The following is a 44,786-nucleotide window of genomic DNA, read 5'->3' as shown; positions in this document are numbered from 1 at the left end:
AGCGCGGGCGCGGGTCGCGCCGCGGGCGCCGAAGGACAGCGCTCGGGCTCGGGCGGTGGCGGTCGCCGCCGCTCCGGCCAGGGCAACGGCGGCCAGGGCGCCTCCGGCACCGGCAACAACCGCCGCGGCCGCGGCCCCCGCCAGGCAGCCTGACCCAAGCCGGTCAAGCCCCGCCGGCGATTGAGGCGCGGGGTCCGGGGCAGAGCCCCGTGGCCTCCGCCCCGCAGCGGCGCAACAAGGCGGCGGGGCGGACCCCACCGGCTCACTCCACCAGACGCGCCCGCAACACCTTCACCACCCGCCGGTCCACCCCGAGGCCCTCGGCCACATACCGGTCCAGACTGCCGAAGGCACTCCGCACCTGCTCACGCGCCGCGTCCAGATACTCCATGCGGACCTCCTGGACAGGAATCAGCAGCTCCGGATTCCGCATCAGACCCGCCTGGCGCAGCCCCTCACGCACCTGCGCGTCATGAGCGGCGCGGAACGTGTTCGACGCCAAGTAGTCGCCCACCGCGTCCCGTTCGGACACCCCGAGCAGGCTCAGCAGGACGTACGTCATCCAGCCCGTGCGGTCCTTGCCCGACGTGCAGTGGTAGAGCAGCGCGCCGCGCCCGCCGTACGCCGCGTCCCGGAGCGTCGCCGCGAATTGGGCCCGGTTGGCCGCGTCGGTCACGAACATCCGGTACGTGGTGCGCATCGCGGCGGCCGCCTTGCCGTTCCCGAGCGCCTCCTGCTGCACCGCCGGGTCCTTCGAGCCGATCGCGGCCATCATCTGCTCGTACTGGCCGCCGTCGGAGACGGACCGCGAGGTCACCGCGAGACCCGCGGGCAGCCGGTCGGCGCCGTCGGTCTTCACCTCGAACGGCACCCGGAAGTCGACCACTTCGCCGAGGCGCAGACCGGCGACGCGCGCGACGTCCGCGTCGGTGAGTTCGCTCAGCGCGTCGGCCCGGTAGACGAGGCCGTACCGGACCCGGCCGTGGCCCCGGGCGCGGTAGCCGCCGATGTCCCGGACGTTCACCGCCCCCTTGAGGGGGATCTGCCGGATGCCACCGGTGGCCGGCCTTGCCGGTGCTTCTCCCGGTGCTCCCGGTACCGCCGCGGCGACGGGAGCCGCGGTGAGCGCTGCGGCCGTTCCGAGCGCGGCGGCGAGCGCTCGGCGCCGCGAGAGCGCCGCCGTGTACGCGTTGTCTGTTCTGTCAGCGTGCCCTGTTCTGTACGTGTGCGGCATACATGAACTCCCTTGAGGAGGCGGGCGGTTCTCGTGCCCGGTCAGGGTGGGGTGGGGAAGGACTCCAGCGTTTTACGGGCCTCGGTCATCACGCGGTCGACAAGCTCCGCGCAGCTGGGCAGGTCCTCTATCAGGCCCGCCACCTGGCCGGAGGCCATGACGCCGAGGTTGGTGCGGCCCTCGACCATGGAGGCCTTCAGGAGCATCGGGGTGTTCGCGGCCAGCAGCACCTGGCTCCAGGTGAGGTCCTTGCCGTGCTTCATGGCGAGCCCGTCGCGCACCATCTGCGGCCAGCTCAGGCCCGAGAGCTTCTTGAAGCCCGTGGCGCGCCGCACGGCGTGCAGCAACGCGCGCGTACGCCCGGCGCTCTCCAGGGAGTCGACCAGTTCCGAGCGCAGCATGCGGTGCGGAAGACCGTCCACCGCCGTCGTCACCGTGACGTCCTTGACGCTCGCCGCCAGGTACTTGGCCTTCACCGCGTCCGGCACCGTCGAGTCCGACGTCAGCAGGAAACGCGTGCCCATGGCGACGCCCGCCGCCCCGTAGGCGAGCGCCGCGACCAGGCCCCGGCCGTCGCGGAAACCGCCCGCCCCGATCACCGGGATGTCGACGGCGTCCACCACCTGCGGCAGCAGCACCGACGTCGCCACCTCGCCGGTGTGCCCGCCGCCCTCGCCGCCCTGCACGATCACCGCGTCCGCGCCCCACGCCGCGACCTTCTCGGCGTGCCGGCGCGCCCCGATCGACGGGATCACGACGGTGCCCGCGTCCTTCAGCTCGGCGATCAGCTCGCGTGAGGGGGCCAGTGCGAACGAGGCGACCTTCACGCCCTCCTCGACGATCACCTTGACCCGCTCGCGCGCGTCCCCCGCGTCGGCCCGCAGGTTCACCCCGAAGGGCTGGTCCGTGCGCGACTTCACCTCGCGTACGGCGGAGCGCAGCTGGTCGAGCGTCATGGTGGCGGACGCGAGGATGCCGAGCGCCCCCGCGTTCGCCGCGGCCGACACCAGGCGAGGCCCCGCGACCCACCCCATACCGGTCTGCACGATGGGGTGGCGCACACCGGTGAGCCGGGTCAGGGGCGTCGGAATCGTGAACGCGGCGGAGCCCGGGTCCGGTTCGGAAGGCGGTGTCATACCGGCTTGACCTCCCGGTCCCGCGTCGCCTTCGGGTCGATGACCTCCCGGATGAGCCGCAGCTCCTCGGCCGTGGGCTCCCGGGTGGGCGCCACCTCGCCGCTCTCCGGGAGCACCAGCGCGAACCCCGTCGCCTCCTGGACCTCCTCCACCGTGACGCCCGGATGCACGGACACCAGCCGCATCGCGTGGTCGTCGGTGTCGAAGTCCAGGACGGCCAGGTTCGTCACCACGCGCGGGATGCGATGGAACCGCGTCGCCGACGGGCCCGCCGCGGCGGCGCTGTCGTAGCCCACCCCGCTGATCATGTCGACCTTCTCGACGAAGACCCGGCGGCTGTGCTTGGGGACCCAGTAACTCACCGGATTGTTCAGCGTGTTGACCGGGGCGCCGCGCACCCCGAGCAGCTGCCGGTCGGGCCGCTCCCAGTCGCCGATGCACGAGATGTTCTGGTTGCCGAACCGGTCGATCTGGCTGGCCCCCATCATCACGTGCCGCTTCCCGCCGGTGACCATCGTCAGATGCTGCCGGTACGGGAGCCAGCCCTCCGGTGCGCCGTCGAGCCCGACCACCATCGCCTCGCCGTCGGTCAGCAGCAGGCCGGGGGAGAAGGCGCGCTTGGCCAGGCGCGCGCCGACGGACGGGATCAGGCCCATCGGGCTCGCCAGCACCTCCCCGTTGTCCCGCCAGGCCTCGGCGCACGCGATCACGCAGTACTCGGCGCGGGACACTTCGGTCGTGGTGACGCTGGTGGTGACGCTCACTTCTGCTCCTCGTGCCAGGCCTGGACGGCGGACTGGTACTGCTTCTCGTCACCGCCGGGCGGCAGGAACCGCTCGGCGAACTCGGGCCAGGGCGTGCTCGCGTACAGCTTCTGGAACGCCTCGTCGCGGCCGTATTCGGGCACGCAGGACGTGAAGTGCGCCCCGTGCGGCGTCTCCACGACGCCCGTCACGGAATGCCGCTTGACCAGCAGCGTCTGCGGCACCGTGGTCGTCCCGAAGTCGTCCACCAACTGCTCGCACGACACGTAGGCGCTGTCCGCCGCCTCGCAGAAGAGGTCGTCGAAGTACGGGTCGGGGCCCAGGTACTGGCCGTTGCCCGCGCGGTCCGCCCGGTTCACGTGCACCAGGGCCGCGTCCAGGCGCAGCGCCGGCATCGCCACGAACGTCTCCCCGTCCTCGTACGGCGAAGTCACCGTCCGCAGGCCCGGGTTGACCCGCATGACGTCCGAGCCGATCCCGGCCCGCACGGGCAGGAACGGCAGCCGGTTCGCCGCCGCGTGCAGCCCCCACATGAACATCGCCTCGTCGACCTCCATCAGCTCGAACGCGCCCTGCTGGCGCGCCGCCCTGAAGTTCGGTTCGAGCGGGATGGAGTCGAGCGTCACGAACGCCGCGACCAGCTTGCGGATCTTCCCGGCCGCCGCGAGCAGCCCGACATCCGGGCCCCCGTACGAGACGACGGTCAGGTCCGTGACGTCGCTGCGCAGCAGTGCCCGCACCAGCGCCATGGGCTTGCGGCGCGAGCCCCAGCCGCCGATGCCGATCGTCATGCCGCTGCGCAGCCGCCCGACCACGTCATCGGGCGTCATGGTCTTGTCCCCAGTGGTCATCACTCGGTCTCCTGTCCGAAGGTGTCGCGGACCCGGTCGGCGACCCCGCTCAGATTCGCCTCGAAGGTGAAGCCCTGCTCGAAGCGGTAGCTGTGGTGCACGTCGACGGGGTCGATCCCGTTGAGCGCGGACTTGGCGAGGCGGATCAGGTAGCCGTCCTTACGGGCGATGTCGCGGGCCAGCTCCAGGGCGGCCTCGCGCAGTTGCCCCCTCGGCACGACCTGCCACACCGAGCCGTGCGCCTGCAGTTCGGCAGCCGTCGCCGTGCGGGACGTGTAGAACAGCGCGCGCATCAGGTGCTGCGGGACGAGGCGGGCCAGGTGCGTGGCCGCGCCGAGCGCGCCCCGGTCCAGCTCGGGCAGGCCGAACGTCGCGTCGTCGCTCGCCACGATCGCGTCCGCGTTCCCCACGAGTCCGATGCCGCCGCCCAGGCAGAACCCGGCGACCGCCGCGATCACCGGGACCTCGCACTGGTACACCGCCGAAAACGCTTCGTAACAGCCCCGGTTGGCGCCGATCAGGGCGCTGTGGCCGCCACCGGCCGCGGCCGTCTCGCGCTGCATCTCCTTGATGTCCACCCCCGCGTTGAACCCGCGGGAGGTCTCGGCGGCGGTCAGCACGACGCAGCGCACATCGGGATCGCGGCCCGCGGCGCGCACGGCGTCCGCCAGGTCGTACCAGCCCCGCACCGGCAGTGCGTTGACGGGTGGGAAGTCGACCGTGACGACGGCGATGCCCTTTTCGGGTGAGGAGGTGGAGACACCCATGGCGTTCAGCTACCTTTCCACCTAACGTTTGTTTGGTACGTCGATGACGGTAGCAGGCGGCGAGGGGGAGCGGAATGGGTCGGGCAGCGGTCGGCGCAAGTGGACCCGAAAGGGTCGGGAAGGGGTCCGGAATGGATCTGAGCGGTCGGGTGGCCGTCGTCACGGGCGGGACGAGAGGAGTGGGAGCGGGGATCGCGGGCGCCTTCGCGCGAGCCGGGGCGCGGGTGATCACCTGCGCCCGCAGACCACCCGAAGTCCCCATGGAGGGCTGTGAGTTCATACAGGTGGACCTGCGGGATGCGGCAGCCGTCGAGGCGTTGTTCGCGGGCCTCGACCGGGTGGACGTACTGGTGAACAACGCGGGGGGCACGCCGTACCGGCCGCTCGCGGAGGCGGACGCGATCCGGCACGCGCGCGTGCTCGAACTGAACCTGACGGCGGCGCTGACCGCGTCCCTGGCCGCCCGCGAGAAGCTCGCCGCCGCGCGCGGTTCGATCGTCATGATCGGCAGCGTCAGCGGCAGCCGCCCCTCGCCGGGCAGCGCCGTGTACGGGGCGGCGAAGGCAGGCCTGGAGCACCTCGCGCGGTCCATGGCCGTGGAGTGGGCGCCTCACATACGGGTGAACACGCTGGTGCTCGGCATGGTCCGCACCGAACTGAGCGAACTGCACTACGGGGACGAGGACGGCATCGCCGCGGTGGGCGCGACCGTGCCCATGGGGCGCCTGGCCGAGCCGCGCGAGGTCGGCGACGCCGCGGTGTTCCTGGCGTCGGACGCCGCCTCGTACATCACCGGGGCGAGCCTGCTGATGCACGGCGGCGGCGAGCTCCCCGCGTTCCTGGACGCGGCAACTGTCAACAAGGAGGCGTGAGATGACGGATGCGAAGCCGGTCGGCGAAGACGATGGAGCCGGCGACAGTGGAGGCCTGTGCGCGGGGCGGGTGGTCGCCGTCACGGGAGCGGGACGCGGACTCGGGCGCGCCCACGCCCTCGCGTACGCGGCCGAGGGCGCGAAGGTCGTCGTGAACGATCTGGGGGTGGGCCTGGACGGCGCCCCCGCCCCGGACAGCCCGGCGGCCCAAGTGGTCCAGGAAATACGGGCGGCGGGCGGTGAGGCGGTGGCGCACGGCGGCGACATAGCGAGCTCCGAAGGCGCCGCCTCGCTCGTCGCGGCGGCCGTCGACACCTTCGGGCGCCTCGACACACTGGTGAACAACGCCGGGTTCCTGCGCGACCGGATGCTGGTCAACCTCGACGAGGACGACTGGGACGCCGTGATGCGGGTCCACCTCAAGGGACACTTCCTGCCGCTCAAGCACGCCGCCGCGTACTGGCGGGCGGAGTCGAAGGCGGGCCGCACCCCGGCGGCCCGCGTCGTCAACACGTCCTCCGGAGCGGGCCTGTTGGGCTCCGTCGGGCAGGGCAACTACAGCGCGGCGAAGGCCGGAATCCTCGGCCTGACCCTGGTCGCGGCCGCCGAGATGGGGCGCTACGGCGTGCAGGTCAACGCGATAGCGCCGGCCGCCCGCACCCGGATGACCGAGGCGACGTTCGCCGAGACCATGGCGGCGCCCGGCGCCGACGCCTTCGACGCGATGGCCCCGGAGAACGTGTCACCGCTGGTCGTATGGCTCGGCTCGGGGGCAGCCGCGGACGGGGTGACCGGGCGGGTCTTCGAGGTGGAGGCGGGCCGGATCACCGTGATGGAGGGCTGGCGGCCGGGCCCGACCGTCGACAAGGAGGAGCGGTGGACCCCGGCGGGCGCGGGGGACACGGCCCGTGAACTGCTGGCGCGCGCGGCCGTTCCGGGGGGTGTGTACGGGGCATCGTGACACCGGGGCGCGGGGGTCCGGGGCAGAGCCCCGCGGCCTCCGCCCCGCCGCGGCCTCCCGCCCAAGGGGCTACGTGTCGCACTCCCACACCGTCCGGCACAGCGCGCACCGCGCCCGCACCCGGCCCCGCACCGGCACCCGGATCCGCTGATGACACGTCGGGCACGCGAACGCCACCCGCAGCCCACCACCCCGCCCCGACGCCCCGTCCACCGCCGCCGAGAACGCGTAGGGGCTCGCCGGGTCGAGCCCGCGCGGCCCGTGGTCCTGCGCATACCGGCGGTCCTTTGCATAGCGCCGCCGCCCCGCCCAGCCCGCCGCGGTCAGCGGAGGCTGCTGCTCGTCACGGCGCGCCTGCGCCAGCCCCTTCGCGTACGCCGAGTACGCCTGCGGACTCGTGAACCACGTCTCCGGTCCCTCGCCGAAGACGAGGGACCGCTTCGCGAGCACGTACCCGAACTCCTCCGGCGTCAGATAGCCCAGCTTCTGCGACGACGCCGCATCCTCCCGATAGGCGTCCAGCAACAGCCAGCCCGCACCCAGATACGTAGCCGCGGTATCGGTCAGGATCTCGTTGTCCCGCGTCCCCGGCAGCGACAGATCAAGACGGTGCAGATACACATGCATGACCTCGTGCGCGAGCGCCGCACCGATGTCCCGGCGATGCGTACGGAACCGGTCGTTCAACTCGATGAAGTACTCGGGGCCCGCCGCCAGTTCGACGCTCGCCGCATGCCGCATCTCGCGGAAGCTCACGATCATCCGCGCGTCGGGGAGCCGATAGTGCCGCACCAGCTCACGCGCCACCCGCTGCACACCCAGATACAGATCGTCGCCGTCACTGAACGCCACGTCGACCGGGGCGACGCTCGACGAGAACGTCTGCACCGTGTCGTAGGAGAGCCGCTTGTAGAGCGCGGTGATCGCCGACCGCACCGTCTCCAGATGCGGATAGCCGTGCACCACCGGTCCGCCGTCCGCCACGCGCGCACCCCCTGGGTCCGCCGGGCCGGTACCCGGCGCCTCCAGAGTACGGCCATTAATCCAAGACCTGCCGCCCCTTTGTCCATGGGCTCCCCCGCCCCGCCCGGCGCATCGTGATCGGCACGCCAAGACGCCGTGAGAAGGAGTGCGCCGTGCCCGAGCAGCCCCAAGGCCAGCCGTCGGAGAACTCGGAGAACTCGGAGGGCGGGAAGGTGGATCCGGGCAGGCCCGGCGGCGACCCACGGGACCCGACCCCAGGCCCCAGCCGCAGAACCCTCGTCGTCGCCGGAGCGGTCGGCGGGGCCGGCGCCGCGCTCGGCCTCGCCCTGCCCGGCACGGCCCGCGCCGCGACCGCCACGGACACCGCGACCGCCGCCGCAGGCGTCGCCGTCATCCGCTCACGGGACCTCGACGTCCGCGTCGGGACCGCGTTCCCTCTGATCGTCTCCTACACCGACCGCGCCACCGGTGCCGTCCTGCACGCCCAGCCCGACCCGGTCACGACACTCCTGATCGACGGCGCCGAGCACACCCCCAAGGTGACGTGCACGCCCGCCGCCGACCACGCCGACTACCGCCTCGCCTTCACCGGCGGCACCACCATCGACATCCGGATCGCCGTCGAGGGGCACCAGGTCGACTGGCGCGTCACGAAGATCAGCGACACGGCGAACCTGCGCGTCGGCACCCTCCAACTCCCCGGCCTCGCCCTGCTGTCCGTCCGCAGCGACCAGCCCGGCGCCGCCCTGCTGGCCGCCACCGTGCAGCTCGACAAGGCCAAGAGCGGCGACACCCTCGTCACCCCGACCACCGAAAGCCCCGCCCAGGCGCCCACCGGATGCGCCTACGCCGTCGTCGCCCACGACCGGCTCGGCGGCGCGATCGAGACCAACACCAGTTACGACAAGCCCGCCGGCACCGCCGGAACCACCTGGGAGAACGGCCGCCTGTGGCGCGAGACCGTGCGCCGCGAGGGACACACCGCCGCCCGCCTCGCCCCCGGCCAGTGGACCCACCGCGCCGCCACCGCCCCCGTCGACGCCACCGAACCGCTCCCGTACGCGACGGTCGTCGTCACCGGAGACCGCAACGGCGACGGCAAGGTCGACTGGCAGGACGCCGCCATCGCCTTCCGCGACATCGCCCACACCCCGCGCGGCGCCGACGAACAGCACCTGCGCGTCGTCCCGCACATCCCGTTCAACTTCGCCTCGCAGGCCACCAACCCGTTCCTCGCGACCCTCGACAACGTCAAACGGATCCACCTGGCCACCGACGGGCTGCGCCAGTACACCCTCCTCAAGGGCTACCAGTCCGAGGGCCACGACTCCGCGCACCCCGACTACGCCGGGAACTACAACACGCGCGCGGGCGGCCTCGACGACCTCAACACCCTGGTCCGCGAAGGCAAGAAGTGGAACAGCGACTTCGGCGTCCACGTGAACGCCACCGAGTCCTACCCCGTCGCGAACGCCTTCTCCGAGACACTCGTCGACAAGAGCAACGAACAGTGGGACTGGCTCGACCAGAGCTACCGCATCGACCAGCGCCGCGACCTCGTCTCCGGCGACATCGTCAAGCGCTTCGCCGACCTGCGCCGCGACACCGACGACGGCCTCAACACCCTCTACATCGACGTGTTCCGCGAGTCAGGCTGGACCTCCGACCGCCTCCAGCGCACCTTCCGCGACCAGGGCTGGAACGTCACCTCCGAGTGGGGCCACGGCTTCGAACGCTCGTCCCTGTGGTCGCACTGGGCCACCGAGACCGACTACGGCCCCGACACCTCGCGCGGCATCAACTCCCGCCTCATCCGCTTCATCCGCCACCACCAGAAGGACGTCTTCGCCGACAAGTGGCCCACCCTCCTCGGCGTCGCCCGCATGGGCAACTTCGAGGGCTGGGTCGGCAAGACCGACTGGACCGCCTTCTACCGCCTCATCTGGACGCACTCGCTCCCCGCCAAGTACCTCCAGGCGCAGCCCATCAGAACCTGGGACGAGCACGAGATCACGTTCTCCGGCGCCACCCGCACCAGCGTCACCGACGCCTCCGGCGCCCGCCGCATCACCACCGACGGCCGACTCGTCTACGACGCCGGCACCTACCTGCTGCCCTGGGAGCCCCGCAAGGCCACCGACCCGGCGAAGCTGTACCACTACAACCCGCAGGGCGGCAGCACCAGTTGGCGGCTCCCGCGCGCGTGGGAGAGCAGAAGCAGGGTGGCCCTGTACCGGCTCACCGACCAGGGCCGCGTCTTCGACTCGTACGTCACCGTGTCCGGCGGCAAGGTCACGCTGAAGGCCGACGCCGACCGGCCCTACGTCCTCTACCGGGACCGCGACGACCTCGACCGCGATCCCGCCTGGGGCCAGGGCACCCCGCTGCACGACCCCGGCTTCAACTCCGGCTCCCTGAAGGGCTGGACGGTCACAGGACCCGCCTCCGTCGAGCGCAGCGACCTCGGCGACCACGAACTCGTCATCGGCCCCGGCGCCGCCGCCACCGTCTCCCAGCGCCTGACCCGCCTCGCCCCCGGCAGCTACGCCGCGTCCGTGCAGGTCGAGGTCGGCGCCAAGGCAGGGGAGCGGCGCACGGCCACCCTGGAGATCCGCACGGCCGACGGAGTGACCGCCACGAACCGGACCGACAGCTCCACCGCGGGCAATTACGTCGCCGCGGACCGCAAGCACGGCACCCGGTTCCAGCGGATGACCACGTACTTCACCGTCCCCGAAGGCGGCGGCCCGGTCACGCTCGCCCTGCGCGCCGCCGCCGGTGCGGCCCGCGTCCGTTTCGACAACGTACGCATCGTGAAGTCGCCCGCACCGAACCGGCCCGCCGGAACCGTGGCCCACGAGGACTTCGAACATGTCCCCCAGGGCTGGGGCCCCTTCGTGAAGGGCGACGCGGGAGGCTCCACCGACCCGCGCACCCACATCGCCCAGCGCCACGCGCCGTACACCCAGCGCGGCTGGAACGGCAAGGCGATCGACGACGTCGTCGACGGCACCCAGTCCCTCAAGTCGCGCGGCGAGAACACCGGCCTCGTCCACCGCACCGTCCCGCACACGGCCCGCTTCGAGCCCGGCAAGCGGTACCGGGTCGCCTTCCGCTACGAGAACGAGAAGGTCGGCCAGTACGCCTGGATCACGGCGGTCGACGACCCGGAGGCCAAGGAACTGTCCCGCGAGGAGCTGCCGGTGGCCACCGAACCCTCCACGCTCACCTACGAGTTCACCGCACCGGAGACGGCGGAGGCCTGGGTCGGACTGCGCAAGACGGGCGAGGACGGCACCGCCGAGTTCACCCTGGACGCCTTTGAGGTCACCGAGATCGCCTGAGCCGCGACAGGCGGGCCCGGGAGCGTCTCCCGGGCCCACCCGCGTCAACGCAACACCACCTGCGGTTCACCGGCCCGGTCGAGCTCCAGGACCCACACCTCGTTCACGCCCTCGCGCAACACCGGACCCGGCACGTACAAGGCGTCCTGCGGACCCGCCGACCAGTAGCGGCCCAGACAGAACCCGTTCACCCACACGAAGCCCCGCCCCCAGCCCGGCAGTTCGAGTGCCGCGTCCCCGGCCCCCGACACCTCGAAGGACCCCCGGTACAGGCCCCGCCCCTCGCCCTCCGCCGGCGCGGACGGCAGAGCGGCCACCCCACCAGCCGTGAAGGCGTCCAGGCGCAGCCCCCGCGCCCGCACCCCGTGCAGGAACTGCCGCTCGTGCAGCAGCCCGCCCGTGACCCCCTTCGGCTCACCCGTGCGCGGCCCGTAGTTGACCCGCCCCAGGGACTCCACCCACAGCTCCACGCGCGCGTGCCCCGCCACCGGCTCGGCCAGGGCGGGCTCCTCCTCCGTGAGCACCCCGGCCCGCTCCCCGTCGACGTACACGACCGCCAGATCCCGCAGCCCGCGCGCCCGCAGCGGATACGGCTGCCGGGGCCCCGGCACCGTCACCGCGTACCGCACCAGGCCACGGTCCACGTCAAGGTCCTCGAACGACGGCGGCACCGCGTGCTCGGCCTCAGGGCCGCCCAGCGCCTCCAGCACCCCGTCCAGGCCCGTGAACGCCGTCAGGTGCGCCGTGACCGGACCCGGGAGGACCGCCGGCTGCCGCGGCACCTCGGGCAGCGGCCCTTCCGCGTACGCGGCGAGCACCTCCCGGAACAGCCAGAACTTCTCCGTGGGGCGGCCGAACTCGTCGATCGGGGCGTCGTAGTCGTACGACGTGACATCCGGTTCGAGCGGCCCTTCGTGCAGCGCGCCGCCACCCCGGTTCGCGCCCGCCCAGCCCCCGAAACTCGTCCCGCCGTGCGCCATGTACAGATTCACCGACGCCCCGCACTCCAGGATCTCCCGCAGCGCGTCCGCCGCCTCCCGCGGATCCCGCACGACATGCTTCGCACCCCAGTGGTCGAACCAGCCGCACCAGAACTCCATACACATCAAAGGCCCCCCGGCCCGGCGCCTACGCAGCGTCGCGAAGGCCTCACGCGCGCGGGAGCCGAAGTTCACCGTCGCGAGCACCCCCGGAACCGACCCCCCGCTCAGCATGTGGTCCTCGGGCCCGTCCGACGTGAACAGCGCCGCCGTCACCCCGAGCCTCACAAGAAGGTCGGCGAGAGCCCGCAGATAGCGCTGGTCCGAGCCGTAACTGCCGTACTCGTTCTCCACCTGCACCATCAGCACAGGACCGCCCCGGTCGACCTGCCGCTCCACAATCTGCGGCAACAACACCCCGAACCAGCGCTCCACCGCCGCCATGAACTCCGCATCCCTGGTACGCGCGCGTGCCCCAAGGTGTCCCGTCACCCAGTGCGGAAGCCCCCCGTTCTCCCACTCCGCGCAGATGTAAGGGCCCGGCCGCACGATCACCCACAGCCCCTCCCGCCGCGCCGCATCCAGGAAACGCCCCACCGCCGCCACATCGCGCACCTCACCGGGCCGCGGCTCGTGCAGATTCCACGGCACATACGTCTCCACGCAGTTCAGGCCCATCGCCCGCAACATCCGCAGCCGGTGCGCCCACTGCTCCTCGTGCACCCGGAAGTAGTGCAAGGCCCCCGACAACAGCCGCACCGGCCGCCCGTCCACCTCGAAGCCGTCCCCGCCCACCCGGAAATCCACCATCACGTGCTCCTCCGTGCCTGATGGGCGCGGCACCCACCGGCCGCCACCCTCACCTCTGGCGGCCGACGGGGTCCATGGACAAAGATCGGCCGGTGTTGGACGGGGACGCCCGCACGCACCACCACGGGAGGGGACAATTGCCCACGTACCACACCTGGATGCGGTACTTCACACCCAGCCCGGCCCACCACCGCCTCGGCCTCGTCTGCCTCGGCGTCGGACTCCAGCACGGGCCACTGCCCACCGTCGGACCCCGCACCCTCGACCACCACGTCGCCGTCGTCATCACCGAGGGCAGCGGCTGGTACCAGGACGCCGAAGGACCCCGCCGCCCCCTCACCGCCCCCGCCCTGATCTGGCTCACCCCCGGCCGCCCCCACCACTACGGCGCCGACCCCGAAACCGGCTGGGACGAGTGCTTCGTCGACTTCACCGGGCCCGCCACCACCACCTACACCGAACTCGGCTACATCGAACCCGACCGCCCCGTCGTCCCCCTCTCCGACACCACCCAGGCCCGCGCCGCCGTCGGCCGCATCGCCCGCGCCGCCCGCCGCGGCAATCCGCTGTTGGAGGTCGAGACCGGCGCCGCCGTCCACGAACTCCTCGTCGCCCTGCGCCGCGCCCGCGCCGACCTGGCCCCCGACGGCGACCCCGTCCTCCAGGCCCTCGCCCGGGACGCCTTCCAGCCCCTGTCCGTCGCCGCACACGCGGCCCGGCACGGCATGACCCCCGCCGAACTGCGCACCGCCGTCCGCCGCGGCGCCGGCTGCAGCCCCAAGGACTACCTCCTCGGCATCCGCCTCGGCCGCGCCAAGGAACTCCTCGCCGCCACCGAACTCCCCGTCGCCGCCGTCGCCCGCCGCGTCGGCTACGACGACCCCGCCTACTTCTCCCGCCTCTTCACCCGCCGCGTCGGCACCGCACCCGTCCGCTTCCGCGAACAACAGGGCCGCGCCGTACCCGGCGGCTGGTCCGACAAGATCCCCGACCCCGACGACCCACCCATGCTCCACGTAGGCTGATCCGTCATGACCACCAGCAAGCCGAACGACAAGCCGGCAGCCGACCCGGCCGTGCGCGCCGAGCTCGCCCGCCTGCGCGACAGCATCGACAACATCGACGCCGCCGTCGTCCACATGCTCGCCGAGCGCTTCAAATGCACCCAGCAGGTCGGCCACCTCAAGGCCCAGCACGAGCTGCCCCCGGCGGACCCGGCCCGCGAATCCCGCCAGATCGAGCGCCTGCGCCAACTCGCCGAAAACGCCAAACTCGACCCCGCCTTCGCCGAAAAATTCCTCAACTTCATCATCAGCGAAGTCATCCGCCACCACGAACAAATCGCAGCCCAGTCCAGCCCCGCCGGCGATTGAGGCGCGGGGTCCGGGGCAGCGCCCCGCGGCCGCAACCCCGGCGAACCGCCACATGATTCACCCTGTCCCGATGTCAGTGGCATGCGGCAGCATTACCGCATGCCCGTACTGACACGCAGCGAAGCGCAGACCCGAGCCCGGCTCATCGACGTCCAGCGGTACACCGTCGAACTCGACCTGACGACCGGCGCCGACACCTTCGACTCCCGCACCGTGATCCGGTTCACCGCGCGCACCGAAGGCGACACCTTCGTCGAGCTCAAGCCCGCCGAACTGCGCTCCGCCACCCTCGACGGGCAGCCCCTCGACCCCGCCTCCCTCACCGAGAACCGGCTCCCGCTCACCGGCCTCACCGAAGGCACCCACGAGCTGCGCTTCGACACCGCCATGCGGTACTCGCACACCGGCGAGGGCATGCACCGCTTCACCGACCCCACCGACGGTGAGACGTACACGTACACGCAGCTGTTCATGGAAGACGTGCAGCGCGTCTTCGCCGCCTTCGACCAGCCCGACCTCAAGGCGACCTTCGACCTCACCGTCACCGCGCCCGAAGCCTGGACGGTCCTCGCCAACGGCATCACCGAACACCTGGGGGAGGGCCGCTGGCAGGCCGCCACCACCCCACTGCTCCCCACCTACCTGGTCGCCGTCGCAGCGGGCCCCTGGCACTCCATCCGCACCGAACACCGCGGCCTCCCCTTCGGCCTGCACTGCCGCCGCTCCCTCGCGCCGTACCTCGACGCCGACGCCGACGAAATCCTCGACGCCACGCGCGCGTGCTTCGACCGCTACCACGAGAAGTTCGAGGAGCCCTACCCCTTCGACTCCTACGACCAGGCCTTCGTCCCCGAGTTCAACGCCGGCGCCATGGAGAACCCCGGACTCGTCACCTTCCGCGACGAGTTCGTGTACCGCTCCGCCGTCACCGACACCGAACGACAGACCCGCGCCATGGTCATCGCCCACGAGATGGCCCACATGTGGTTCGGCGACCTCGTCACCCTGCGCTGGTGGGACGACATCTGGCTGAACGAGTCGTTCGCCGAGTACATGGGCTACCAGACCCTCACCGAGGCCACCCGGTACACCGACACCTGGATCGACTTCGGTGTCGCCCGCAAAACCTGGGGATACGACGCCGACCAGCGGCCCTCCACCCACCCCGTCGCCCCCGAATCCGTCCCCGACACGGCCTCCGCACTCCTCAACTTCGACGGGATCTCCTACGCCAAGGGCGCCTCCGCGCTCCGGCAGCTGGTGACCTGGCTCGGCGAGAAGGACTTCCTCGCCGGCATCAACACCCACTTCAAGCGCCACAAGTTCGCCAACGCCACCCTCGCCGACTTCATCGAGTCCCTCGCCTCCGGCACCGAACGCGACGTGCACGCCTGGGCCGACACCTGGCTGCGCACCACCGGCGTCGACACCCTCACCACCTCGGTGACCGAGAGCGACGGCACCTGGAGCCTCGCCGTCGACCGACAGGGCAGCCGCCCCCACCGCATCGCCCTCGGCCTGTACGACCACGCCCCCGCCGACGCGCACGGATTCGTCCTGCGCGAACGCCTCGACGTCGAAGTACCCGGCGGCAGCGCCCCGTTGACGCTCCGCGGCCGACGCCCCGCCCTGATCGTCCCCAACGACCAGGACCTCACGTACGCCAAGATCCGCCTCGACACCGCATCCGAGGAAGCCGCCCTGCGCGGCCTGTCCGGCATCCCCGACGCCCTCACCCGCACCGTCGTGTGGAACACCCTGCGCGACATGGTCCGCGACGGCGCACTGGCACCCGACGCCTACCTGGAGACCGTCGCCGCCCACCTCCCCCAGGAGAGCGACCTCGCCCTCGTCCAGGGCGTCCTCGCCTTCGCCCACACCCAGGTCGCCGACCGGTACACCGACCCCACCGAACGACCCGAAGCCCTCGACCTCATCACCGCCCTCTGCGAGGACCTCGTCCGCCGCACCGAGGACGGCAGTCACCCCGGACTCCGCCTCACCGCCGTACGCCACCTCATCGACGCCGCACGGCACGCCGACGTCATCCGCGACTGGTACGACTCCGGGGCCGTCCCCGGCGGGCCCGAACTCGACCCCGAACTGCGCTGGCGCATCCTCGGCCGGCTCAGCGTCCTCGGCGCCGTCGACGAAGCCGTCATCGACGCCGAACTCGCCCACGACCCCAGTGCCACCGGACAAGAAGGCGCCGCCCGCTGCCGCGCCGCGCTGCCCGACCCACACACCAAGGCGGAGGCCTGGGCCGCGATGTTCACGACGAACCCCGCCGACGACCTGTCCAACTACCTCTTCACCGCCACCGCACAGGGCTTCTGGCAACCCGAACAGGCCGACCTGCTGCGCGGCTACGTACCCCGCTACTTCACCGACGCCACCGCGCTCGCCGCGCGCCGCGGACCCGCGATCGCCGAGGCGGCGGGCCGCCACGCGTTCCCCGTCTACGCCATCGACGCGGACACGATCCGCGTGGGCGACCAGCACGTGGCAGACGCCACCCCCGCCCTGCGCCGCAAACTCGCCGACCAACTGGACGACCTGCGCCGAGCGTTGCGGGTACGCCAATCAAGCCCGTCCGGCGATTGAGGACGAGCCCGAAGGGCGATGGGGTCCGGGGGCGCAGCCCCCAGACCCCAACCCCGGCACAAACAGCAGGAACACCCCACCCGGGCCCCGGAGGGGCTTAGGCCCTGTCGTCAAACTCCCGTCTGCGCCGCGACGCCTGGCACGCACGCTCGCGGCGTTGCCGAAAAGTCCGAGTAGCTCCTCCCCCAAGCTCTTAAGGAGCAGGGGGGACCCCCTTCTAGGACCTTCCGGCGCCTTGCGATCGCACGCCCCAGACGCCGCGGCGCCGCCCTTCGGGCGACGACGGGAGTTTGACGACAGGCCCTAGCACACCCACCCCCAGCCCCACGCCCACCCATACCACTTTCGGGTCAGCTTCATCGGTACGGCGGACGCATCAGCACGCAAAAGGCAAGCTGATGCATCACGTACGCCAACCACACAAAGGACCCGTATGCGCAGCACGCCGCCCCTCGCCGGAGGTACCCAAGGCCCCGACGCTCTGCGGCCGTTGCTCGCCACCGTCCTCGACGCCCTGCACAAGGGCGCCGCCCACCGAGGCGGCCCACTCCCGGCAGGCGGACCCGAAGCCGTCACGGCGCAACTCCACCACACCGTAGGAGAGTTGCTGCCCACCCACGGCACGGGCCCCGAGGAAGCGCTGCGCACCCTCGTCACCGCCCTCACCGAAGGCGCCGCCGACCCCGCCGACCCCCTCTGCGCCGCCCACCTGCACTGCCCGCCACTCGCCGTCGCCACCGCCGCCGACCTCGCCGCGAGCGCACTCAACCCCTCCATGGACTCCTGGGACCAGGCCCCCGCCGCCTCCGCCCTCGAAACCCTCGTCACCACCCTCCTCGCCCACGAGGTCTACGGCCCGGGCTCCCGCCCCCCGGCCGCGGACGTCTCAGGCTCCCGGCCCGCGGCCGCGGACGTCTCAGGCCTCCGGGCTACGGACGCGGACGTTTCAGGCCCCCGGCCCACGGCCGCCGACGCCTCCCGCTCCCGACCCGCGGCTGCCGAAGCCTCACGCTCTCGGCCCACGGCCGCAGACGTCTCAGGCCCTCGGCTCACGCACGCCGACGCCTCACGCTCCCGACCCACGCACGCCGACGCTTCAGGCTCCCGGCCCCCGGCCGCCGATGCTTCAGGCCCCCGCCCCACGGCCGCCGACGCCCCACGCCCCCGGCCCACAGCCCCCCACGCCCCAACCACCCCCACCCCCGACGCCCTCGTCACCACCGGTGGCACCGAAGCCAACCAACTCGCCGTCCTCCTCGCCCGGGAAACCGCAGAGGCCACCGCCCCCGGCGAACCGGTCCACCTCCTCGTCGGGGCCAACGCCCACCACAGCCTCGCCCGCGCCGCCTGGCTCCTCGGGCTGCCCGAACCGGTCACCGTGCCCGCCCCCGCCGGCACCCTCGACCCGGCTGCCCTCGACGAAGCGCTCACCGCGCTCCCGGGGCCCAAACTCGTCGCCGCCACCGCCGGCACCACCGACGCCGGACTCATCGACCCGCTCCCAGAAATCGCCGACATCTGCGAGCGGCACGGCGCCCGCCTCCACATCGACGCCGCCTACGGCGCAGGCGCCCTCTTCAGCCCCCGCGAAGCCCCCAAGCTCCACGGCCTCGCCCGCGCCCACACCGTCGCCCTCGACCTGCACAAACTCGGCTGGCAACCCGTCGCCGCCGGCATCCTCGCCGTCCGCGACACCGCCGAAACCAGGGCCCTCGGCCACCAGGCCGACTACCTCAACGCCGACGACGACACCGAAGCCGGACTCCCCGACCTCCTCGGCCGCTCCCTGCGCACCACCCGCCGCCCCGACATCCTCAAAACGGCCGTCACCTTCAAAGCCCTCGGCCGCACCGGACTCGCCGCCCTCGTCGACGACGTCACCGCGCTCGCCCACCACCTGGCGCAACTCATCGACGCACACCCGCACTTCGAGCTCTACGACACCCCCACCCTCACCACCGTCCTCTTCCGGCCCACCGGCGCCACCGACGAGACCATCGCCACCATCCGCCGCACCCTGCTCACCGAAGGCCGCGCCGTCCTCGGCCGCGCCCGCATGGACGGAAAGCTCCACCTCAAAGCCACCCTGCTCAACCCGCACGCCACCCCCGAAGACCTCACCGCCCTCCTGGAACTGGTGGAAGGACACACCCCCCGATGACAGCCGAGTCAGCCGCGCCCACCCCCCACCCCGCGACACCACCCACCGAAGCACCCCGCGACCTCGTCGGCATCGGCATCGGCCCCTTCAACCTCTCTCTCGCCGCACTCGCCCACCCCCTCACCGAACTCGACACCGCCTTCTACGAACAGCGCCCCGCCTTCCACTGGCACCCCGGCCTGCTCATCGAAGGCGCCACCCTCCAAGTCCCGTTCCTCGCCGACCTGGTGACCCTCGCCGACCCCACCAGCCACTGGAGCTTCCTCAACTACCTCAAAACCCGCGAGCGCCTCTTCCCCTTCTACTTCGCCGAACGCTTCCACATCCAGCGCGCCGAATACGACGCCTACTGCCGCTGGGTCAGCGAAAGCCTCCCCGGACTCCACTTCTCCCACCAGGTCGACGCCGTCCGCTGGAACCCCGAACGCGCCCTCTTCGAAGTCGACTTCACCCAACTCGATGCAGAAGGCGAAGCCGAAGCCCTCGGCCGCACCTACACCAAGAACGTCGCCATCGGCGTCGGCACCGCCCCCTACGTACCCGAACCCCTCAAGCCGCTCGCCGAAGCCCCCACCGTCCCCGTCGTGCACTCAGCCGACTACCTCACCCACCGCGAACGCCTGCTCGCCGCCGAACACATCACCGTCATCGGCAGCGGCCAGTCCGGCGCCGAAATCTTCCTCGACCTGCTCCGCGCCCGCCCCGCAGGCCGCGAAAAGATCACCTGGCTCGCCCGCAGCGAAGCGTTCGCACCCATGGAGTACAGCAAACTCGGCCTCGAACACTTCACCCCCGACTACAGCCACTACTTCCACCACCTGCCCGAAGCCGAGCGCGACCGCCTCGTACCCGCCCAATGGCAGCTCCACAAAGGCATCGACGCCGACACCATCGCCGCCATCCACGAAGAGCTCTACCAGCGCACCCTGAACGGCGGCTGGCCCGACGCCACCCTCACCCCCGGCGTCAGCATCCGCACCGCAGGACGCGTCGCCACCACCAAGGTCGAACTCCACCTCGAACACCGCCAGCAGGGCACCCGCTCCCGCCTCACCACCGACGCCGTCGTCCTCGCCACCGGCTACAAGGAACGCCCCCTCAGCGGCATGCTCACCGGACTCGACCCCTACCTGCGCCGCGACCACTCCGAACGCCCCCGCATCGACGACCGGTTCCGCCTCGTCCTCGACGACCGCGTCCAAGGCTCCGTCTACGTCCAGAACGCCGAACGCCACACCCACGGCGTCGGCGCCCCCGACCTCGGACTCGCCGCCTGGCGCAGCGCCACCATCCTCAACACCCTCACCGGCAAAGACCCCTACCCGCAGCCCCGGCGCACCGCCTTCACCACCTTCGGCCTCACCGGACACGAGCACCGCGCCCCCCTGCCCGGCCAACAGACAAGAGAGCGCGGCACCATGGTCAAACTCCAGGACTAGCGGCCCGCGCGACTCACGACGTGAACAGACTCACGAGGTGAACACCGGCGTCCCGTCCCGCGTCAACTTCCAGTCCACCGACGCGAAATCGGCCGGATCGAGGACGCCCTTCGCCGTCACCCACTCCGCGATCCGCGTCCGGATCTCCGTCGACTCCGACCACAGCTCCTTCGCCGACGCCACATGCGGGAACGCGCCACCACCGTTCGCCCGATAGTTGTTCACCGCGAACACGAACTGCGCCGCGTCATCCAGGGCCTTGCCGTCGAACTTCACGTTCTTGACCCGCGAACCCGCCGCCTGCGCGATATCGATGTCGTACGTCAGCCCCGACACATAGTCGTAGTTGTAGTCCGGCCGATTGTCCGCGTTCGTCAGCTTGTCCACATCGACATCCGCGCCCGCCGCCGTCCGCACGAAGTACTCCGCCGAGTACTCCAGATACGCCCGCATCTGCGCACCCGTCATCGCCTTCGCCACCAACGTGTTGTCGTACACGTACAAGCTCGACAGATCCCGGATCGTCACGTCACCGGCCGGGATCTCCGACGTACGCGAGAACGGCGACGCCTGCGAAAGCACCGGCAGCGACGCGTACTCCGTCGACGCCAACGCCTTCGTCACCACATCCGCCTGCACCTTGTTGATCAAATCGATGATCGGCGCGTCCTTGTAGCGGGCCTCCACCGTCGTCAGCGCCTGCTTCGCCGTCCCCACGACCTGATTGACGTACTCCACCACCGTCTCGTGCTGCTCCCGCAGCAGCTTCGAGATCTCCGGATCGTCCGCCACCGCATTCGTGTTCCGCAGCGACGCCTTCACCGACTCGACAGTCCAACGACCCTTCTCCCAGACCAGATCGAAGTCGAACAACGCCAACCGCTCGGCGAAACACAGCGGTTCGGACAGCACGACCGTCTTCCCCGTCTTCTCGTTCGTCACCAACTGCTGCTCGATCTCGACGTGCGCGTGCCCCACCAGAATCGCGTCGACCCCCGGCACCTGCTTCGCGACATTCGCCGCCGCGTTCTCCACGTACGGCACCTGATCCCCGTACGACGACTGCCCCGACGCCCCCGAATGCGCCGACACGATCACCACATCCGCGCCCATCGACCGCAGCTTCGGCACCCACTTCGCCGCCTGCTCCTCCAGCCCAGGGAACTTCAACACACCCTGCACGTACGCCTTGTCCCAGATCGCGATCCCCGGATTGGTCAGACCCAGGACCGCCACCTTCACGTCCTTGCCGTGCGGGGTACGCAGCCGCTTCATGAAGTACGGCGGGAACGCCGGCAGCTCCGTCTTCGCGTCCACCGCATTCGCGCCCAGCAGCGGAAACTCGCACTGCGATTCGAACTTCCGGAGCGTCTCGATGCCGTAGTTGAACTCGTGATTGCCGAGCGCCACCGCGTCGTACCCGATCGCGTTCATCGCCCGCGCCATCGGATGCACCGGACCACCGTCCGCGGTGATCGGGTCCACCTTCGCGTAGTAGTACGTCAGCGGAGTGCCCTGGATCGTGTCCCCGGCGTCCACGAGCAGGGTGTTCCCCCGACCCTTCTCCTCCCGCACCTGATCCACCAGCGTCGAGATACGGGCCAGCCCCTGCGCATTGCCCGCCGCGTCCGAGTAGTCGGCGTTCTTGAAGTAGTCCCAGTTGAAGACGTGACCGTGCAGATCCGTCGTCCCCATCACGGTGAACGCGTACCGCTTCCCCGGCTTCTTCCGCTCCGCCGCGGACGCGGACGGCGCGGCCACGGCACCGGCCAGGGTCACCCCGGCACCCGTGGCAGCCGAACTGGCGAGAAAGGATCTACGGTCCAACGACATCGAGGTCTCCTCGTCTACGAGTACGCCAAAGCGACGCGCGTAGATTCTTGCTCACCAACCCCAACTCGCAACAGCCTCACGAGGTTTCGTTTCGATGATGACAAGGTGGGCGCATGGCCAACGACCACCACACCGCCACCCCCGAAGCCCCGCGGATCGCGGTCCGCGGAGAAGCCCACATCGAAGCCGAACCCGAACTCGCCCGCATCGGCATCACCGTCGCCGCCCGCGGCACCGACCGCCGCACCGCCCTCGAAGACCTCACCCGCCGCAACACCCACGTACTCGACCTCATCAAGGGCTACGGGGACGCCATCGACAAAACCGCCACCGGCGCCCTCTCCATCACCCCCGACCTCACCAAACGAGGGCGCGGCGAACGCATCCGCACCTACCACGGACGCGTCCACATCACCGCCGACCTCACCGACTTCACCGCACTCGGCGAACTCACCACCCGCCTCGCCGACCTCGACCTCACCAGCGTCGAAGGCCCCTGGTGGTCCCTGCGCCCCACCTCACCCGTACACGCCCAAGCCAGGCAACAGGCCGTCCGTGAAGCCGTCCAACGCGCCCGCGAATACGCCGAAGCCCTCGGCACCACCCTCGCCGCACTCATCGAGATCGCCGACATCGGCGCCGACGAGATGACCATGGCGGAGCACGCCATGCCCCGCGGCATGATGCGCACGGCCGCCTACGCCGGCGCCGACCCCGAACCCGCCCCCGCACTCGACCTCGAACCCCAACGTCAGCGCGTACGGGCCCAGGTCAACGCGCGCTTTACGATGCACCCGCCGACCCTCTGACCGCTCATCAGAGCGCAGTGTCGCCCAAATTCAAGCCTTGTCAATAGCCCTTCACGTAAAGGTTGTTGAGTAGTCATGACCGACCAATTCTCTACCCGTCGGTAAGGTTTAGGGTCGAAAACATGCGCCGAGCAAAGATTGTCTGCACCCTGGGCCCCGCCACCGACTCGTACGAGCAGATCAAGGCACTCGTCGAGGCCGGAATGGACGTAGCCCGCTTCAACCTCAGTCACGGCACCTACGCCGAGCACGAGGAGCGCTACCAGCACGTGCGAAAGGCCTCCGACGAGACCGGCCGCAGCGTCGGAATCCTCGCCGACCTTCAAGGCCCGAAGATCCGACTCGGCCGATTCAGCGAAGGACCCGTACTACTCGAACGCGGCGACGAGTTCACCATCACCGTCGAAAGCGGCATCCAGGGCGACCGCCAAACCTGCGGCACCACCTACGACGGCCTCGCCGAAGACGTCACCACCGGCGAACGCATCCTCGTCGACGACGGCAAAGTCACCCTCGAAGTCACCGGCGTCGACGGACCCCGCGTCCGCACCCGCGTCATCGAAGGCGGCATGGTCTCCGACCACAAGGGCCTCAACCTCCCCGGCGTCGCCGTCTCCGTCCCCGCCCTCTCCGACAAGGACGAAGCCGACCTCCGCTGGGCCCTGCGCACCGGCGCCGACGTCATCGCGCTCTCCTTCGTCCGCAGCGGCCGCGACATCGAGGACGTCCACCGCATCATGCGGGAAGAGGGCCGCCACCTCCCCGTCATCGCCAAGGTGGAAAAGCCCCAAGCCGTCGACAACATCGACGACATCGTCGCCGCATTCGACGGCATCATGGTCGCCCGCGGCGACCTCGGCGTCGAAATGCCCCTCGAACAAGTCCCGATCGTCCAAAAGCGCGCCATCAAACTCGCCAAGCGCAACGCCAAGCCCGTCATCGTCGCGACCCAAATGCTCGACTCGATGATCGAGAACTCCCGGCCTACGCGCGCCGAAGCGAGCGACGTCGCCAACGCCGTCATCGACGGCACCGACGCCGTCATGCTTTCCGGTGAAACCAGCGTCGGGAAATACGCCATCGAAACGGTCAAGGTCATGGGCCGCATCGTCGAAGCGGCAGAGGAAGACATCCTCGGCAAGGGCCTCCCGCCGCTCACCGAACGCAACAAGCCCCGCACCCAGGGCGGAGCGGTCGCCCGCGCGGCAGCCGAAATGGGCGACTTCCTCGGCGCCAAATTCCTGGTGGCCTTCACCCAGTCCGGCGACACCGTCCGCCGCCTCTCCCGCTACCGCTCCCCGATCCCGCTGCTCGCCTTCACCCCGGAGGCGGCGACGCGCTCGCAGCTCAACCTCACGTGGGGCGTGGAGACGTTCCTGGGCCCGCACGTCGACTCCACCGACGCGATGGTCGCCCAGGTCGACGAACAACTCCTGAAGATCGGCCGCTGCAAGAAGGGCGACGTCGTGGTCATCACGGCGGGTTCCCCTCCGGGGGTGGCGGGCTCCACGAACCTGGTCCGCATCCACCACATCGGCGAGGACGACAGCCCCAAGTAGGGGTGGGCGGTCAGTACTTGGGGCCGATGTGGACGTCCAGCAGGGCGACGTCCTGTTTGCGGGCGACCGAGATGTTGTACGGGTTTCCGTGACGGGTGCAGTGCGTCCACGTGACGCCGAGCTTGTCGAGGGTGTCGGTGTAGAGCTCCCGGATGCAGTCGGATTTGTTGGTGAAGAAGTACCGCGGGTACTCGTAGCGCTTGCGCTCACCGGCGACGACCCGGGTCGTCCAGTTCGTGATCCGACACCCGTCGGAGTGGATGAGACCTCGGATGAACTCCCACGGGTGGGCATCGACGATCTCCTGCTGCCAGTGGGCGAGGGCGATCTTGCGGGTGTGCTTCATGCCGGGGCCGTGCTGGGGGAAGAGGCAGTACAGGTGTTTCGAGACGACCTTGAGGTCGTGGCAGCCGGCCTTTCGGACTCGGCCGATCTGGTTGTGCGGGAAGACCCTGAGCAGGACTGCTGCGGTTTCGCGCGAAACGCCGGGCCATGAGTCGGCACAGGTGATCCGGAGAGTGGGGACGCGGTGGCCTGAGTAGTGGCTGATGCTCCCGTCCCCCAGGTACTGCCCCAGCAGATATGCGTACGCGGCCGAGTCCATGGGCTGGCCGTCGCAGCGCGGGCAGGTCGAATGATGCGCTCCGGGGCATTCGCCCCGCGTGGCGCGGTCCTTGTGTTTCCAGGCGCCGATCGTGCCGACTGGGACTTTCAAAGCTCGCGCCACGTCTGCGTTTGTGGCGCCGTCTCGCAGGAGCGTGATGGCGCGCTGACGCGTTTCCAGCGGATGCATGTCCATGCGGCGAGAGTGCATGAACATGCATCGCCGAGGATACGAAAAGGCGGATGTTCACGAGAACGTGAACATCCGCTTAAGGGGAGTGCCCGGTGTGGGATTCGAACCCACATGTTCTTTCGAACAGATGTGTTTGAGACATCAGCGTATGCCATTCCGCCAACCGGGCAAGGTTGGGTGAGCTGCGAGAGAGCATACCGGGTCTCCGCGTGGCGTCGCAGCTAGGTAGGCTCTTGTGAGCAGCACCCCCCGCCCTGCCTTACCAAGGAGCGCCCCCGTGACCGCCCCCGAGACGCCCGAGCCCGTAGACGCAGTCGACGACGACAAGTCGCACGTCCCGCCGCTGACGACCCGCGTGGTCATCGCCGAGGACGAGGCCCTCATCCGCCTCGACCTCAAAGAGATGCTCGAGGAAGAGGGCTACTCCGTCGTGGGCGAGGCCGGCGACGGCGAGCAGGCCGTCGAGCTGGCCCGTGAGCACAAGCCCGACCTGGTGATCCTCGATGTGAAGATGCCGAAGATGGACGGCATCAGCGCGGCGGAGAAGATCGCCGGCGAGTCGATCGCCCCCGTTCTGATGCTGACCGCGTTCTCGCAGCGCGACCTCGTGGAGCGTGCGCGCGACGCCGGTGCGATGGCGTACCTCGTGAAGCCGTTCAGCAAGAGTGATGTCGTCCCGGCGATCGAGATGGCCGTGTCCCGGTTCACTGAGCTGAAGACGCTGGAGAACGAGGTCGCGGACCTTACGCAGCGGCTTGAGACGCGGAAGCTGGTGGACCGGGCGAAGTCGATTCTGCAGACGGAGTACGGGCTGACCGAGCCCGCCGCGTTCCGTTGGATTCAGAAGACGTCGATGGATCGTCGGCTGTCGATGCAGCAGGTTGCCGAGGCGGTCATCGAGGACGCCGAGGAGAAGAAGGCGTCGAAGGGCTGACGTCGCCTGTCTCGTGTGTGAGGCCCGCATCCCGGTTCAGGGGTGCGGGCCTCAGCCACATCTACGTACGGTCCGAGCCTCAGTCCTCGCCGAGGTACGCCTTCCGTACGGATTCGTCGTGCATCAGGTCTTCGCCGGTGCCGGAGAGGACGATGGAGCCGACTTCCATGACGTGGCCCTGGTCGGCGAGCGAGAGCGCGGCCTGTGCGTTCTGTTCGACGAGCAGGATGGTCGTGCCTTGGGCCTTGAGTTCGTTGATGGTCGACATGATCTTCTGCATCATGATCGGGGAGAGGCCCATCGAGGGTTCGTCGAGCATCAGCAGTTTGGGCTGGGACATCAACGCCCGTCCCATGGCCAGCATTTGCTGTTCGCCGCCCGAGAGTGTTCCCGCTGCCTGCTTCCTGCGCTCGCCCAGGATGGGGAACAGTTCGTAGGCGCGCTGCATGTCCTTGTCGACTGCTGCCTGGTCGCGGCGGAGGAACGCGCCGAGTTGGAGGTTCTCCATGATCGTCAGGCGCGGGAAGATGCGGCGGCCTTCGGGGGAGTGGGCCAGTCCCATCGCGACGATCTTGTGGGCGGGGACGGTGGCCAGCGGCTGCCCGGCGAAGCTGATCTTGCCGCTCGAAGGTTTCAGCAGTCCGGAAAGGGTGCGCAGCGTGGTCGTCTTGCCGGCGCCGTTGGTGCCGATGAGGGTGACGACCTGGCCTTCTTCGACGCTGAAGGAGATGCCTTTGACGGCTTCGATCTTGCCGTAGGCGACCTTGAGGTCCTCGACCTCGAGCAGTGCGGTCACTGGTCGTTTCCTTCCCCGCCGGCCTGGGCTTCCGCGGCCTGGACTTCTTCGATCGCGGTGTCTTCGGGGGCGCCTTCGAAGGGGGTGCCGAGGTAGGCGGCGATGACGCGTTCGTCTCCCTGGACCACTTCGCTGGTGCCTTCGACGAGTTTTTCGCCTTGGACGAGGACGGCGACGCGGTCGCAGAGGTTGAAGATGAAGCGCATGTCGTGCTCGATGACGAGGACGGCGATGCCCTTGTCGCGGATGGCGACGACCAACTCTTCGGTGGCGCGGGTTTCTTGGGGGTTCATGCCCGCTGTCGGCTCGTCGAGCAGGAGCAGTCCTGGTTCGCTGGCCAGTGCGCGCGCGATTTCCAGCTTGCGTTGTTCTCCGTAGGGGAGGTTGCGCGCGAGGTGGTCGCGTTTGTGGGAGAGGCCGATGAAGTCGAGGAGTTCCATGGCGCGTTCCTCGGATCCGCGCTCGGCCTTCTTGAAGCCGGGCCCGCGCAGGAGGGCTGACCACAGCCCTTCCTTTGTCCTCGTGTGGCGGCCGACGAGGACGTTCTCCAGGACGGTCATGTTGGCGAACAGGCGGATGTTCTGGAAGGTGCGGGCGACGCCTGCCTGGGTGACGAGGTGGGATTGGGCGGGGAGGACTTTGCCCTGGTAGGAGACCTGGCCTTCGGTGGGGGTGTAGAGGCCGGTGAGGCAGTTGAAGAAGGTGGTTTTTCCGGCGCCGTTGGGGCCGATGAGGCCGACGATCTCGCCTTGGTCGACGTGGAGGTCGACGTCTCGTACTGCGGTGAGGCCGCCGAAGCGCATGGTGACGCCGCTTGCCTGGAGCACTGTGGCCGTGTTGGTCATCGTGATTACGCTCCTGCCTTGGTGGGTGCCGTGGTGGCGGTGCCGGGCAGGCTCGTTTGTTCGGGGATGTCGAGTTGGCCGGTGTCGTGGAATTCGAGTTTCTTGCGGCGGTCGGCGATGAGGCCTTCGGGGCGGAAGCGCATGAGGAGGACGAGCGCGACGCCGAAGAGGAGGAGTTGGTAGTCGCCGATGAATTGGAGTTTCGCCGGGATGAGGTAGAGCAGTGCCGCGCCGATGAGGGGGCCGCTGACGGTGCCCATGCCGCCGAGGATGACGGCGGCGAGGAGGAACGCGGAGTTTGGTGGTGCGTTCTCGACGAAGACGTACTGGTCGGGGGTGACGGAGTACTGGATGTGGCCTTGGACGGCGCCGGCCATGCCGGCGAGGGAGGCGCCGAGGGCGAAGGCGAGGAGTTTGAGGCGGAAGGCGTTGATGCCCATGGCGCGTGCGGCGGTTTCGTCTTCGCGGATGGCGACCCAGGCGCGGCCGATGCGGCTGGCGCCGGCGCGGCGGAAGACGGTCACGACGATGATCGTGAAGAAGAGCATCAACAGGTAGTAGTTGGCGAATCGGCCGAGGTCGACGCCGAGGACGGTGTGGGTTTCGCCGAAGTCGAATCCGAAGATGACGAGGTCGGGGATGTTGGCGATGCCGTTGGGTCCGTTGGTGACGTCGGGGCCGGATTGGCCGTCGAGGTTGTTCATGGTGATGCGGAAGATCTCGCCGAAGCCGAGGGTGACGATGGCGAGGTAGTCGCCGCGCAGTCGCAGGGTGGGGGCGCCGATGAGGACGCCGAAGAGGAGGGATGCGCCTGCGCCGGTGAGGACGGCTGCCCAGAAGGGGAAGTGGACGCCGATGGTGGAGTCGGCGGAGCCGGAGACGAGGGCGGCCGCGTAGGCGCCGACGCCGAGGAAGGCTACGTAGCCGAGGTCGAGGAGTCCTGCGAGGCCGACGACGACGTTGAGGCCGAGGGCGACGGTGGCGAAGACGAGGATGTTGGCGGCGACGTTGGTGTAGGTGTCGTTGGTCTGGGTGAAGGGGAAGGCCGCTGCGGCGACGAAGGCTGCGGTGAGGGCGATGGTGCGGTGTTTGTTGGTGAGGGTGGTGATACGGGTGATGAGGCCGCTCTTGGTGAGGGCGGTGCCGCCGAAGAGGACGAGGATGAGGTAGCCGACGAAGAGTTCGCCGTATTCGGTGTCGATGCCGTACGTGAAGACGTAGAGGGCGATGCCGAAGGTGACGGCGATGATGAGGATTTCGACCCAGGCGGGGAGGGTGGTGGCGCTGGGGCGTGCGGGGGGTGCTTTGAGGGTGTTGCGGAAGCGGGCCCAGGGGCGGGTGGCTTCGTCGTCCTTGACGTCGGCGGGGATGCCGAGGGCGAGGAGGGTGGTGGCGAGGGCGGTGATGCCGGCGATCCAGGCGCCTGGTTCGAGGTTGGCGGTGCCGCCGAGGCTCGCGGAGATGGCGCCCATGGTGTAGCCGGTGGTGCCGAGGGTGCCGAGGGCGAAGAGCAGGGTGGGGGCGGTGGATCCGCCGGGGGTGAGCCAGCGCAGGCCGCGGGTGCCGAGTCCGGAGAGGACGAGCAGCAGGGTGAGCAGTGCGCCGATGAGGGTGAGGACTTGGAGTCCGCCGGGGTAGCCGGTGACGGTGAGGTCGCCGGGGAACTCGTCGGTCCAGGTCCAGGCGAGGAAGGTGCTGGCGGCGGTGGCGAGGGCGGCTGCGGCGGTGCCGTAGCGGGCGGCCTTGGCGGGCAGCGGGATGAGTGCCTGGGGCGTCTTGGTGGTGGTGTCTGTCATGGTGATCACGCCCTGTCCGCGACGCGTTCTCCGAGCAGGCCCTGGGGGCGCAGCAGGAGGACGAGGATGAGGAGGACGAAGGCCCAGACGTCCTTCCAGGCTCCGCCGCCGAGGAGTTCCATGCCGGGGATGTCCTGGATGTAGGCGGTGGCGAGGGCTTCGGCGAGGCCGAGGGCGAGGCCGCCGATCATGGCGCCGTAGATGTTGCCGATGCCGCCGAGTACGGCGGCGGTGAAGGCTTTGAGGCCCGCGATGAAGCCCATTTTGAAGCCGACTTGGCCGTATTTGAGGCCGTAGGCCATGGCGGCGACCGCTGCGAAGGCGCCGCCGATGGCGAAGGCGGTGACGACGATGCGGTCGGTGTTGATCCCCATGAGCTTGGCGGTGTCGGGGTCTTGGGAGGTGGCTTGCATGGCGCGGCCGGTGCGGGTCTTGGCGACGAAGAAGGCGAGGGCGGCCATGCAGATGGGGGCGGCGATGATGAGGAAGATGTCGCCGCGTTGGAGGTTGAAGGCGCCGAGGTCGAAGGGACCGCCCTTGAACTGGGGGAAGGTGCGGTCGGACTTGGCGTTGGGGTAGAAGGCCCAGATCGCTTGCTGGAGGGCGATGGAGAGGCCGATGGCGGTGATGAGGGGTGCGAGGCGTGGGGCGTTTCTGAGGGGCCGGTAGGCGAAACGTTCCGCGCCGACGGCGATGAGGACGGAGCAGGTGATGCCCATCAGGAGCATGAGGGGCAGGGCGATGGCGAGGTTGGTGCCGGTGGGGAGCCAGAGCCACATGGTGAGGGCTCCGAAGCCGCCGATCATGTAGATCTCGCCGTGGGCGAAATTGATGAGCTGGATGATGCCGTAGACCATGGTGTAGCCGACGGCTATGAGGCCGTACAGGGCTCCGAGGATCAGGCCGTTGACCAGCTGCTGCGGCAGATCGTGCACCGCTGGGCCTCCGAGGTTGGGGTCAAGTGCGAGGGCGCGGGGGGCTGTTGGTGTGTGCCCCCCGCGTTGTGGCCGGGTGGGGAGCGGCCGGGATCTGGTCCGGCCGCTCCCCGGGGGGTGCTACTGCTCCAGCTCGCCGGTCTTGACGGGGACGATCTGGCCCTTCTTGACCTGGTAGACGGTGAGCGTCTTGTTGGTCGTGTCGCCGTACTTGTCGTAGGAGACCTGGCCGGTCACGCCGTTGAAGCTGACCTTCTGGGTGGCTTCGGTGATCTGCTTGCGGGCTTCCTTGAAGTCGCTGGGCAGCTTGCCGTCGTTCTTGGCGACGACGGACTTGACGGCCTGGATGAGGGACCAGGCGGCGTCGTAGGAGAGGCCGCCGTAGGTCTCGTAGGGCTCCTTGTAGCCGGCGGCCTTGTAGTCGGCGATGAACTTCTTGGCGGTGTCGAGCTTGGCGACGGGGGCGCCGACGGAGGTGGCGAAGTCGCCGTTGGCCGCGGAGCCGGCGAGCTTGACGTAGTCGGCGCTCTGCAGGGCGTCGCCGCCGATGACGGGGATCTTGGCGCCGGCGTCCTTGATCTGCTTGGAGAGCGGTGCGCCGTTGGGGTATTCGCCGCCGAAGTAGACGAAGTCCGCGCCGGAGTTCTTGACCTTGGTGGAGATGGCGCCGAAGTCGCGGTCGTCCTTGTTGATGTGGTCGCTGGCGACGACCTTTCCGCCGAGCTTCTTGAACTCGTCGCGGAAGGTCTGGGCGAGTCCCGCGCCGTAGGTGAGCTTGTTGTCGATGACGTACACCTTTTTCAGCTTGAGCTGGTTGTAGGCGTACTGGGCGGCGAAGGGGCCCTGGAGCGCGTCGGTGGTGGCGGTGCGGAAGTAGGTGTCGAAGGGACGCTGCTTGGACTTCAGGTAGTTGGTGCCCTGGGTCAGCGTCGGGTTGGTGTTCGCCGGTGAGATCTCGGCGAGGCCGGCGGCGTCGAAGGTCTTCTGCATCGACTGGGCGACGTTGGAGTTGAGGGGTCCTACGACGCCGAGGACGTCTTCCATGCCGACGAGCTTGGTGGCGTTCTGGCCGCCGGTGGACGCGTTGGCGACGTCGTCGAGCGGTTCGGTCTTGAAGGTGACGCCGGGGACTTCCTTGTTCTTGTTGGCGATCTTCGCGGCCAGGTGGACGGAGTTCTTGATGCCGAGTCCGATGGCCGAGAGGTCGCCGCTGAGGGGGGCGTCCACACCGATGACCACGGTGGTCTTGCCGCCGCCGCTGGACTTCTTGTCGTCGTCGCGCGATCCGCAAGCGCTGAGTGTGAGTGCTCCGGTCGTGAGCACGGCGGTGAGTATGAGCAAAGAACGGTGTCGCACGATCATTCCTCTCCCTGGCGCGGCCCCCTGGTCCAGGGGCCGTGTGTCTCGCCGGGCCGTACGGAGTGGTACAGGGGCCGTGCAAGTGAAGCGCCCGGCGGCGCGGTGACTGGCCGTGACTATAAGCGCAGGTGGCGGGGTGGAGCGTGGGTGCGGAAGAGGCTGTGACGTTCTTGTTATGCCGGGGTGCGCCGGTTGGGCGGGCCGACCAAGATCACCTCAAGTCCCGTAGTGGAACGGGGTGTTCTCAAGATCGACTCGGCCGCGGGCGCCCCGTGTGTGTCGACAGGGCTACGCGGTGCGACGTTCTCATTGCTTCGTTGCGGCAGAGGTAACCGAGTGTTACCGCTGTGTGAGTTCGGTGCGGGGTTGTGCGCAGCGGGCGCGCAGCAGGGTGAGCAGGTCGTGCGGGTAGCGGTCGACGAAGATGAAGCTGTGCAGTTCCCTGGCGCGCCGGTTGGTCAGTGCGAGGTCCAGGTAGGCCATGTCGAGGGCGCGGGGCAGGGCGGAGCAGTCGCGTACGGCGATCCGTACGGTGAGGGCGCGTGGGGTGTCCGGGGTGATGTCGAGGGGTGGTCCGGGTGTCGCGGTGACGGTCAATCGCGGGTCACCTGCCCGTATGTGACCGATCGTCACGGTGGTGCCGTGGTCGACGCGCACGCTGAACCGGAAGGTCTCCCCGCGTGCCCCTTCGTACGTCAGGTGGGTGACTTGCGCGGGCCAGGGGTCGGGCGGCGCCGGGACGGGCCGCTCGGGGTGGGGGAGCAGGAGGGCGCCTGCGACGGCGGCCACGGCGACGGTCCCGGCGAGGAGGAGGCGGCGCCCGCGCGGGGGCAGCGCGCTCCAACGTTCGTACGGGCGCGGGGCGTCGGCGCCGACCACGTCGGCGGGGTGCGCCGCGGGGGAGTGGCTGTCGTCCGCCGTTTCGTACGGCTCGACGGGTCCGATGCCGGTCATGCTCGACGGTAGGGCGGAGGGGGCGGGTCCGCCAATGTCGGTGTGAGCGGGGGTGGGCCGGGAGGCTCCGTCAACGGCTGTCCGGAGCGCGTGAGTTGGTGACGCCCTCTGGCCGGGCGGGGCGTGGCGCGATGGAATACCTCACGTCACCTCCCGTCCCGTGAGTGAACTCCCTGAACGCGCCCTTGGAGGCACGATGGCGAGATCCACCGGTAAGAGACGCTTCGGTCTGGCCCTGGTGTGTGCGCTGGTGGCGGCGGTGGCCGCCCCGTCCGCGTACGCCGTGCAACCCGCTGCCGAACAGGCGGAGTTGAAGATCAAGGATCGTGAGACGCAGCCGGTCTTCTCGCGCGCGGACGCCGTGCTGCAGAAGGTCGACGTCCAGACGGAGGCCGACAGTGACGGTGACGGGAAGCGCGACACCGTGCGCATGCGGATTCTGCGGCCCAAGGAGACGGAGACGGCGGGCCTGAAGGTCGCCACGATCGTCGAGGCGAGCCCGTACTGGGCGGGTGGCAACGATGTCCCGAACCATGTCGTCGACCTGGACGAGGACGGGCTTCCGGAATCGGGGAGCAGGTTCCAACGGGAGTCGGGAAGGGCCGGGTTGGCGGGTCCTGCCGTGGCGTACGGCGGGTACTACGACAACTACTTCCTGCCGCGCGGTTATGCCGTGGCGGAGGTCGACAGTCTCGGTACCGGTGACTCCACCGGCTGTCCGACCTCGGGTGGTCGCAATGAGACGCTGGGCGCGAAGGCCGCGATCGACTGGCTGAACGGCCGCGCGAAGGGCTGGGATGCCGACGGCAAGCCGATCCGTGCGGACTGGTCGACCGGTGACTCCGCCATGATGGGCATCTCGTACAACGGCACGCTGCCGACCGCCGTCGCCAGTACGGGAGTCGAGGGCCTCAAGGCGATCGTGCCGATCTCCGGGATCTCCTCCTGGTACGACTACTACCGCGCGAACGGCGGCGTCGTGGCGCCCGGCACGTTCCAGGGCGAGGACACCGACGTGCTCGCCAGGTACGTGTACTCGCGGGCCGACCGGGAGATCTGCAAGCCGGTGCTCGACGCGCTGGAGCGTGATCAGGACCGGGTGAGGGGGGACTGGTCGCCGTACTGGCAGGAGCGCGACTACCTGAAGGACGCGGGCCGGATCAAGGCGGCGACGTTCGTCGTGCACGGCCTCAACGACTGGAACGTGAAGACGAAGAACGCGGGCCAGTTGTGGGAGGCGCTGAAGAAGAACCATGTGCCGCGCAAGCTGTGGCTGCACCAGGCCGGGCACTCGAACCCGATGCCGCTGCGCATGGAGGAGTGGCTGGGCCAGGTGCACCACTGGTTTGACCACTATCTGTACGGCATCGACAACGGCGTCACGAAGGAGCCCCGGGTCGACGTCGAGCAGGCCGACTTCCGTTGGAAGCAGCAGAGCGACTGGCCGGCGGCCGGTACGCGTTCGACGACGCTTCGGATGCGGGCCGACGGCACGCTGGGGAGCAAGGCGGGGCCCAAGCGCGTGCAGTCGCTGATCGACGCGGGCCGGACGGTCGCCGCGGAGAAGCTGGTGACGTCGCCGGACGACGCGAACCCGAACCGGCTCGCGTACACGACGGGGACGCTGGACAAGGACGTCCGGCTCAACGGTGTGCCCGAGGTCGATGTGCGGGCCTCGCTGGCCGGTACGTCGCCGTACGTGACCGCGCTGCTCGTCGACTACGGGCGGGACACCCGGGCCACCTCGGGCACGGTCACCGACACCTCGCAGCAGGTCTGCTACGGCGAGGGCGTGCCGGGCCTCGCCGGTGAGACGGGCTGCGCGTACCGCACGAAGCACCGCACCGAGACCGCCGACTACAAGATCGTGACGCGGGGCTGGCTGGACGCCCGGAACCGGACGTCGTACGAGCGCCAGTCCAAGGTCGTCGAGGGCCGCGAGTACCGGCTGCGCTGGGACATGCAGCCCGAGGACTACGTCTTCAAGGCCGGGCACCGGCTCGGTGTCGTCCTGATCTCCACCGACTACGACTACACGCTGCGCTACCCGGCGGGCACGCGGATGACCGTGCGCGCCGGGGACAGCTCGGTGTCGCTGCCGGTCGCGCCCACCGGCAAGAGGTAGGCGCCGGGGCGTCCGCTACGCGGTGGGCGCGTCCGGTACTTCCTTGAGCATGCAGGTCAGGCGGGCCGAGCAGACCCGCCTGTCCTGCTCGTCGGTGATGACGATCTCGTACGTCGCCGTGGAGCGGCCGCGGTGCAGTGGCGTGGCGACGCCGGTGACGAGGCCGGAGCGGGCGCCGCGGTGGTGCGTGCAGTTCAGGTCGACGCCGACGGCGATCTTGCCGCTGCCGCCGTGCAGCATCGCGCCGACGGAGCCGAGGGTCTCGGCGAGCACGGCGGAGGCGCCGCCGTGCAGCAGCCCGTAGGGCTGGGTGTTGCCCTCGACGGGCATGGTGCCGACGACGCGCTCGGCCGAGGCCTCCTTGACGTCGATGCCCATGCGCGTGCCGAGGTGTCCGGCGGAGAACAGGGCGACGAGGTCGATGCCGAGTGCCGCGTACTCGTCGATGACCTCTTGCGGGAACTGCGTGTGGTTCTGCTCGCCCATGGCGCCCGGCTCCGTTCGTCGTGCCTTGCTTGTGTCGTCTACGCGCTTGTGTCGTCTACGTGGCTGAGCAAACGCTCAGTCGGTCCTGGATTGTTCCAGGCGGACAACGACGGACTTGCTGGCGGGTGTGTTGCTGGTGTCCGCGGTGGCGTCCAGCGGCACCAGCACGTTCGTCTCCGGGTAGTAGGCGGCCGCGCAGCCGCGGGCCGTCGGGTAGTGCACGACACGGAAACCGGGCGCGCGCCGCTCGACGCCGTCCTCCCACTCGCTGACGAGGTCTACGTAGGAGCCGTCGGCGAGGTCGAGGTCCTTGGCGTCGTCGGCGTTGACGAGGACGACACGGCGGCCGTTCCTGATGCCGCGGTAGCGGTCGTCCAGGCCGTAGATCGTGGTGTTGTACTGGTCGTGCGAGCGCAGCGTCTGGAGCAGCAGGCGGCCCTCGGGCACGCGCGGGTACTCGACGGGCGCGGCCGTGAAGTTGGCCTTGCCGGTGGTGGTGGGGAAGCGGCGCTCGTCGCGCGGGGCGTGCGGCAGCGCGAAGCCGGACGGGTCGGCGACCTTCTTGTTGAAGTCCTCGAAGCCCGGGACGACGTGTCCGATGCGGTCGCGGATCGTCGCGTAGTCCTTCTCGAACTCCTCCCAGGGAGTCCGGGATTCGGCGCCGAGGACGCGGCGGGCGAGGCGGGCCACGATGGCCGGTTCGGACAGCAGGTGCCGGCTCGCCGGGTCGAGGCGGCCGCGGGAGGCGTGCACCATGCCCATGGAGTCCTCCACGGTCACGAACTGCTCGCCGCTGCCCTGGAGGTCGCGCTCGGTGCGGCCGAGGGTGGGCAGGATCAGCGCGCGGGCGCCGGTGACGACGTGCGAGCGGTTCAGCTTCGTGGAGACGTGGACGGTGAGACGGGCGCGGCGCATGGCCGACTCGGTGACGTCCGTGTCGGGGGACGCCGAGACGAAGTTGCCGCCCATGGCGAAGAAGACCTTGGCCTGCCCGTCGCGCAGGGCGCGGATGGCGCGCACGACGTCGAAGCCGTGCTCGCGCGGCGGGGCGAAGCCGAACTCCTTCTCCAGGGCGTCGAGGAACGCGGGGGCGGGGCGCTCGAAGATGCCCATGGTGCGGTCGCCCTGCACATTGGAGTGGCCGCGCACGGGGCACACGCCGGCGCCCGGCCGTCCGATGTTGCCGCGCAGCAGCAGGAAGTTGACCACTTCGCGGATCGTCGGCACGGAGTGCTTGTGCTGGGTGAGGCCCATGGCCCAGCACACGACGGTGCGCTTGGAGGCGAGGACCATCTCCAGGGTGCGCTCGATGTCGGCGCGGGACAGGCCGGTCGCCGCGAGGGTCTCGTCCCAGTCGGCGGCGCGGGCGGCCTCGGTGAACTCCTCGTAGCCGTGGGTGTGCTCGGCGATGAAGGCCTCGTCGGTGGCGCCTTCCGTGCCGAGGATCAGCTTGTTGAGGAGGCGGAAGAGGGCCTGGTCGCCGCCGAGACGGATCTGCAGGAACAGATCGTTCAGCGCGGCGCCCTTGGTGAGGCCCTTCGGGGTCTGCGGGTTCTTGAACTTCTCCAGGCCCGCTTCCGGCAGCGGATTGATGGAGATGATCTTCGCGCCGCCCGCCTTCGCCTTCTCCAGGGCGGAGAGCATGCGCGGATGGTTCGTGCCCGGGTTCTGCCCGGCGACGATGATCAGGTCCGACTTGTAGAGGTCCTCAAGGAGGACGCTGCCCTTGCCGATGCCGATGGTCTCCGTGAGCGCGGAACCGGACGACTCGTGACACATGTTCGAACAGTCGGGCAGGTTGTTCGTGCCGAACTCGCGGGCGAACAACTGGTAGAGGAACGCCGCCTCGTTGCTGGTGCGCCCCGACGTGTAGAAGACGGACTCGTCGGGGGAGGAGAGCGCTTCGAGTTCCTTGCCGATGATGTCGAAGGCGCGCTCCCACGTGACGGGCTCGTAGTGGGTGCCGCCCTCGTCCAGATGCATGGGGTGGGTGAGCCGGCCCTGCTGGCCCAGCCAGTACCCGGAGCGCGTCGCGAGGTCCGTGACCGGGTGCGCGGCGAAGAACTCCGGCGTCACGCGGCGCAGGGTGGCCTCCTCGGCGACCGCCTTCGCCCCGTTCTCACAGAATTCCGCCGCGTGCCGGTGCTCCGGCTCGGGCCAGGCACAGCCGGGGCAGTCGAAGCCGTCCTTCTGGTTGACGCGCAGCAGCGTCAGCGCCGTCCGCTTCACGCCCATCTGCTCGCGGGCCATCTTGAGCGAGTGCTTCACGGCGGGGAGCCCGGCGGCATGGTGCTGCGGCGCCGCGACCTGCGGCGCGTCCTGTACCGGATCGGATGCGGGCGGCTTGCTTGCCATGGTTCGGCTCCCCTTTGAGCAGGTCCTGCGATGCTGCGATGCCGTGCTGTGAGCTACGTCTCCGATCTTCGCACGGGGGTGTGACAACGCCCGTGCCGGTCCGGGGTGGGCCGCGCTGTCAGTGGGGCGTGGCAGGATCGTGGGCGTGGCAGAGAAAGCAGCAGCGAATACGCCAAAGACGACGCAGAAGACGGTGGATCCGGTGGCGAAGGCGGCAGACAGCAGCACGGGCGGGCGTCCCCGCCTGATGCTCATGGACGGGCACTCGCTGGCGTACCGGGCATTCTTCGCGCTGCCCGCGGAGAACTTCACGACGGCGACGGGGCAGCCGACGAACGCGATCTACGGTTTCGCGTCGATGCTGGCGAACACGCTGCGCGACGAGGAGCCGACGCACTTCGCGGTGGCGTTCGACGTGTCCCGCAAGACGTGGCGCTCCGAGGAGTTCACCGAGTACAAGGCGAACCGCTCGAAGACGCCGGACGAGTTCAAGGGCCAGGTCGAGCTGATCGGCGAGCTGCTCGACGCGATGCACACGCCGCGCTTCGCGGTGGACGGCTTCGAGGCCGATGACGTCATCGCCACGCTCGCCACGCAGGCCGAGGCCGCCGGCTTCGAGGTGCTCATCGTCACCGGTGACCGGGACTCGTTCCAGCTCGTCTCGGAGAACGTGACGGTGCTGTACCCCACCAAGGGCGTCTCCGAGCTGACGCGGTTCACGCCGGAGAAGGTCGAGGAGAAGTACGGGCTCACGCCTGCCCAGTACCCGGACTTCGCTGCGCTGCGCGGCGACCCGTCGGACAACCTGCCGGGCATCCCCGGCGTCGGTGAGAAGACGGCCGCGAAGTGGATCAACCAGTTCGGTTCGTTCGCGGAGTTGGTCGAGCGCGCCGACGAGGTCAAGGGCAAGGCGGGGCAGAACTTCCGGGACCACATCGAGGCCGTGAAGCTGAACCGGCGGCTGACCGAGATGGTGCGTGACGTCGAGCTGCCGAAGACGGTCACCGACCTGGAGCGCGAGGCGTACGACCGGACGTCGATCGCGATGATCCTGGACACCCTCGAAATCCGTAACCCGTCGCTGCGCGAGCGCCTGTTCGCCGTCGACCCGGGAGCCGAGGAGGCCGACGAGACCCCGGCGGAGCCGGGCGTCGAGCTGGATGGCACGGTGCTGGGGACGGGCGAGGTCGCGCCGTGGCTGGCCGAGCACGGCAAGGCGGGCGGCGCTCGTCTGGGGATGGCGTCCGTCGACACCTGGGAGCTCGGCACGGGCTCGGTCACCGAGGTCGCGCTGGCCGCCGCCGGGGGAGAGGCCGCCTGGTTCGACCCGTCGACGCTGGACGAGGCCGACGAGAAGGCGTTCGCCACCTGGCTCGCCGACGCCGAGAAGCCGAAGGTGCTGCACAACGCCAAGGCGGTCATGCGCGTCTTCGCCGAGCACGGCTGGAGCGTCGAGGGCATCACCATGGACACGGCGCTCGCCGCGTACCTGGTCAAGCCGGGCCGCCGCTCCTTCGCGCTCGACGCGCTGTCCCTGGAGTACCTGGGCCGCGAGCTGGCCCCGGCCGGCGCGGCCGACGGTCAACTCGCGTTCGGTACCGAGGAGGACGACCAGGCCGAGGCCGACGCGCTCATGGTCCAGGCCCGCGCCATCCTCGACCTGGGCGAGGCCTTCGGTACGCGCCTGGGGGAGGTCGGCGCGGCCGATCTGCTCACCGACATCGAGCTGCCCACGTCCACGCTCCTCGCCCGCCTGGAGCGGCACGGCATCGCCGCCGACCGCGCCCACCTGGAGTCGATGGAGCAGATGTTCGCGGGCGCCGTGCAGCAGGCGGTGAAGGAGGCGCACGCCTCCGTGGGCGAGGAGTTCAACCTCGGCTCCCCGAAGCAGCTCCAGGAAGTCTTCTTCAACAAGCTGGACCTCCCGAAGACGAAGAAGACCAAGACCGGGTACACGACGGACGCGGACGCGCTCGCCTGGCTGGCCACGCAGACCGACCACGAGCTGCCGGTGATCATGCTGCGCCACCGTGAGCAGGCCAAGCTCCGCGTCACCGTCGAGGGTCTGATCAAGACGATCGCGGCGGACGGCCGCATCCACACCACGTTCAACCAGACGGTGGCGGCGACGGGCCGGCTGTCGTCCACGGACCCGAACCTGCAGAACATCCCGGTCCGCACGGACGAGGGCCGCGCGATCCGCCGCGGCTTCGTCGTCGGCGAGGGCTACGAGTCGCTGATGACGGCCGACTACAGCCAGATCGAACTGCGCGTCATGGCGCACCTGTCGGAGGACGAGGGCCTCCTCGAAGCGTTCACCTCCGGCGAGGACCTGCACACCACGGTGGCCTCGCAGGTCTTCGGAGTGGAGCGGGACGCGGTCGACGCGGAGATGCGCCGCAAGATCAAGGCGATGTCGTACGGGCTCGCGTACGGCCTCTCCGCCTTCGGCCTCTCCGGCCAGCTGGGCATCGACCCGGGCGAGGCGCGCGGCCTGATGGACACGTACTTCGAGCGGTTCGGCGGGGTGCGGGACTACCTGCGCCGCGCCGTCGACGAGGCACGCGCCACCGGGTACACGGAGACGATGCTGGGGCGTCGCCGCTACCTGCCCGACCTGAACTCGGACAACCGGCAGCGTCGCGAGATGGCCGAGCGGATGGCGCTCAACGCGCCGATCCAGGGCACGGCGGCCGACATCGTGAAGATCGCGATGCTGAACGTCGACAAGGCGCTCACGGAGGCGAAGCTCACGTCGCGGATGCTGCTCCAGGTGCACGACGAAATCGTGCTGGAGATCGCTCCCGGTGAGGCCGCGGCGGCGGAGGAGCTGGTGCGCCGTGAGATGGCGGGCGCGGTCACGCTCCGCGCGCCGCTGGATGTGTCGGTGGGGCTGGGTGCGGACTGGGAGTCCGCGGCTCACTAGGGCCTGGTCGGCCGGGTGCGGGTCGCGTTGTCTCGCGGCCTGCGCCCGGGCTCACGTCACGGGGCTCCGCCCCGGACCCCGCGCCTCAATCGCCGGCGGGGCTTGAGATGCTCACCTGTCGCGGGCGGGGCTTGAGATGCTCACCCGTCGCCGGCGTGGCTGGAGCGGCTCACCGGTCGTCGGCGGGGCTTGAATTGGGTCACCAGGGCGTACAGCAGCACCCCTCCACCCACGCCCGCCCCCGCGCCGAAGCACAGGGTCGGGACGATCTCCCACGGTTGCCACGTGAGACCCGCCCCGTTCACGTACGAGAGCCAGCGCGCCACCCGTAGGCTCCCGGCGACGCACGCGCAGCCCGCGATCAGGGACCACGCGAGCCACCGTTCCCCGGTGGGTGGCGCCGGTGCGGGCTCGGCGCCCCGGACCGTCCACCACGCGAACGCGGCGAGCACGGCGAGTGCGGCGGCCGAACCGGCGTACTGGGCGTACCAGTAGAGCGGGTAGCCGGCGAACGTCTCGCCGAGGACGGGGAAGAGGCGCATCCCCCAGCGGTCCGGGTGCGTGAAGGCGTCCCACACGACGTGGGTCGTGGCGCCGAGCGATGCGGAGACGTACCACCACAGCGGCCACCACCCCGTACGAGGCCGGGGCCGGACCACGGCCCCCAGCCGCCCCCGCACCCGCCCCGGTACGAGCCCGAGCAGCGGCTCCCGGACCAGCCGCCACAGGGCCACCACCGCGAGCGCGATCCCCACGTCCACGGTGAACACGCCCGTGAACGAGTGCGTGAACGCGCCGAATCCCATCGCCCCGGGAACCACGCCCGCCGCGTAGTACGTGAGGTCGGGCGCGAACGACCCGGCGACGAGCAGCGCGGGTACGAGCGGACCGCGCCCCGTACCGTCCCGCCGTATGAAGGGCAGCACGGCCGCGGCATGGCTGATGGTGAACGGCACGTGTCCCCCTGCTGTCCCGTACGTGCGAGCGTGGAATCGTACGGCATCCGTAGCGGCGCAATCGTTCAATACCGGGCACGAACGGGTGTCTGTGCGGCGGAAGTTGTCGTAGGGTCGGCGGGATCCGCACGCTGGGGAGCGTGGCGGGTCGTTTCAGGCGACAAGGGGAGGGCTCGCGGCATGGCGGCGGTATTCGGCAGGCGACTGCGCAGGGGAGTCATGACGGCCGCGGTCGCCGCCGCGGCGGTGGCGGCCCTGTCCGCGTCCCAGGCACCGGGAGTGAGCGCTCCGCACACGGGCGGCGGCAATTCGGCGGCGGACCGCTCCGACGACAATCCGCCGAACTCGGCGACGGGCCCTGACTACTACACCGACCTGCCCCCGCTGGACAGCCCCACCGACGACCCGACCGCCCCGCCCGGCACGGGCGGGAAGGACGGCGAGGACTCCGGCATACCCGCGACCGTCCTCGACGCGTACAAGAAAGCAGCCGCCGAGATAGGCACCACGAAGCCCGGCTGTAATCTGGACTGGCAACTGCTCGCCGCGCTCGGCAAGGTCGAGTCGGGCCAGGCCCGCGGCGGCGACGTCGACGCGGACGGCACCACGCTCCACGCGATCCTCGGCCCGCCCCTGGACGGCAACGGCTTCGCGAAGATCACCGACACCGACGGCGGCTCCTACGACGGCGACACCACCCACGACCGGGCGGTGGGCCCCATGCAGTTCATCCCCTCCACCTGGGAGTGGGCGGGCCGTGACGGCAACGGCGACGGCAAGAAGGACCCGAACAACATCTACGACGCCGCCCTCGCCGCGGGCCACTACCTGTGCCGCGCCGACCGCGACCTGTCGAACGCCTCGGACCTCAACAAGGCGATCCTCAGCTACAACAACTCCTCGGACTACCTCGCCACCGTCCTGAAGTGGCTGGAGTACTACCGCAAGCACTCGCACTCGGTCCCCGACGGCACCGGCGTGCTGCCCAAGCACCCGAGCGGCGGCGGCACGGGCAGCGCGAGCCCTTCGCCGAGCCCCACCCACCGGAACTCCGACCGCCCGTCGGACTCGCCGACGACGAAGGACCCGTCCAAGAAGCCGCCCAAGACCCCGTCCGGCGGCGGTTCGACGACTCCCGGCGGGAACACCGGCGGGGGCGGCTCGGACAGCCCCGGCGGGACCACCCCGCCGCCCACCACCAGCCCCACCCAGTCCGTCACCAAGCTCGCCGACGCAGGCACCGGCGGCCTCGCCGCCTTGCAGGACGACTCCTTCAGCGAGCGGGTCAAGGTGAAGGCGAAGAACGCGGCGGGCTCCGCCGTCGGCTCCGCGAAGATCCGCTTCGCGGTCGTCGGCGACACGGACGCCACGTTCTCCGGCGGCGCCACCAGCGCCACCGTCACCACGAACGGCTCCGGCGTGGCCACCGCGCCGGCACTCAAGGCGGGGAAGAAGACCGGTCAGTTCAAGGTCCGGGCCACCGTCGTCGGCCGCAACGTGACCGGCCTCGACCACACGGCGACGGTCACCGCACGCGCCGACAAGCTGGCCCGCGCCGACACCGACCCGCTGACCTGCGAGGCGGGCGGCACCTTCGACAAGGCCGTCGAGCTGAAGGCCACGTACAAGGGCGCCGCGGCCGACAAGGTCGCCGCGACCGCGACCCTCATCACGTCCGAGGGCGACGCGACCGAGGCGGACAAGGGCCCCTACTTCAAGGACGCGGAGGGCAAGACGATCCGCACCCTCAAGGGCCTCACGACCGACGCCGACGGGCACCTCACGCTGCCGAAGCTGTACGCGGACGACACGACCGGCACGTTCCTGTTGCGCGTCACCACGACGGGCGGCGCGACGCTCGACGTCGAGCTGAAGGTGACCGCGGCGACCGCCTCGTAACGCGCCCCGCGCAACGCGCAGTTGAGCCCCCGACCGCACATGGTCGGGGGCTCAACTACGTCCCGTACAACGTGTTCTCATTCCCGCTCCGCGTTGCTACGGTGCACCGACCCAGAGGCCTGACGCCTCATCAGATTCCGTCTGCCGCAAGGCTGCAGGGAGGTCGGACATGCGCGCTCTCATCGCCGCGGCGATCGGTCTCGCCGCGGCGCTCGCCCTGGTCCTCACCATGACCGCGGTCGGTGCCCCGCCGGGCGAGACATCCCCGAAACCGCTGCTGCACTCCGTACCCAAACATCCGTAATGCCCGTGCCACGCCCGTAGCTGAGGAGGGCCGCCGCGATGCGCCGCAAGGCCAGCCTGATCCTGCTCGCCTTCGCCGTGTTCTTCACGGCGATGTCCCCGCTGATGCGCTGGTACGCGTTCCCGCGCCTCGCGAAGATCCCGCCGAGCCAGTACCAGACGATGGTGCTGGAGGCGAAGAACGCGACCCTCGTCGACTACGGGACCATGAAGGAGAAGAAGGTCCCCAAGCTCAGCATCGTGCAGACCCTCAAGGGCAACGTCGAGGCGTCGAACAAGGTGGAGGAGACCGCCGGGCGCGATGTCGTCGTCTGGGACGGCCTCACCTACGTAGTGGGGCCCGACGGCAAGATGGTCTCCCAGATCCCCGAGCGCTACATCTTCGACGCCCACAGCTCCGCCCCCGTGCACGCCAAGGGCGAATCGGTCGACGGCGACCCGGTCAAACGCGAGGGCATCGAGTTCAAGTGGCCCTTCCTGACGGAGCGGCGCGACTACGAGTACTTCGACGCGCGCGCCCGCGTCACCCGGCCCATCCACTACAAGGGCACCGAGAACTTCCACGGTGTGGAGATCTACCGCTTCGAGCAGACCATCCCGTGGACGAAGGTTCCGTTCCCCAAGAAGCTGCCCGTGAAGGGCATCACTCCGGAGTCCGTCGCCAAGACCGGCACGCAGATGTGGTACTCGACCGTCCGCACCTTCCTGGTCGACCCGACCACCGGCGCCCCCGTCTACGGCGAGGAGCAGCACAAGGAGGAGATGCGCGGCGGCACCCTGCTCGCCGGAGACCCCGACAAGAAGATCACCGCGTTCGCCGGCGACGTCAAGATGCGCCCC

General features: G+C 70.0%; 34 protein-coding genes and 1 tRNA gene (1 of these 35 only partly in view). 16 read left to right on the top strand and 19 right to left on the bottom strand.

The features are described 5' to 3' along the window. Positions 1–262: 262 nt before the first annotated feature. Genes OKJ99_RS18510 through OKJ99_RS18490 form a run of 5 tightly spaced genes read right to left on the bottom strand, consistent with a single transcriptional unit; the run spans position 263 to position 4,752 of the window. Positions 263–1,234: a tyrosine-protein phosphatase gene (locus OKJ99_RS18510; protein ID WP_326017663.1), complete on the bottom strand. Its 972-nt coding sequence runs from the start codon at positions 1,232–1,234 to the stop codon at positions 263–265. Positions 1,235–1,275: 41 nt separating this feature from the next. Continuing rightward, positions 1,276–2,325: an NAD(P)H-dependent flavin oxidoreductase gene (locus OKJ99_RS18505; protein ID WP_326017673.1), complete on the bottom strand. Its 1,050-nt coding sequence runs from the start codon at positions 2,323–2,325 to the stop codon at positions 1,276–1,278. Between the two features lie 41 nt (positions 2,326–2,366). Then, on the bottom strand, positions 2,367–3,134 hold the full coding sequence (locus tag OKJ99_RS18500) for a CoA-transferase subunit beta (RefSeq protein WP_326017661.1): 768 nt from the start codon (positions 3,132–3,134) through the stop codon (positions 2,367–2,369). Continuing rightward, a complete protein-coding gene (locus OKJ99_RS18495) occupies positions 3,131–3,985 on the bottom strand; it encodes a CoA transferase subunit A (RefSeq protein ID WP_326017659.1) in 855 nt (284 codons plus the stop codon). Before OKJ99_RS18495 ends, OKJ99_RS18500 begins: the two co-directional genes overlap by 4 nt. After that, positions 3,985–4,752, bottom strand: coding sequence for an enoyl-CoA hydratase family protein (locus tag OKJ99_RS18490; RefSeq protein ID WP_326017657.1), 768 nt, complete (start codon positions 4,750–4,752; stop codon positions 3,985–3,987). Before OKJ99_RS18490 ends, OKJ99_RS18495 begins: the two co-directional genes overlap by 1 nt. Before the next feature lie 131 nt (positions 4,753–4,883). Between OKJ99_RS18490 and OKJ99_RS18485 the strand changes: the two genes are divergently transcribed. Both OKJ99_RS18485 and OKJ99_RS18480 read left to right on the top strand, forming a co-directional pair. After that, the gene (locus OKJ99_RS18485; protein WP_326017655.1) at positions 4,884–5,624 is read left to right on the top strand and encodes an SDR family oxidoreductase; all 741 of its coding nucleotides are present in this window, start codon (positions 4,884–4,886) and stop codon (positions 5,622–5,624) included. Position 5,625: 1 nt separating this feature from the next. Beyond that, positions 5,626–6,585 carry an SDR family oxidoreductase gene (locus OKJ99_RS18480; RefSeq protein WP_326017653.1) on the top strand — a complete coding sequence of 320 codons (960 nt, stop codon included), beginning with the start codon at positions 5,626–5,628 and terminating at the stop codon, positions 6,583–6,585. 69 nt (positions 6,586–6,654) lie between these two features. On the opposite strand, the gene OKJ99_RS18475 is transcribed toward OKJ99_RS18480, so the two are convergent. Next, positions 6,655–7,569: a zinc ribbon domain-containing protein gene (locus OKJ99_RS18475; RefSeq protein WP_326017651.1), complete on the bottom strand. Its 915-nt coding sequence runs from the start codon at positions 7,567–7,569 to the stop codon at positions 6,655–6,657. A gap of 212 nt (positions 7,570–7,781) precedes the next feature. Between OKJ99_RS18475 and OKJ99_RS18470 the strand changes: the two genes are divergently transcribed. Then, positions 7,782–10,913, top strand: coding sequence for an endo-alpha-N-acetylgalactosaminidase family protein (locus OKJ99_RS18470; RefSeq protein ID WP_326017671.1), 3,132 nt, complete (start codon positions 7,782–7,784; stop codon positions 10,911–10,913). 44 nt (positions 10,914–10,957) lie between these two features. On the opposite strand, the gene OKJ99_RS18465 is transcribed toward OKJ99_RS18470, so the two are convergent. Further along, positions 10,958–12,703, bottom strand: a complete 1,746-nt coding sequence (locus tag OKJ99_RS18465) for a glycoside hydrolase family 35 protein (RefSeq protein ID WP_326017649.1) — start codon at positions 12,701–12,703, stop codon at positions 10,958–10,960. Between the two features lie 158 nt (positions 12,704–12,861). Between OKJ99_RS18465 and OKJ99_RS18460 the strand changes: the two genes are divergently transcribed. The 5 genes from OKJ99_RS18460 to OKJ99_RS18440 all read left to right on the top strand — a co-directional run bounded on the left by OKJ99_RS18460 (position 12,862) and on the right by OKJ99_RS18440 (position 20,280). After that, entirely contained in the window at positions 12,862–13,728 is an 867-nt protein-coding gene (locus tag OKJ99_RS18460; protein WP_326017669.1) for a helix-turn-helix domain-containing protein, read from the top strand. A 6-nt stretch (positions 13,729–13,734) separates the two neighbouring features. Next, positions 13,735–14,076, top strand: a complete 342-nt coding sequence (locus OKJ99_RS18455; protein WP_326017647.1) for a chorismate mutase — start codon at positions 13,735–13,737, stop codon at positions 14,074–14,076. A gap of 99 nt (positions 14,077–14,175) precedes the next feature. Continuing rightward, complete coding sequence (gene pepN / locus OKJ99_RS18450) at positions 14,176–16,680, top strand: aminopeptidase N (protein WP_326017645.1); 2,505 nt, start codon at positions 14,176–14,178, stop codon at positions 16,678–16,680. 433 nt (positions 16,681–17,113) lie between these two features. Next, positions 17,114–18,841, top strand: a complete 1,728-nt coding sequence (locus OKJ99_RS18445) for a pyridoxal phosphate-dependent decarboxylase family protein (RefSeq protein ID WP_326017643.1) — start codon at positions 17,114–17,116, stop codon at positions 18,839–18,841. After that, the gene (locus tag OKJ99_RS18440) at positions 18,838–20,280 is read left to right on the top strand and encodes a lysine N(6)-hydroxylase/L-ornithine N(5)-oxygenase family protein (protein WP_326017641.1); all 1,443 of its coding nucleotides are present in this window, start codon (positions 18,838–18,840) and stop codon (positions 20,278–20,280) included. The genes OKJ99_RS18445 and OKJ99_RS18440 overlap by 4 nt, the downstream gene beginning before the upstream one ends. 30 nt (positions 20,281–20,310) lie before the next feature. Here OKJ99_RS18440 and OKJ99_RS18435 read toward each other — a convergent pair whose 3' ends face one another. Continuing rightward, positions 20,311–22,113: a bifunctional metallophosphatase/5'-nucleotidase gene (locus OKJ99_RS18435; RefSeq protein WP_326017639.1), complete on the bottom strand. Its 1,803-nt coding sequence runs from the start codon at positions 22,111–22,113 to the stop codon at positions 20,311–20,313. 113 nt (positions 22,114–22,226) lie between these two features. On the opposite strand from OKJ99_RS18435, the gene OKJ99_RS18430 reads away from it, so the two are divergent. Continuing rightward, positions 22,227–22,922: an SIMPL domain-containing protein gene (locus tag OKJ99_RS18430; protein ID WP_326017637.1), complete on the top strand. Its 696-nt coding sequence runs from the start codon at positions 22,227–22,229 to the stop codon at positions 22,920–22,922. A 122-nt stretch (positions 22,923–23,044) separates the two neighbouring features. After that, complete coding sequence (gene pyk / locus OKJ99_RS18425) at positions 23,045–24,481, top strand: pyruvate kinase (RefSeq protein ID WP_326017635.1); 1,437 nt, start codon at positions 23,045–23,047, stop codon at positions 24,479–24,481. 10 nt (positions 24,482–24,491) lie between these two features. Here the strand turns inward: pyk and OKJ99_RS18420 are convergent, their stop codons facing one another. Both OKJ99_RS18420 and OKJ99_RS18415 read right to left on the bottom strand, forming a co-directional pair. Then, positions 24,492–25,280, bottom strand: coding sequence for a helix-turn-helix domain-containing protein (locus OKJ99_RS18420; protein WP_326017634.1), 789 nt, complete (start codon positions 25,278–25,280; stop codon positions 24,492–24,494). A gap of 83 nt (positions 25,281–25,363) precedes the next feature. Then, positions 25,364–25,446 (bottom strand) — tRNA-Leu (locus OKJ99_RS18415). Positions 25,447–25,554: 108 nt separating this feature from the next. Here OKJ99_RS18415 and OKJ99_RS18410 point away from each other — a divergent pair. Beyond that, complete coding sequence (locus tag OKJ99_RS18410; RefSeq protein WP_326017633.1) at positions 25,555–26,211, top strand: ANTAR domain-containing response regulator; 657 nt, start codon at positions 25,555–25,557, stop codon at positions 26,209–26,211. 79 nt (positions 26,212–26,290) lie between these two features. Here the strand turns inward: OKJ99_RS18410 and OKJ99_RS18405 are convergent, their stop codons facing one another. The 6 genes from OKJ99_RS18405 to OKJ99_RS18380 form a co-directional block, all read right to left on the bottom strand. Next, positions 26,291–27,007, bottom strand: coding sequence for an ABC transporter ATP-binding protein (locus tag OKJ99_RS18405; protein ID WP_326017632.1), 717 nt, complete (start codon positions 27,005–27,007; stop codon positions 26,291–26,293). Then, a complete protein-coding gene (locus OKJ99_RS18400) occupies positions 27,004–27,852 on the bottom strand; it encodes an ABC transporter ATP-binding protein (RefSeq protein WP_326017630.1) in 849 nt (282 codons plus the stop codon). Before OKJ99_RS18400 ends, OKJ99_RS18405 begins: the two co-directional genes overlap by 4 nt. A 5-nt stretch (positions 27,853–27,857) precedes the next feature. After that, positions 27,858–29,648, bottom strand: a complete 1,791-nt coding sequence (locus tag OKJ99_RS18395) for a branched-chain amino acid ABC transporter permease (RefSeq protein ID WP_326017628.1) — start codon at positions 29,646–29,648, stop codon at positions 27,858–27,860. 5 nt (positions 29,649–29,653) lie between these two features. Beyond that, positions 29,654–30,583 (bottom strand): branched-chain amino acid ABC transporter permease, encoded by a 930-nt coding sequence (locus OKJ99_RS18390; protein WP_326017626.1) that lies wholly within the window; start codon positions 30,581–30,583, stop codon positions 29,654–29,656. 120 nt (positions 30,584–30,703) lie between these two features. Further along, positions 30,704–31,939 carry a branched-chain amino acid ABC transporter substrate-binding protein gene (locus OKJ99_RS18385; RefSeq protein ID WP_326017624.1) on the bottom strand — a complete coding sequence of 412 codons (1,236 nt, stop codon included), beginning with the start codon at positions 31,937–31,939 and terminating at the stop codon, positions 30,704–30,706. A 342-nt stretch (positions 31,940–32,281) separates the two neighbouring features. Further along, on the bottom strand, positions 32,282–32,896 hold the full coding sequence (locus OKJ99_RS18380; protein ID WP_326017623.1) for a hypothetical protein: 615 nt from the start codon (positions 32,894–32,896) through the stop codon (positions 32,282–32,284). Between the two features lie 196 nt (positions 32,897–33,092). On the opposite strand from OKJ99_RS18380, the gene OKJ99_RS18375 reads away from it, so the two are divergent. Beyond that, positions 33,093–35,021 carry a Xaa-Pro dipeptidyl-peptidase gene (locus tag OKJ99_RS18375; protein WP_326017621.1) on the top strand — a complete coding sequence of 643 codons (1,929 nt, stop codon included), beginning with the start codon at positions 33,093–33,095 and terminating at the stop codon, positions 35,019–35,021. A gap of 15 nt (positions 35,022–35,036) precedes the next feature. Here OKJ99_RS18375 and OKJ99_RS18370 read toward each other — a convergent pair whose 3' ends face one another. After that, positions 35,037–35,507 (bottom strand): hotdog fold thioesterase, encoded by a 471-nt coding sequence (locus tag OKJ99_RS18370; protein ID WP_326017619.1) that lies wholly within the window; start codon positions 35,505–35,507, stop codon positions 35,037–35,039. Positions 35,508–35,582: 75 nt separating this feature from the next. Beyond that, on the bottom strand, positions 35,583–37,862 hold the full coding sequence (locus OKJ99_RS18365) for an FdhF/YdeP family oxidoreductase (RefSeq protein ID WP_326017617.1): 2,280 nt from the start codon (positions 37,860–37,862) through the stop codon (positions 35,583–35,585). A gap of 247 nt (positions 37,863–38,109) precedes the next feature. Here OKJ99_RS18365 and polA point away from each other — a divergent pair, with 247 nt between their 5' ends. Further along, complete coding sequence (gene polA / locus OKJ99_RS18360; RefSeq protein ID WP_326017667.1) at positions 38,110–40,788, top strand: DNA polymerase I; 2,679 nt, start codon at positions 38,110–38,112, stop codon at positions 40,786–40,788. Positions 40,789–40,928: 140 nt separating this feature from the next. On the opposite strand, the gene OKJ99_RS18355 is transcribed toward polA, so the two are convergent. Continuing rightward, positions 40,929–41,744: a DUF4184 family protein gene (locus tag OKJ99_RS18355; protein ID WP_326017615.1), complete on the bottom strand. Its 816-nt coding sequence runs from the start codon at positions 41,742–41,744 to the stop codon at positions 40,929–40,931. Between the two features lie 180 nt (positions 41,745–41,924). Between OKJ99_RS18355 and OKJ99_RS18350 the strand changes: the two genes are divergently transcribed. The 3 genes from OKJ99_RS18350 to OKJ99_RS18340 all read left to right on the top strand — a co-directional run. Further along, positions 41,925–43,643 (top strand): lytic transglycosylase domain-containing protein, encoded by a 1,719-nt coding sequence (locus OKJ99_RS18350; protein ID WP_326017613.1) that lies wholly within the window; start codon positions 41,925–41,927, stop codon positions 43,641–43,643. Positions 43,644–43,812: 169 nt separating this feature from the next. Continuing rightward, positions 43,813–43,947, top strand: coding sequence for an SPW_0924 family protein (locus OKJ99_RS18345; protein ID WP_326017611.1), 135 nt, complete (start codon positions 43,813–43,815; stop codon positions 43,945–43,947). Between the two features lie 38 nt (positions 43,948–43,985). Next, positions 43,986–44,786: the 5' portion of a DUF3068 domain-containing protein gene (locus tag OKJ99_RS18340; protein WP_326017609.1), read on the top strand. The gene runs 204 nt beyond the window's last position; only the first 801 of its 1,005 coding nucleotides appear in the window; its start codon is at positions 43,986–43,988; its stop codon lies beyond the right edge, outside the window.

Origin of the sequence: Streptomyces endophyticus, from assembly GCF_035798155.1 — a bacterium.
Taxonomy (GTDB): Bacteria; Actinomycetota; Actinomycetes; order Streptomycetales; family Streptomycetaceae; genus Streptomyces; species Streptomyces endophyticus.
The sequence above is the reverse complement of the archived record's forward strand: the minus strand, read 5'-3'. Positions and strand labels throughout refer to the sequence as shown.

Coding starts and splice junctions, on each gene's coding strand:
- OKJ99_RS18510 (WP_326017663.1), bottom strand. CDS start 1,234: ATGCCGCACACGTACAGAACAGGGCACGCTGACAGAACAGACAACGCG.
- OKJ99_RS18495 (WP_326017659.1), bottom strand. CDS start 3,985: ATGACCACTGGGGACAAGACCATGACGCCCGATGACGTGGTCGGGCGG.
- OKJ99_RS18490 (WP_326017657.1), bottom strand. CDS start 4,752: ATGGGTGTCTCCACCTCCTCACCCGAAAAGGGCATCGCCGTCGTCACG.
- OKJ99_RS18485 (WP_326017655.1), top strand. CDS start 4,884: ATGGATCTGAGCGGTCGGGTGGCCGTCGTCACGGGCGGGACGAGAGGA.
- OKJ99_RS18480 (WP_326017653.1), top strand. CDS start 5,626: ATGACGGATGCGAAGCCGGTCGGCGAAGACGATGGAGCCGGCGACAGT.
- OKJ99_RS18465 (WP_326017649.1), bottom strand. CDS start 12,703: ATGGTGGATTTCCGGGTGGGCGGGGACGGCTTCGAGGTGGACGGGCGG.
- OKJ99_RS18460 (WP_326017669.1), top strand. CDS start 12,862: ATGCGGTACTTCACACCCAGCCCGGCCCACCACCGCCTCGGCCTCGTC.
- OKJ99_RS18455 (WP_326017647.1), top strand. CDS start 13,735: ATGACCACCAGCAAGCCGAACGACAAGCCGGCAGCCGACCCGGCCGTG.
- pepN (WP_326017645.1), top strand. CDS start 14,176: ATGCCCGTACTGACACGCAGCGAAGCGCAGACCCGAGCCCGGCTCATC.
- OKJ99_RS18445 (WP_326017643.1), top strand. CDS start 17,114: ATGCGCAGCACGCCGCCCCTCGCCGGAGGTACCCAAGGCCCCGACGCT.
- OKJ99_RS18440 (WP_326017641.1), top strand. CDS start 18,838: ATGACAGCCGAGTCAGCCGCGCCCACCCCCCACCCCGCGACACCACCC.
- OKJ99_RS18435 (WP_326017639.1), bottom strand. CDS start 22,113: ATGTCGTTGGACCGTAGATCCTTTCTCGCCAGTTCGGCTGCCACGGGT.
- OKJ99_RS18430 (WP_326017637.1), top strand. CDS start 22,227: ATGGCCAACGACCACCACACCGCCACCCCCGAAGCCCCGCGGATCGCG.
- pyk (WP_326017635.1), top strand. CDS start 23,045: ATGCGCCGAGCAAAGATTGTCTGCACCCTGGGCCCCGCCACCGACTCG.
- OKJ99_RS18420 (WP_326017634.1), bottom strand. CDS start 25,280: ATGGACATGCATCCGCTGGAAACGCGTCAGCGCGCCATCACGCTCCTG.
- OKJ99_RS18400 (WP_326017630.1), bottom strand. CDS start 27,852: ATGACCAACACGGCCACAGTGCTCCAGGCAAGCGGCGTCACCATGCGC.
- OKJ99_RS18395 (WP_326017628.1), bottom strand. CDS start 29,648: ATGACAGACACCACCACCAAGACGCCCCAGGCACTCATCCCGCTGCCC.
- OKJ99_RS18380 (WP_326017623.1), bottom strand. CDS start 32,896: ATGACCGGCATCGGACCCGTCGAGCCGTACGAAACGGCGGACGACAGC.
- OKJ99_RS18375 (WP_326017621.1), top strand. CDS start 33,093: ATGGCGAGATCCACCGGTAAGAGACGCTTCGGTCTGGCCCTGGTGTGT.
- OKJ99_RS18370 (WP_326017619.1), bottom strand. CDS start 35,507: ATGGGCGAGCAGAACCACACGCAGTTCCCGCAAGAGGTCATCGACGAG.
- OKJ99_RS18365 (WP_326017617.1), bottom strand. CDS start 37,862: ATGGCAAGCAAGCCGCCCGCATCCGATCCGGTACAGGACGCGCCGCAG.
- polA (WP_326017667.1), top strand. CDS start 38,110: ATGCTCATGGACGGGCACTCGCTGGCGTACCGGGCATTCTTCGCGCTG.
- OKJ99_RS18350 (WP_326017613.1), top strand. CDS start 41,925: ATGGCGGCGGTATTCGGCAGGCGACTGCGCAGGGGAGTCATGACGGCC.
- OKJ99_RS18345 (WP_326017611.1), top strand. CDS start 43,813: ATGCGCGCTCTCATCGCCGCGGCGATCGGTCTCGCCGCGGCGCTCGCC.